Origin of the sequence: Demequina sp. NBRC 110051 (assembly GCF_002090055.1) — a bacterium.
Taxonomy (GTDB): Bacteria; Actinomycetota; Actinomycetes; order Actinomycetales; family Demequinaceae; genus Demequina.
This window is the reverse complement of the sequence record NZ_BBRH01000006.1, coordinates 286,873-343,218: the sequence shown is the minus strand read 5'-3', so window position 1 is coordinate 343,218 and position 56,346 is coordinate 286,873. Positions and strand designations below refer to the sequence as shown.

The 56,346-nt window shown below is 70.5% G+C and carries 53 protein-coding genes and 1 tRNA gene (1 of these 54 only partly in view); 24 read left to right on the top strand and 30 right to left on the bottom strand.

Annotation, left to right across the window (positions count from 1 at the left end):
• Window positions 1-157: 157 nt before the first annotated feature.
• On the top strand, window positions 158-1,465 hold the full coding sequence (gene rmuC, locus B7K20_RS01525) for a DNA recombination protein RmuC (protein ID WP_144018462.1): 1,308 nt from the start codon (window positions 158-160) through the stop codon (window positions 1,463-1,465).
• Window positions 1,466-1,804: 339 nt separating this feature from the next.
• On the opposite strand, the gene B7K20_RS01520 is transcribed toward rmuC, so the two are convergent.
• Complete coding sequence (locus B7K20_RS01520; protein ID WP_371327855.1) at window positions 1,805-2,773, bottom strand: 4-hydroxy-3-methylbut-2-enyl diphosphate reductase; 969 nt, start codon at window positions 2,771-2,773, stop codon at window positions 1,805-1,807.
• A gap of 31 nt (window positions 2,774-2,804) precedes the next feature.
• Between B7K20_RS01520 and xseA the strand changes: the two genes are divergently transcribed.
• On the top strand, window positions 2,805-4,067 hold the full coding sequence (xseA, locus tag B7K20_RS01515; protein WP_084099735.1) for an exodeoxyribonuclease VII large subunit: 1,263 nt from the start codon (window positions 2,805-2,807) through the stop codon (window positions 4,065-4,067).
• 37 nt (window positions 4,068-4,104) lie between these two features.
• On the opposite strand, the gene B7K20_RS01510 is transcribed toward xseA, so the two are convergent.
• Window positions 4,105-4,536, bottom strand: coding sequence for a hypothetical protein (locus B7K20_RS01510; RefSeq protein WP_159449290.1), 432 nt, complete (start codon window positions 4,534-4,536; stop codon window positions 4,105-4,107).
• Window positions 4,537-4,624: 88 nt separating this feature from the next.
• Between B7K20_RS01510 and B7K20_RS01505 the strand changes: the two genes are divergently transcribed.
• From B7K20_RS01505 to B7K20_RS01490, 4 genes are all read left to right on the top strand, one after another.
• The gene (locus tag B7K20_RS01505; RefSeq protein WP_084099733.1) at window positions 4,625-4,903 is read left to right on the top strand and encodes an exodeoxyribonuclease VII small subunit; all 279 of its coding nucleotides are present in this window, start codon (window positions 4,625-4,627) and stop codon (window positions 4,901-4,903) included.
• The gene (locus B7K20_RS01500; RefSeq protein WP_084099732.1) at window positions 4,900-5,832 is read left to right on the top strand and encodes a carbohydrate kinase; all 933 of its coding nucleotides are present in this window, start codon (window positions 4,900-4,902) and stop codon (window positions 5,830-5,832) included. The genes B7K20_RS01505 and B7K20_RS01500 overlap by 4 nt, the downstream gene beginning before the upstream one ends.
• A 170-nt stretch (window positions 5,833-6,002) precedes the next feature.
• Window positions 6,003-7,406, top strand: coding sequence for a class II fumarate hydratase (locus B7K20_RS01495; RefSeq protein ID WP_371327854.1), 1,404 nt, complete (start codon window positions 6,003-6,005; stop codon window positions 7,404-7,406).
• Between the two features lie 124 nt (window positions 7,407-7,530).
• Window positions 7,531-8,844, top strand: a complete 1,314-nt coding sequence (locus B7K20_RS01490; protein WP_084099730.1) for an NAD(P)/FAD-dependent oxidoreductase — start codon at window positions 7,531-7,533, stop codon at window positions 8,842-8,844.
• Between the two features lie 7 nt (window positions 8,845-8,851).
• Here B7K20_RS01490 and B7K20_RS01485 read toward each other — a convergent pair whose 3' ends face one another.
• The 3 genes from B7K20_RS01485 to B7K20_RS13120 form a co-directional block, all read right to left on the bottom strand.
• Window positions 8,852-9,337: a hypothetical protein gene (locus tag B7K20_RS01485; RefSeq protein WP_084099729.1), complete on the bottom strand. Its 486-nt coding sequence runs from the start codon at window positions 9,335-9,337 to the stop codon at window positions 8,852-8,854.
• A 181-nt stretch (window positions 9,338-9,518) separates the two neighbouring features.
• Complete coding sequence (locus B7K20_RS01480; RefSeq protein ID WP_084099728.1) at window positions 9,519-9,788, bottom strand: metal-sensitive transcriptional regulator; 270 nt, start codon at window positions 9,786-9,788, stop codon at window positions 9,519-9,521.
• A gap of 1 nt (window position 9,789) precedes the next feature.
• Window positions 9,790-9,951 (bottom strand): hypothetical protein, encoded by a 162-nt coding sequence (locus B7K20_RS13120; RefSeq protein ID WP_200808273.1) that lies wholly within the window; start codon window positions 9,949-9,951, stop codon window positions 9,790-9,792.
• A 108-nt stretch (window positions 9,952-10,059) separates the two neighbouring features.
• Between B7K20_RS13120 and B7K20_RS01475 the strand changes: the two genes are divergently transcribed.
• Window positions 10,060-11,736 (top strand): FAD-dependent oxidoreductase, encoded by a 1,677-nt coding sequence (locus tag B7K20_RS01475; protein ID WP_084099727.1) that lies wholly within the window; start codon window positions 10,060-10,062, stop codon window positions 11,734-11,736.
• A 144-nt stretch (window positions 11,737-11,880) separates the two neighbouring features.
• On the opposite strand, the gene B7K20_RS01470 is transcribed toward B7K20_RS01475, so the two are convergent.
• The 4 genes from B7K20_RS01470 to hemE form a co-directional block, all read right to left on the bottom strand.
• The gene (locus tag B7K20_RS01470) at window positions 11,881-13,080 is read right to left on the bottom strand and encodes a ferrochelatase (protein WP_234985651.1); all 1,200 of its coding nucleotides are present in this window, start codon (window positions 13,078-13,080) and stop codon (window positions 11,881-11,883) included.
• Entirely contained in the window at window positions 13,077-13,751 is a 675-nt protein-coding gene (gene hemQ / locus B7K20_RS01465) for a hydrogen peroxide-dependent heme synthase (RefSeq protein ID WP_144018461.1), read from the bottom strand. The genes B7K20_RS01470 and hemQ overlap by 4 nt, the downstream gene beginning before the upstream one ends.
• Window positions 13,752-14,049: 298 nt before the next feature.
• Complete coding sequence (locus tag B7K20_RS01460; RefSeq protein ID WP_084099725.1) at window positions 14,050-15,336, bottom strand: NAD(P)/FAD-dependent oxidoreductase; 1,287 nt, start codon at window positions 15,334-15,336, stop codon at window positions 14,050-14,052.
• Window positions 15,329-16,420 (bottom strand): uroporphyrinogen decarboxylase, encoded by a 1,092-nt coding sequence (hemE, locus tag B7K20_RS01455; protein ID WP_200809000.1) that lies wholly within the window; start codon window positions 16,418-16,420, stop codon window positions 15,329-15,331. The genes B7K20_RS01460 and hemE overlap by 8 nt, the downstream gene beginning before the upstream one ends.
• Before the next feature lie 55 nt (window positions 16,421-16,475).
• Here hemE and B7K20_RS01450 point away from each other — a divergent pair, with 55 nt between their 5' ends.
• The 7 genes from B7K20_RS01450 to B7K20_RS01420 all read left to right on the top strand — a co-directional run bounded on the left by B7K20_RS01450 (window position 16,476) and on the right by B7K20_RS01420 (window position 23,548).
• Window positions 16,476-17,795, top strand: a complete 1,320-nt coding sequence (locus B7K20_RS01450; RefSeq protein ID WP_234985662.1) for a glutamyl-tRNA reductase — start codon at window positions 16,476-16,478, stop codon at window positions 17,793-17,795.
• 356 nt (window positions 17,796-18,151) lie between these two features.
• Entirely contained in the window at window positions 18,152-19,144 is a 993-nt protein-coding gene (locus B7K20_RS01445) for an iron ABC transporter permease (RefSeq protein ID WP_084099723.1), read from the top strand.
• Window positions 19,141-20,172 carry an iron chelate uptake ABC transporter family permease subunit gene (locus tag B7K20_RS01440; RefSeq protein WP_084099722.1) on the top strand — a complete coding sequence of 344 codons (1,032 nt, stop codon included), beginning with the start codon at window positions 19,141-19,143 and terminating at the stop codon, window positions 20,170-20,172. The genes B7K20_RS01445 and B7K20_RS01440 overlap by 4 nt, the downstream gene beginning before the upstream one ends.
• Window positions 20,169-20,963, top strand: coding sequence for an ABC transporter ATP-binding protein (locus tag B7K20_RS01435; RefSeq protein WP_084099721.1), 795 nt, complete (start codon window positions 20,169-20,171; stop codon window positions 20,961-20,963). The genes B7K20_RS01440 and B7K20_RS01435 overlap by 4 nt, the downstream gene beginning before the upstream one ends.
• Window positions 20,960-21,499 carry a hypothetical protein gene (locus B7K20_RS01430; protein ID WP_084099720.1) on the top strand — a complete coding sequence of 180 codons (540 nt, stop codon included), beginning with the start codon at window positions 20,960-20,962 and terminating at the stop codon, window positions 21,497-21,499. The genes B7K20_RS01435 and B7K20_RS01430 overlap by 4 nt, the downstream gene beginning before the upstream one ends.
• Before the next feature lie 13 nt (window positions 21,500-21,512).
• Window positions 21,513-22,622, top strand: coding sequence for an ABC transporter substrate-binding protein (locus tag B7K20_RS01425; protein ID WP_084099719.1), 1,110 nt, complete (start codon window positions 21,513-21,515; stop codon window positions 22,620-22,622).
• Between the two features lie 86 nt (window positions 22,623-22,708).
• On the top strand, window positions 22,709-23,548 hold the full coding sequence (locus B7K20_RS01420) for a siderophore-interacting protein (protein WP_084099718.1): 840 nt from the start codon (window positions 22,709-22,711) through the stop codon (window positions 23,546-23,548).
• A 71-nt stretch (window positions 23,549-23,619) separates the two neighbouring features.
• On the opposite strand, the gene B7K20_RS01415 is transcribed toward B7K20_RS01420, so the two are convergent.
• Both B7K20_RS01415 and B7K20_RS01410 read right to left on the bottom strand, forming a co-directional pair.
• Complete coding sequence (locus B7K20_RS01415; protein ID WP_084099775.1) at window positions 23,620-24,978, bottom strand: PhoH family protein; 1,359 nt, start codon at window positions 24,976-24,978, stop codon at window positions 23,620-23,622.
• A 314-nt stretch (window positions 24,979-25,292) separates the two neighbouring features.
• Window positions 25,293-26,057 carry an isoprenyl transferase gene (locus B7K20_RS01410; RefSeq protein ID WP_084099717.1) on the bottom strand — a complete coding sequence of 255 codons (765 nt, stop codon included), beginning with the start codon at window positions 26,055-26,057 and terminating at the stop codon, window positions 25,293-25,295.
• 76 nt (window positions 26,058-26,133) lie between these two features.
• Here B7K20_RS01410 and B7K20_RS01405 point away from each other — a divergent pair, with 76 nt between their 5' ends.
• Window positions 26,134-26,790, top strand: coding sequence for a hemolysin III family protein (locus B7K20_RS01405; RefSeq protein ID WP_084099716.1), 657 nt, complete (start codon window positions 26,134-26,136; stop codon window positions 26,788-26,790).
• Between the two features lie 12 nt (window positions 26,791-26,802).
• On the opposite strand, the gene B7K20_RS01400 is transcribed toward B7K20_RS01405, so the two are convergent.
• Window positions 26,803-27,030 carry a hypothetical protein gene (locus B7K20_RS01400; protein WP_084099715.1) on the bottom strand — a complete coding sequence of 76 codons (228 nt, stop codon included), beginning with the start codon at window positions 27,028-27,030 and terminating at the stop codon, window positions 26,803-26,805.
• 39 nt (window positions 27,031-27,069) lie between these two features.
• On the opposite strand from B7K20_RS01400, the gene B7K20_RS01395 reads away from it, so the two are divergent.
• Complete coding sequence (locus B7K20_RS01395; RefSeq protein WP_159449288.1) at window positions 27,070-27,480, top strand: DUF4307 domain-containing protein; 411 nt, start codon at window positions 27,070-27,072, stop codon at window positions 27,478-27,480.
• Between the two features lie 88 nt (window positions 27,481-27,568).
• Window positions 27,569-28,054, top strand: coding sequence for a transcription elongation factor GreA (greA, locus tag B7K20_RS01390; RefSeq protein ID WP_084099713.1), 486 nt, complete (start codon window positions 27,569-27,571; stop codon window positions 28,052-28,054).
• A gap of 58 nt (window positions 28,055-28,112) precedes the next feature.
• On the opposite strand, the gene rlmC is transcribed toward greA, so the two are convergent.
• Together rlmC and B7K20_RS01380 are read right to left on the bottom strand one after the other, a co-directional pair.
• Complete coding sequence (gene rlmC, locus B7K20_RS01385; RefSeq protein ID WP_084099712.1) at window positions 28,113-29,258, bottom strand: 23S rRNA (uracil(747)-C(5))-methyltransferase RlmC; 1,146 nt, start codon at window positions 29,256-29,258, stop codon at window positions 28,113-28,115.
• Between the two features lies 1 nt (window position 29,259).
• Window positions 29,260-30,618 (bottom strand): AI-2E family transporter, encoded by a 1,359-nt coding sequence (locus tag B7K20_RS01380; protein ID WP_084099711.1) that lies wholly within the window; start codon window positions 30,616-30,618, stop codon window positions 29,260-29,262.
• Window positions 30,619-30,718: 100 nt separating this feature from the next.
• On the opposite strand from B7K20_RS01380, the gene msrA reads away from it, so the two are divergent.
• Window positions 30,719-31,366 carry a peptide-methionine (S)-S-oxide reductase MsrA gene (msrA, locus tag B7K20_RS01375; protein WP_084099710.1) on the top strand — a complete coding sequence of 216 codons (648 nt, stop codon included), beginning with the start codon at window positions 30,719-30,721 and terminating at the stop codon, window positions 31,364-31,366.
• Between the two features lie 10 nt (window positions 31,367-31,376).
• On the opposite strand, the gene B7K20_RS01370 is transcribed toward msrA, so the two are convergent.
• The 12 genes from B7K20_RS01370 to mfd form a co-directional block, all read right to left on the bottom strand.
• Window positions 31,377-32,360, bottom strand: coding sequence for an acetylxylan esterase (locus tag B7K20_RS01370; RefSeq protein WP_084099709.1), 984 nt, complete (start codon window positions 32,358-32,360; stop codon window positions 31,377-31,379).
• Between the two features lie 75 nt (window positions 32,361-32,435).
• Window positions 32,436-33,248 carry a Bax inhibitor-1/YccA family protein gene (locus B7K20_RS01365; protein ID WP_084099708.1) on the bottom strand — a complete coding sequence of 271 codons (813 nt, stop codon included), beginning with the start codon at window positions 33,246-33,248 and terminating at the stop codon, window positions 32,436-32,438.
• Between the two features lie 204 nt (window positions 33,249-33,452).
• The gene (locus B7K20_RS01360; protein ID WP_084099707.1) at window positions 33,453-33,992 is read right to left on the bottom strand and encodes a YaeQ family protein; all 540 of its coding nucleotides are present in this window, start codon (window positions 33,990-33,992) and stop codon (window positions 33,453-33,455) included.
• Window positions 33,993-34,010: 18 nt separating this feature from the next.
• Complete coding sequence (locus tag B7K20_RS01355; RefSeq protein WP_234985650.1) at window positions 34,011-35,450, bottom strand: MDR family MFS transporter; 1,440 nt, start codon at window positions 35,448-35,450, stop codon at window positions 34,011-34,013.
• Window positions 35,451-35,512: 62 nt separating this feature from the next.
• A tRNA-Leu gene (locus B7K20_RS01350) sits at window positions 35,513-35,586 on the bottom strand.
• A 146-nt stretch (window positions 35,587-35,732) separates the two neighbouring features.
• Window positions 35,733-36,689 (bottom strand): Ppx/GppA phosphatase family protein, encoded by a 957-nt coding sequence (locus tag B7K20_RS01345; protein ID WP_084099705.1) that lies wholly within the window; start codon window positions 36,687-36,689, stop codon window positions 35,733-35,735.
• A complete protein-coding gene (locus tag B7K20_RS01340; RefSeq protein WP_234985649.1) occupies window positions 36,686-37,225 on the bottom strand; it encodes a DUF501 domain-containing protein in 540 nt (179 codons plus the stop codon). Before B7K20_RS01340 ends, B7K20_RS01345 begins: the two co-directional genes overlap by 4 nt.
• A 10-nt stretch (window positions 37,226-37,235) precedes the next feature.
• Entirely contained in the window at window positions 37,236-37,970 is a 735-nt protein-coding gene (locus tag B7K20_RS13195; protein WP_234985648.1) for a septum formation initiator family protein, read from the bottom strand.
• A 331-nt stretch (window positions 37,971-38,301) separates the two neighbouring features.
• Entirely contained in the window at window positions 38,302-39,585 is a 1,284-nt protein-coding gene (gene eno, locus B7K20_RS01330) for a phosphopyruvate hydratase (protein ID WP_084099703.1), read from the bottom strand.
• An 86-nt stretch (window positions 39,586-39,671) separates the two neighbouring features.
• Window positions 39,672-40,322 (bottom strand): MazG family protein, encoded by a 651-nt coding sequence (locus B7K20_RS01325; protein WP_234985647.1) that lies wholly within the window; start codon window positions 40,320-40,322, stop codon window positions 39,672-39,674.
• The gene (locus tag B7K20_RS01320) at window positions 40,315-40,938 is read right to left on the bottom strand and encodes a hypothetical protein (protein WP_084099702.1); all 624 of its coding nucleotides are present in this window, start codon (window positions 40,936-40,938) and stop codon (window positions 40,315-40,317) included. Before B7K20_RS01320 ends, B7K20_RS01325 begins: the two co-directional genes overlap by 8 nt.
• A gap of 5 nt (window positions 40,939-40,943) precedes the next feature.
• Window positions 40,944-44,465 carry a transcription-repair coupling factor gene (gene mfd, locus B7K20_RS01315; RefSeq protein ID WP_084099701.1) on the bottom strand — a complete coding sequence of 1,174 codons (3,522 nt, stop codon included), beginning with the start codon at window positions 44,463-44,465 and terminating at the stop codon, window positions 40,944-40,946.
• 87 nt (window positions 44,466-44,552) lie between these two features.
• On the opposite strand from mfd, the gene B7K20_RS01310 reads away from it, so the two are divergent.
• From B7K20_RS01310 to B7K20_RS01285, 6 genes are all read left to right on the top strand, one after another.
• On the top strand, window positions 44,553-46,004 hold the full coding sequence (locus B7K20_RS01310) for an adenosylhomocysteinase (RefSeq protein WP_144018459.1): 1,452 nt from the start codon (window positions 44,553-44,555) through the stop codon (window positions 46,002-46,004).
• Window positions 46,001-47,311: an amidohydrolase family protein gene (locus tag B7K20_RS01305; RefSeq protein WP_084099699.1), complete on the top strand. Its 1,311-nt coding sequence runs from the start codon at window positions 46,001-46,003 to the stop codon at window positions 47,309-47,311. Before B7K20_RS01310 ends, B7K20_RS01305 begins: the two co-directional genes overlap by 4 nt.
• Entirely contained in the window at window positions 47,308-47,772 is a 465-nt protein-coding gene (locus B7K20_RS01300) for a cupin domain-containing protein (protein ID WP_084099698.1), read from the top strand. The genes B7K20_RS01305 and B7K20_RS01300 overlap by 4 nt, the downstream gene beginning before the upstream one ends.
• Before the next feature lie 65 nt (window positions 47,773-47,837).
• Window positions 47,838-48,737 (top strand): ABC transporter substrate-binding protein, encoded by a 900-nt coding sequence (locus B7K20_RS01295; protein WP_084099697.1) that lies wholly within the window; start codon window positions 47,838-47,840, stop codon window positions 48,735-48,737.
• 13 nt (window positions 48,738-48,750) lie between these two features.
• On the top strand, window positions 48,751-49,656 hold the full coding sequence (locus B7K20_RS01290) for an amino acid ABC transporter permease (protein ID WP_084099696.1): 906 nt from the start codon (window positions 48,751-48,753) through the stop codon (window positions 49,654-49,656).
• Window positions 49,653-50,399, top strand: coding sequence for an amino acid ABC transporter ATP-binding protein (locus B7K20_RS01285; protein WP_084099695.1), 747 nt, complete (start codon window positions 49,653-49,655; stop codon window positions 50,397-50,399). Before B7K20_RS01290 ends, B7K20_RS01285 begins: the two co-directional genes overlap by 4 nt.
• A 51-nt stretch (window positions 50,400-50,450) precedes the next feature.
• On the opposite strand, the gene B7K20_RS01280 is transcribed toward B7K20_RS01285, so the two are convergent.
• The 4 genes from B7K20_RS01280 to pth all read right to left on the bottom strand — a co-directional run.
• On the bottom strand, window positions 50,451-52,379 hold the full coding sequence (locus tag B7K20_RS01280) for an FAD-dependent oxidoreductase (RefSeq protein WP_234985645.1): 1,929 nt from the start codon (window positions 52,377-52,379) through the stop codon (window positions 50,451-50,453).
• Window positions 52,380-52,527: 148 nt separating this feature from the next.
• Window positions 52,528-55,086 carry a glycoside hydrolase family 65 protein gene (locus tag B7K20_RS01275; protein WP_084099694.1) on the bottom strand — a complete coding sequence of 853 codons (2,559 nt, stop codon included), beginning with the start codon at window positions 55,084-55,086 and terminating at the stop codon, window positions 52,528-52,530.
• Window positions 55,083-55,832: an HAD family phosphatase gene (locus B7K20_RS01270; protein WP_255372749.1), complete on the bottom strand. Its 750-nt coding sequence runs from the start codon at window positions 55,830-55,832 to the stop codon at window positions 55,083-55,085. The genes B7K20_RS01275 and B7K20_RS01270 overlap by 4 nt, the downstream gene beginning before the upstream one ends.
• A 266-nt stretch (window positions 55,833-56,098) precedes the next feature.
• A protein-coding gene (pth, locus tag B7K20_RS01265; RefSeq protein ID WP_200808999.1) for an aminoacyl-tRNA hydrolase crosses the window boundary here: on the bottom strand, window positions 56,099-56,346 show its 3' portion. 325 nt of this gene lie beyond the right edge of the window; 248 of the gene's 573 nt are visible here — the last part of the coding sequence; the start codon falls outside the window, past its right edge; it ends in the stop codon at window positions 56,099-56,101.

Here is a 56,346-nt window from a genome sequence, read left to right as displayed (position 1 = left end):
CACACGGGTTTTGTTCCCGAATCGTGACGTTTTGATGCCAGTTTGTGACCGATCTCACACTTGAGAGGATCTGAGACGCGGGACGGCCGTGCACGTGCGGCGGCTCCGTGACCCTGTGGTCACCGAGGATGTCGGTGGAGCGTGCGAGGGTGTGGCCATGATCGAGACGGTGATGGTGGTGTTGGCGCTCGTCGCGGGCCTGGCAGGCGGCTTTGTCTGGGCGACGGCGCGCGGCGCGCGGACGGCCCACGAGGGTGCTCAGGCGGTCGCGAGGTCTGCTGCGCTGGAGGAAAGGCTGAGGGCCGATGCCGAGGCATGGGCTCGGCGCGAGGCCGAACTGATGCGCTCGCACGCCGCACGCCTGGAAGAGGTGCGGGGCGACCAGGAGACCCTGCGCGCGCAGTTCGCCGAGCTCTCCGCGCGTCAATTAAGGGCAAGCCAGGAGTCGCTGTTGCAGGTCGCCCAGGAACGCCTGAGCCGCGAGCGCGTGGTGGCCGATGCCGAACTCGCCAAGCGGGAGCAGGCCGTGAAGCAGATGGTCGAGCCGGTCGCCAAGGCGCTGGCCGAGGTGCAGCGGCAGACCGCGGAGGCCGACCGCACGCGCGCGGCGGGCCAGGCCCAGCTCACGGAGCAGGTGCGCCAAATGCTCGCGGCCTCCGCCCAGCTCGACAAGCGCACGGGAGACTTCATCAATACCCTCCGGCGATCGGATGTGCGCGGCAACTGGGGCGAGGTACAGCTGCGGCGTGTGGTAGAGCTCGCGGGCATGCTCCCCTATGTCGACTTCACCGAGCAGGACTCGGTGCGCGACTCCGACGGCAACCTTCTGAGGCCAGACATGACGGTGCACCTCGCGGGCGGGCGCACCATCGTGGTCGATTCCAAGGTGGCACTGTCGGCACTGCTCGAGGCGTTCGAGACCGACGACGAGTCTGTGCGCGCGGCCCGTCTCGCCGCCCACGCCCGGCATGTGAAGAAGCACGTCGACGACCTCGCCGCCAAGCGCTACTGGGACCAGTTCGATTCGGCCCCGGAGTTCGTCGTCATGTTCGTGCCGTCCGAGGCGTTCTATCAGGCCGCGCTCGAGCAGGACGCCGACCTCCAGGAGTACGCCTACGGCAAGCGCGTGTTCATCGCCTCCCCCACCACCTTGGTCGCGATGCTGCGCACCGTCGCCCACGCGTGGCGCGAGGACGCTCTGGCGAAGAACGCCCAGACGGTGCTCGCCGCGGGCCGCGACCTGCATGACCGCCTGTCAACCATGGGCGAGCACCTCGCGAAGGTCGGTCGCTCGCTCGAGGGCGCGACCAAGGCCTACAACGCGACCGTCGCCTCGCTCGAGTCGCGTGTGCTCGTCAGCGCCCGCCGCTTTGGCCAGATGCAGCACCTGGAGTCCGAGTTGGGCGCCGTGCCCCAGGTCGAGACGGAGCCGCGAGCGCTCGCGGCGCCCGAGCTGACCGACTAGCGCCCGCCCCGTCACGTCCCCCGCCCCGCGCCGCGCGCTACGGGACAGCCACCGTCGCTCTCGGCACATCTGTGCGCCCCATGGGACCGTCACCGTCGGCCCTCGGCGGATCACGCGCCGCAATGGACAACCCATGCGCTCTGGTGCACGTGCGTGCGCCCTGGTGGACGGTGAGTGTGGTGGGTCTGCCGCACCTGGCGCCCGCCTCAAGTAGCGCGGGCAACCTCAATAGATGTCCAACAGGTAGCAGCGAGGTGCATCAGGGCGCACTCACCGTCCACTGCGGCGCGCGGGCGGCGGGTGCGGGCGCCGGCGCGTGGGGCGGGAGCCGCGGCGGCGTTAGGACGCCGCGCGGGCCTTCATGTCGGCGCGGATCTCACGCGGCAGCGAGAACATCAGGTCCTCGGTTGCCGTCGTGACCTCCTCGACGGTGGCATAGCCAAGCCCGGCCAGGCGGTCCAACAGGTCGCGCACCAGGATCTCCGGCACCGAAGCACCCGAGGTCACACCCACCGTCGTCACGCCCTCAAGCCACGCCTCGTCCATCTCGGACGCGCGGTCGATCCGGTAGGAGGCATCGGCGCCGGACTGCAGCGCCACCTCGACAAGACGCACCGAATTCGACGAGTTCGCCGAGCCCACCACGATGACCAGCTCGCATTCGGGAGCCAGCTTCTTCACCGCGACCTGGCGGTTTTGTGTCGCATAGCAAATGTCATCGCTGGGCGGGTCCTGGAGGTTCGGGAAGCGATCGCGCAGGCGGCGCACCGTCTCCATCGTCTCGTCGACGGACAGGGTGGTCTGGGAGAGCCACACGACGTTGTCCGGGTCGGCGACCTCGATGGTGTCCGCCTCCTCGGGCGAGTTCACCACGATGGTGTGCTCGGGAGCCTCGCCTGCCGTGCCCTCGACCTCCTCGTGACCCTCGTGACCAATAAGAAGGATGGTCTGCTGCGACTTCGCGAAGCGCACGGCCTCCTTGTGCACCTTGGTGACGAGCGGGCAGGTGGCGTCGATCGTGAGCAGGTTGCGGGCGGCCGCGCCCTCACGCACCGCGGGCGACACGCCGTGGGCGGAGAACACCACGCGGGCACCCTCGGGCACCTCGTCGGTCTCGTTGACGAAGATCGCGCCACGCTCGGACAGCGTCTCGACCACGTACTTGTTGTGAACGATTTCCTTGCGCACGTAGATGGGTGCGCCGTGCAGCTCGAGCGCCTTCTCGACGGCGATCACCGCACGGTCGACGCCGGCGCAATAGCCGCGCGGAGCGGCAAGGAGCACACGAGTGGGCTTGGTGTCAGGCATATCGTCCATCCTACGTGGCAGTCTGAGGGGCGTGACCGACGCCCCCTTCTCCAACGACCGAGGATCCGTGACGCTTCCAGCGACCGCCGCGGAGACGAGCCCCGAGCGGCCCTGGCCCGTGCGTCACCTTTCCCCCAAGATTCGTGACTTCATCGCGCGCCTACCCGAGGTGTGGGTCGAGGGGCAGGTGCTCAACGTCAAGCGGTGGAAGCACATGGTCTTCCTGACGCTGCGCGACACCGACGAGCAGATGTCCCTCAAGGTCACCGTCCCTGCCAGCGAACTCGACGCGCTGGGCGGCTCCCTCGCGGACGGCGCCCGTGTGGTTATCCACGCCAAGCCCACGTGGTGGATGAAGAACGGCGACCTCCAGATGATGGGCGACGCCATGCGCGCCGTGGGGCTCGGCGACCTGCTCGCCCGGCTCGAGGCATTGAAGGAGGCGCTCGCCGCGGAGGGTCTGTTCGACGCCGACCGCAAGCGCGAACTCCCCCTGGTCCCGACACTCGTGGGCCTGGTCTGCGCCAACCAGGGCGACGCCGAACACGACGTGGTCGAAAATGCGCAGCGCCGCTGGCCCTCCGTCCGCTTCGAGATCCGCCGCGTGACCGTCCAGGGCGCCCGCTGCCTCCCCGAGACCACGGCCGCGATCCGGGAGCTCGACGCCCACCCCGACGTCGACGTCATCGTCGTGGCGCGCGGCGGCGGATCGTTCGAGGACCTCCTCCCGTTCAGCGACGAGCAGCTGGTCCGCGTCGCGGGCGCCACCACCACGCCTCTCGTGAGCGCCATCGGCCACGAAAAGGACTCCCCGCTGCTCGACCTCGTCGCCGACTACCGCGCCTCCACCCCCACGGACGCGGGCAAGCGCATCGTCCCAGACGCGGCTATCGAGCGCGACACCATCGCCGCCCTCATCTCCGATGCCCGCCACGCGATGGCCGCGCGCATCGACCGCGAACACACCGGCCTCGCCCAGTTCCGCTCGCGCCCCGTCCTCACCTACCCCGACCGCATGCTCGACCCGTTCCGCGACCACCTCGCCCGGGCGCACGAGGCCTCGGGTCGCGCACTCGTGGGCATCCTGACGGCGGCCGATGCACAGGCGCGCGAGTTGTCGGCTCGCCTCACCGCGTTGTCGCCTCAGGGCACACTCGACCGCGGCTACGCGGTCGCGCGGACCGCCTCCGGCGAGGTGATCCGCGATGCAAGCACGCTCGCCCCCGGCGACGCGCTCCACCTGCGTTTCGCGGCCGGCACGGCCGATGCCGAGGTGACCGCCACCCACGGGTGACGCGCCGTACGGGGCCGGCCACGGCATCGGCCGCCCGTTAGCGAGCGATCCCTACGCGGCCCAGGAACCCGGCGGCGCCGCCCTTCGAGGCGAGCCTCTCGCGTGCGGCGGCCGAGTAGTCCTTGTGGAACTGCCGGCCCAGCTTCGCGATGAGCGAGTCCGGCACGGCCGGGTTCGAGATGAGCGCGAGCACCACCTCGATGACCTTGTCGGCGGCGAGATCCTCGTGGATCTGCGGGAGCATGTCGGGGCGCGGGTTGCGGGCGAGCCCAGCGCGCACGGTCGCGGACTCGTCGCGGCACAGCTTGAGCAGGGTGGTGAGCGGGGTGCCGGGGCGCTCGGCAACGGCGGCGCGCACCATCGCCTCCTCCGAGCGGGCCAGGGACGCAAGCTCGTGGTCGCTCATCTGGGCGTCGAGGTCGTTGAGGCTCGCGAGCGCGGTCTGGCGCGAGTAGTTGGCACTGAACATGGCAATCACTCCGTTGTGATGTCGTGTGTGGACGGGCACCCCATGAGAGGGCCCACACCAGCGACTATGACGCGGTAGTTTGGCGGGCATGGCAGGAACCAACGACGACGTGGCGGCGCTCGGATACGAGGATGCACGCGACGAACTGATCGCGATCGTGGCCAAGCTCGAGGCCGGTGCGGCGACCCTCGAGGAGTCCTTGGGGCTGTGGGAGCGCGGCGAGGCGCTCGCCGCGCGCTGTCAGGAGCTGCTCGACGGCGCGCGCGACCGCATCACGTCGGCGCGCGGAGCTGAGGGGGGTGCCGGCGAGGACCCCGCCGATGCCGGCGTCGTGGGCGTCATCCCTTCCGACGAGGACGACGAGTGAGCGGGCACGCGCTGGTCATCGGCGAGGCGCTGATCGATGCGGTCCGCCGCGCCGATGGCTCGTCCTCGGAGCACGTGGGTGGTTCCCCTGCCAACGTCGCGTTCGGCCTGGCACGCCTGGGACGTCCCGCCGAGCTGCTGACCTGGATCGGCGCCGACGCGCGCGGTGATGCGGTGCGCGCCCACCTCGAGGGCGCGGGTGTGTGGCTCGCGGACGGCGCCGACGCCGCGCCGTCCACCTCGGTCGCGACCGCGACGCTCGACGCGACGGGAGCGGCCTCGTACGAGTTCGACCTCACCTGGGACATTGGCGCGGACGCCGCGCTGAGGCCCTCCCCCGTGGTCGTACACACCGGCTCGATCGCGGCGGTGCTGGATCCCGGGGCCGATCACGTCGCGCGCATCGTTACGGCCGCCCGCGACACCGCGACCGTTACCTACGACCCGAACGCGCGGCCGTCCCTGATGGGTTCGCCCGCGGCGGCGCTGCTACGCGTCCAGGCCCTGGTGGCCGTCGCCGACGTCGTCAAGGTCTCGGACGAGGACCTCGAGTGGCTCGCGGAGGCCACGGACGGCGATCTCGACGACCTCGCGCGGGCGTGGGCCACCTCCGGGCCCGCCTTCGTGGTCGTCACGCGCGGCGGGGACGGTGCGACAGCGCTGCTCCCCGACGGCCGCGAGGTCCACGTCGACGCCCCTGCGGTGAGTGTGGTCGACACTGTGGGTGCGGGCGACTCCTTCATGAGCGGCCTGATCGACGGCCTGTGGGGCGCGAACCTGCTGGGCGCCGAGCGGCGGGACGTCCTGCACGCGATCGATGACGCGACGCTCAGCGGGGTGTTGACCCGTTGCGCGCGCATCGGCGCCATCACGGTGTCGCGTGCAGGGGCCAACCCGCCCACCTCGGCGGAGCTCGACCAGCTCCCCTGACACCCCACCTCCGCGCACGTACGCCACTCATGCTGGAGCGCCAGCCGTGCGTCCCACGCGTACGTCAGTGCAGCATCGGCCCCACAGACGTGAAGTTTGGCGAAACTTCACCGCCGCGGTGGGAGCGATCATGCACGATCGCTCCCACCGCGGCTGACACAATGTGCGCCATGAGCAACGACGCACAGACCGAGTACCGCATCGAGCACGACACCATGGGCGAGGTCCGCGTGCCCGCGGACGCGCTCTACCGCGCGCAGACCCAGCGCGCCGTCGAGAACTTCCCCATCTCCGGCATCCGCCTGGAGCGCCGCCACATCGAGGCGCTTGCGCGCGTGAAGAAGGCCGCCGCCCGCGCCAACGCCGAGCTCGGCGTGCTGGACCGGGACGTCGCCGACGCGATCGTCGCCGCCGCGGACGAGGTCGCCTCCGGTGCCCACGACGCGCACTTCCCCGTCGACGTCTTCCAGACCGGCTCCGGCACCAGCTCCAACATGAACACCAACGAGGTCATCGCGACGCTCGCGACCCGCACGCTCGGCAGCGACGTCCACCCCAACGACCACGTCAATTGCTCGCAGTCCTCGAATGACGTGTTCCCCACCTCGGTCCACGTCGCCGCGACGAGCCAGCTCGTCAACGACCTGCTGCCGCAGCTCGAGCGCCTCGCCCAGTCCCTCGAGGCAAAGGCCAGCGAGTTCGCCGAGGTCTATAAGTCCGGCCGCACGCACCTGATGGACGCCACCCCCGTCACCCTGGGCCAGGAGTTCGGCGGCTATGCCGCGGCCATCCGCTACGGCATCGAGCGCCTGAACGCCGCCCTCCCCCGCGTCGCCGAGGTCCCGCTGGGCGGCACCGCCGTCGGCACCGGCATCAACACCCCCGACGGCTTCCCGCAGCGCGTCATCGCCCTGCTCGCCGAGGACACGGGCCTGCCCATCACCGAGGCACGCGACCACTTCGAGGCACAGTCGGCGCGCGACGGCCTGGTCGAGGTCTCCGGCGCGCTCAAGACCATCGCCGTGTCGCTCACGAAGATCTGCAACGACCTGCGCTGGATGGGCTCGGGCCCCAACACTGGCCTGGGCGAGATCGCGCTGCCCGACCTCCAGCCCGGCTCCTCGATCATGCCCGGCAAGGTCAACCCCGTCATCCCGGAGGCCACCCTCATGGTGTGCGCGCGCGTCATCGGTAACGACGCGACCGTGGCCGTCGCGGGCGCCTCGGGCTCCTTCGAGCTCAACGTCCAGATCCCCGTCATGGCGCTGGGCGTGCTCGAGTCGATGCGTCTGCTGGGCAACGCCTCCCAGGTGCTCGCCGAGCGCACCATCGACGGCATCACCGCGAACGTCGAGCGTGCCCGCTTCCTCGCCGAGGCCTCGCCCTCGATCGTGACGCCGCTGAACCGCGTCATCGGTTACGAGAACGCCGCAAAGATCGCCAAGCACGCGGTCAAGGCCGGCCTCACGGTGCGCGAGGCCACGATCGACCTCGGCTTCGTGGAGCGCGGCGAGATCACCGAGGAGCAGCTTGACGAGCTCCTCGACGTCACCACCATGGTGGGCAAGCGCTAACGACTTTCTCCGGCCGATGCGGTGGTGGGGCTCCGTACGGGGCCCCGCCACGGCATCGGCCGTCTGTCTCTCCGCCTGGAACAGGCGTGGCGGTAGCGTGGTTGCACCCTGAGGAGGTGCATCCATGACAGCAACCCGAGTCCTCATCCTTGGCGGCGGCTACGTCGGTCTTTACACCGCTCTGACCCTCAAGAAGAAGGCCGGCAACCACGTCGACATCACGATCGTCGACCGCCGCCCTTACATGACCTACCAGCCGTTCCTGCCGGAGGCGGCCGCCGGGTCCATCGAGCCACGCCACGTGGTGGTGCCGCTCAGGCGCGAGCTCCCGGGCGTCCGCGTGGTCCAGGGCAAGGTCACCGAGATCGCGCATGCCGAGAAGCGCGTGCGCGTCGACACGGACTTTGGCGCGACCCAGGACCTTGAGTACGACGAGGTGGTGATCGCGCTCGGCGCCATCCCGCGCACCTTGCCCATCCCGGGTCTCAACGAGATCGGCGTGGGCTTCAAGTGGGTCGAGGATGCCATCAGCCTGCGCAACACCATCCTTGGCCGTATCGCGAGGGCGGCGTCCACTGACGACCCGCACCTGCGCCGACGCCTACTCACCTTCGTGTTCGTGGGTGGAGGCTTCGCGGGCATCGAGGCGTTCGCGGAGACCGAGGACATGGCGCGTGCGGCGCTGCGCAACTACCCCGAGCTGCGCCCCGCCGACCTGCGCTTTGTCATGGTCGAGGCCGCCACGCGCATCCTGCCCGAGATGGGCGAGGAGATGGGCGGCTACACCCTTGAGGTGCTGCGCGGCCGCGGCATGGAGATCTACCTGGCCACCCGGCTCGAATCCTGCGAGGACGGCCGCATCAAGCTCTCCGACGGCCAGGAATTCGACGCCGACACCGTCGTGTGGACCGCGGGCGTGAAGCCCAACCCGGTCATCGCTGAATCCGACCTCCCCACCGGCCCGCGCGGTCACGCGAATGCGCTGCCCACGCTCCAGATCGCGACCGAGGACGGCGAGGTGGTCGAGGGCGCCTGGGCCGCGGGCGACTGCGCGCAGGTTCCCGACCTTGCCAAGGGCGAGGGCGCGTGGTGCGCGCCGTCTGCCCAGCACGCGGTGCGCCAGGCCAGGCTGCTGGGCGCCAACATCGCGGCGCACCTGGGCGGACGGCCCGTCAAGGAGTACAAGCACGAGCACCTGGGCACCGTGGCGTCGCTTGGCCTCAACAAGGGCGTCGCTCAGATCATGGGCGTGAAGCTGCGCGGTTGGCCCGCGTGGTTCATGCACCGGACCTATCACATGGCCCAGATCCCGTCCTTCAACCGCAAGGCACGGGTGGTCATGGACTGGACCACGGCACTGTTCTTCCGCCGCGACCTGGTCTCGATGGGCCGGCTACACGATCCGCGCCGCGCCTTCAAGGAGGCCGCCGAGAGCTAAGGGAGTCTCAGGCGGCCGTGGCGGCCCAGAGGAGGTGCTCGGTCGCGCACGCCGCATAGGCCTCGGTCGCGAGGTCGTCGAGCGCCGCGGCGTCGAGGGTCGCCGATTCCAGGCGCACCACGGAGACCGCGAGCACCGAGTCGAACCGCACCTGCACCACCGCTCCGCGTGAGCGGGGCTTGATAGCCCTGAGCGCCGCGACCGTTTGCTGGGCCGCTAGATCGCTGACGAACCAGCGCGACTGTCCTTGCGACAGCACCACGCCGCGGGCGTCGGCACCCTCAAAGCGAATGGCGTCCACACAGGGCTCGTGGACCCCGTCGGCGGGCCAGTTCGCCACCACGTGGCGGAAGGCGTGGGGGCACATGGACGCCTCGGGGACGTCGCCGACGACCACCGTGGAGCCGCCGTCCGTGTCGAGTGCCACCGACAGCTGCGGGACGGCCGCGGCGAGCGCGGACACCTGAACGAGGGTCGACACCGGAACAGTCATGCGCTTCTCCTTCTCGCGGGTGGACCCCGCGAGCGGGGCGCTGCGGCAACGGTAACCGCCGCCAAAGATTTACGCAACACCCAAGTGTCGCAAATATGGGAACGGCGCGTCGTGGCCCCGGACGTACAAAACCGGGGCGGGCTCCCTGAGGAGCCCGCCCCGGCATGAACCATGTGCCCTGCTAGGCGAGCGACATGAAGACCTTTTCGAGGCGCTCGAGCGCCTCCTCGCGGCCTTCCTCGTTCGACGAGGTCAGGCAGTCCTTGACGCCGGTCGAAATCATCATGAATCCGGCGCGGTCGAGCGCCTTGGAGACGGCGGCAAGCTGCGTGACCGTGGGCTCGCACGCCTGCCCCTCCTCGACCATGCGGATCACCGCGTCGAGCTGACCGCGAGCGCGCTTCAGGCGATTGAGCGCCGCGCGCTGGACCACGACGTCGTCGGTGCTCATGTCAGTTGCCGCGCAGCCACGGGAAGAACGAGCGACCGGCCGGCTTCTCGTGACCGCCGCACCACTGCGAGGCGGGAACGGTGCGCTTCACCGAGTCGACGTGCTGACCACAGCCGGTCCAGGTGGTCTTGCCGCACTGGCGGCAGGTGGTGGGGGAACACATAAGGCGATCTCCTTGAGATGGTTGCGTAGCCGGCATCCTTCACCGGCGGGGTTGCGACCACTATACCCCCGGGGGTATTCTGGGTGCAATCCCACGGAAGGAATCTCCATGGCTCACAAGGTCATTATCGTTGGCGCGGTCGCGGCCGGAATGTCCGCCGCCACCCGCCTGCGCCGCCTCGACGAGGACGCATCGATCACCGTCCTCGAGGCCGGCGACCACCCCTCGTTCGCGAACTGCGGCCTGCCCTACTACGTGGGCGGCGTCATCGCCGAGCGCGACGCCCTGCTGCTGCAGAGCCCCGCCTCGCTCGCCGCCCGCTTCGCGATCGACGTGCGGGTGCGCTCGCGCGTCACCTCCATCGACCGGTCCGCGAAGACCATCACCGTGACCGGCCCGGACGGCGCCGAATACTCCGAGTCCTACGATGCCCTGATCCTGAGCCCCGGCGCCAGGCCCATCGTCCCGCCTATTCCCGGGGCCGAGCGCGCGCTCACGCTGCGTGACATCGCCGACGTGGACGCCCTCGCGGCCGCCACCGGCGAGTCCCGTTCGGCCGTCGTCATCGGCGCGGGCTTTGTGGGCCTCGAGGTCGCCGAGAACCTGCGCCACCGCGGCCTGGACGTCACGATCGTCGAGCTCGCCCCGCAGGTCCTCGCCCCCTTGGACGCCGAGATGGCGATCCGCGTGGAGCAGCGCCTCACCGCGAACGGCGTGCGCGTGCTCACCGGCGCGTCGGTCAGCGAGATCGGGACGGCCGATGCCGTGGTCACCTTGGCCGACGGCTCCACCGAGACGGTGGCGGCCGACCTCGTGGTGGCCGCGATCGGCGTGCAGCCCGAGGGCTCGCTCGCGGCCGATGCCGGGCTCGAGCTGGGCCCGCGCGGCTCCATCCTGGTCGACGACGAGATGCGCACCTCCGATCCCGCGATCTTCGCCGTGGGCGACGCGGCCACCAAGGCCGACGCCTTCGGCGACGGCCCCACGCTCATCCCGCTGGCCAACCTCGCCAACCGTCACGGCCGCCGCGTGGCCGACGTCATCGCGGGCCGCGCCTCGCGTGCGGGCGCCAGCATCGGGACCGCGGTGGTGGGCGTGTTCGGCCTCACCGCCGCCGCCACCGGCCGCTCCGAGCGCCGCCTCCAGGCCGAGGGCCGCGACTACCGCGCGATCCACACCCACCCCATGGACCACGCGGGCTACTACCCCGGCGCCTCGCAGATGACGCTGAAGCTCCTGGTGGACCCCGCGACCGACCTCATCCTGGGCGCCCAGGGCGTGGGCGAGGCCGGCGTCGACAAGCGCATCGACGTGATCGCCACGGCCATCACCGGCGGTCTCACCGCGAGCGCGCTGGCAGACCTGGAGTTGGCGTACGCGCCCGCGTACGGCTCCGCGAAGGACCCCATCAACATGCTCGGCTACGTCGCGGAGAACCTCGCGACCGGCGAGACCTCGTCGATCCAGTGGCACGAGCTCACCGAGGACGAGGCCCCCGTGGTGCTCGACGTCCGCACCGACGCCGAGCACGCCCGCGGCACCGTCACCGTCGACTGGCAGGAGCCGCTGGTGATCCCCGTGGACGAGCTGCGCGCCCGCCACGGCGAGCTGCCGCAGGGCAAGCGCATCGTGGTCCACTGCCAGGTGGGCCAGCGTGGCCACACGGCCGCGCGGCTGCTGCGCCAGTTGGGCTACGACGCCGTCAACCTCGACGGCGGGTTCCTCACGTGGCGCGACGGCCAGGCGGCACGGGCCGCCCAGGTGGCCACGGCATCGGCCGTCTGACACCAGGGCTCCCAGCCGCCCGCGTACCGCTCAACACACACCTGGTGATGATGTGACTGAGGGGGCTGATGTGCATTCACATCAGCCCCCTCAGTCACGTGCGTCACTGCCGTGTGTTGAACGGTACACACAGCGCGGGAAGGGTTAGGCGCCCACGCCTCCGTCGGCCGCGGCCGAGGCGATCGTGGGCTTCTTGGCCCGGCTCATGCAGCAGTCGGCCGGGCACACGTCCTGCCAGGGGCCCAGGTCCGTCAGGGCCTTGCGATCACGCGGCGTACCGCCGGCGGTGACGTGGCGCTCCTCGACCAGGTCGATGAGGCCGGACACGAACGCGGGGTCCACGCCCACGGTGGGCACGCGCACCATCGGCAGGCCGCGCTCCTCGCACGTCTCGAGGGCCTCGTTGTCGAGGTCCCAGGCCACCTCCATGTGGTCCGATACGAAGCCGATGGGCGATATCACCAGGCCGGTCGTGGAGTCGGGCAACGCCTCGATGGCCAGGTTGATGTCGGGCTCGAGCCACGGGATCGACGGGTCGCCCGAGCGCGACTGGAAGACCAGTGACCACGGCACGCCGGGGAACTCCTTCTCGACCGCATCCATCACGAGCGCAGAGACGGCACGCTGCTGCGCGACGTACCAGCCGCCGCCCTCGTACCAGTCCTCGCCGTCACTCGTCGGCACCGGCTCTCCGCTCGCAAGCGTCTCGCGCGGGCCCGACACGTTCGCGGCGGCGGACGGGATCGAGTGGGTCGCGAACATCACGTGCGCGCCCTCGACCTTGCCGGCCGAGGCGAGCTCGCGCAAGCCGCCGAGCACCGCGTCGATGTTGGGCTGCACAAAGCCGGGGTGGTCGAAGTACTGACGCACCTTGTCCAGGGTGAGCTCGTCGGTGAGGCCCGTCTCCGCGAGCGCCTCGGCGAGGTCCTCGCGGTAGGCACGGCAACCCGAGTAGCTCGAGAAGGCCGTGGTGACCAGCACCAGGACCTTGCGGTGGCCGTCGGCGTGCAGCTCCTTCAGCGCATCCCCGAAATAGGGCGCCCAGAAGCGGTTGCCCCAGTACACGGGGAGATTCAGTCCGCGCGCGGCGATCTCCGCCTCGAGCGCCACCTTGAGGTCGCGGTTCTGCTGGTTGATGGGGCTGATGCCGCCAAAGTGGCGGTAGTGGTGCGAGACCTCCTCGAGGCGCTCGTCCGGCACCCCGCGCCCGCGCGTGACGTTGCGCAGGTAGGGGATGACGTCGTCCTGTCCCTCGGGGCCACCAAAACCGGCCAGGAGGATGCAGTCGTACGTGGTCGGGTCGAGAGTTCGCTCGGATGCGGCGAGCGTGGGGACGTCGGTCACGATGCCAGCACCTCCACGGCCTCGGCGGTCTCGATGCGACGGCCCGTGTAGAACGGGACCTCCTCGCGCACGTGACGGCGGGCCTCGGTGTAACGGAGGTCGCGCATCATGTCGACCAGGTCGGTCACCTCGTCGGCCTCCATGGGCAGCAGCCACTCGTAGTCGCCTAGCGCGAACGCGGCGACGGTGTTGGCGACGACGCCCTTGAACGCGGCGCCCTTGATGCCGTGCTCGCGCAGCATCTGGCCGCGCTCCTCGTCGCTCAGCAGGTACCACTCGTAGGAGCGCACAAACGGGTAGACGGTGAGCCAGTCGCGCGGGCGCTCGCCGCGCAGGAACCCGGGCACGTGGGCGCGGTTGAACTCGGCGGCGCGGTGCACGCCCGCGGCGGACCAGGTGAGCTTGGTGTCGGCCAGCAGCTCGGTGGCGCGCAGTTCGCGCAGCGCCAGCTGCAGGTCGGCGAGGTCAGGGCCGTGGAGCCACAGCATGACGGTGCCGTCGGCGCGCAGGCCGGACACGTCGTAGATGCCGCGCAGGACCACGTCGTGCTCAGCGAGCTCCTCGACCGCGGCATCGAAGTGCTCGACGACCTCCTGAAGCTCCTCATCGGGAGCGTCGAGGAAGCCGTCGAGGACGGAGAACAGGGTGAAACCGTGAGGCTGATCGGTCATGTGCCCCATTCTCACCGGCGCTGGCGCGTGAGGGAAATCCGCGGGCCGTCGCGCTGCTCGCGGGCGCCACGTTCGTGTGGGCCCGGCATGGCTTCTGCGCACCCAAACGGGACCTTGGTCCCTGGTCCCGGCACAGGCATCCGCAACTGCCCTTGTCCCTGCCCCGCCCGTCACAAAGTGACGGCGATTGCGACGCCCTCCGGCGTGTCGCGGGCCTCGTGGCGGCGTGTCGTCCCCATGACCGTCACTTGCGTACAGGGCACACCGATGGCCGATGCCGTGCCTGAGCCGGCGGGCGCTACTGCCCCAGGCTCGAGCGCTGGTCGTCGTCCACGATCGCCGCGAGCCCGGAGAAGCCCGCGGCGGCACCCACCAGGTGGATGCCTCGCACGGGTTCGCGGTCGCCCGCGCGCGTGGGCGAGGCGTCATGCCATACCACCTGCACCAGGTCGCGCACCTGGGAGTCCCTGAGCTGGACCCCCAGCAGACGGGACGCGTCCGCGAGCGCGAACGGGGCGAGATCCTCCGCCGTCTCGAGCGAATACGACAGCCGCACCATGTGGCGGCTGGGCGCCTCGCGCGCCACCCACTGCCACTTGGCGGTCGCATGCGTGAGGGCCTTGGCACGCGTCACGCCGTCGACGGCGAGCACACCCGAGCCACGCGGATGGCGATCGAGCTCGGGAGCATCGAGCGACAGCGTCACGAGCGCCACCTGCTTGTCGGGCGCGCGCTCGACCTGCGGCACCAGCGCTGCCGCCGCGGGACGCGAGGAGGCCACGACCACCTCGTCCACCAGGTAGCGCTCGCCCGCCGTCCACACGCGCCATCCCTCGTCCTCGCGCGTCAGCGAGGTGACCGGCGCATGGGTGACGATGCGCACGCCCTTGGCACGGGCATCGGCCGCGAGCGCGTCCGTCAGGACCGCGATACCCCCATCGAGGCCGAGGACCGCGGAGCCGGCAGGGGCGATCGAGCGGCGGTGCCCCGCGGCCCGGATGAGCCCGCGCTCGGAGATCTCCGCCGCCAGGCCGCCGGCGGCGGCGTCGACGCGGAGCTCGTCCACGGGGCGCGAGAAGATGCCGCGCGCCACGGGCGCCATCAGCCGATCGACGGCGCGGTCACCCAGGCGACGCCTCGCCACGACGCCCAGCATCGCGTCGGGCGCGACCCGCTCACGCGGCAGCCACGGCTCGACCGCGGCGCGCATCGCGCCGCGCACCCCCAGCGCCCGCACCACGTCCGGCGCGAGCGACCGTGTGGGGATCCCGAGCCAGCCGGCGGACGGCATGGGGTACGAGCGCTCGGGCCCCACGATCCAGGCGGGACCTCCCGCGGGCGCGACCAGGCGGCCCGTCAGACCCAGCTCCTCGACCAGGCGCTCCACGTAGCCGCCGCGGGTCGCAAAGGACTCGGCGCCCGCATCCATGTCGAGACCGTCGACACGCACGCGCGACACGCGTCCGCCGATGTGGTCCTCCGCCTCGAGCACCGTGACGCGGTGGCCCGCTGAGGCGAGGCGGCGGGCCGAGAGCAGCCCCGCGGGCCCCGCTCCGATGACGATCCAGGAGCGCGGCTCAGCCACGCTCGTGCACCTGCTCCACCACGCGCTTCACTACATCCGGATCCGCGTGCGGCGGCATGCCATGGCCCAGGTTGACGACGTGGCCCGGAGCCTCGGAGCCGCGGTCGAGCACGTCCTGGACGTGCCGCTCGAGCGCGTCGGCCGGCGCACCGAGCATCGCGGGGTCGATGTTGCCCTGCAGCGGGAACCGGCCGCCCACTGCGCGCGAGGCCTGGTCCAGGGGCGTGCGGTAGTCCACGCCCAGCGCGGTGGCGCCGGCCGCTCCCATCGGATCGAGCAGGTGACCGGCGTTGGCGGCGAAGTGAATACGCGGCACGCCCAGATCCGCGACCGCCATGAGCGCGGCGCGGGAGCCTCCCGCGCACTTCTCGACGTAGGTCACCTCGGAAAGGGACCCCGCCCACGAGTCGAACAGCTGCACGGCCGATGCCCCAGCGAGCACCTGCGCCCGCAGGAACAGACCCGCGGCACGCGACGTCCACGCGACGAGCGCCTCCCACACGTCCGGCGCGGCCCACATCAGCTCACGCGCGGCCATGTGGTCGCGCGACGGCCGCCCCTCGACCATGTAAGCGGCGAGCGTGAAGGGGGCACCGGCGAAACCGATCAGCGGAGTCGATCCCAATTGCTCGACCGACAGGCGCACTGCCTGGCGGATCGGCTCGAGCGCGACATCGAAGGCCCCGCCGTCGCCGGGTACGCCGAGCGCCGGGAGGCTCTCAATGTCAGCCATAGAACGCATCGGCCGCTCGAAAACCGGGCCCACACCAGGGGCGATGTCCACCGCAACCCCGGCCACCTTCAGTGGAACCACGATGTCGGAGAAGAAGATGCCCGCGTCCACGCCGTAGCGCCGGACGGGCTGGAGCGTGATCTCCGCGGCGAGCGCCGGGTCCAGGCACGACTCGAGCATGGTGGTGCCCTCGCGCACCTTGAGGTACTCGGGAAGCGAACGTCCCGCCTGGCGCATGAACCACACGGGCCGATGCGCCGGTCGCCTTCCCTCGAGCGCCGCCACCAGGGGCGACTCGGCCGTCTCGCCCGTGGCGAGGGGGTGATGGGCGGGCAACGCGTCGAGGCTCATGACACTCGATTCTGCCTTGTTTCGTGAACGTGTCAGAATAGGGGACGTGGTATTGATGTCTCTCGTCGCCAGCCACCACAACCGTGACCTCACCGTGCTCGAGCAGCTCAGCATCGGCTCGGACACGCTCGGTTCCGCCGTGGTGCAGGGCGACTCCCCCATCCGTGGCGCGGTCGTGTTGCCGACGTGCAACCGCTTCGAGGTGTACCTCGAGGTCGAGGACGTGGACTCCGGGCGCGCGGCTGTGGTCGACGCCATCGAGCGTTCCAGCGCCCTCGACCGCACCGCGATCGAGCAGGCGCTCGCCACCTACGAGGGCGATGACGCCGTCCAGCACCTGCTGTCGGTCGCGTCGGGCCTCGAGTCGATGGTGGTGGGCGAGCGAGAGATCTCCGGCCAGGTGCGACGCGCGCACAACGACGCGCAGTCCGCCGACCACCTCTCCCCCGTCCTCGACCGGCTCTTCCAGTCCGCACTGCGCACGTCGCGCGTGGTCGCCTCCTCAACCGGACTCGGCACCTCCGGACGCTCGGTCGTGTCCGTCGCCTTTGACCTCGCCTCCGCCACGGTCGAGTGGCCGGGCGCACGGGCCGTGCTGATCGGTACCGGCGCGTTGGCCGAGACCGGCGTGGGGTCGTTGCTGGCTCGCGGCGTCGAGATCGTGGGCGTCTACTCGCCCTCGGGTCGCGGCGACGAGTTTGGCCGCCGCCACGGCATCCGTTCCCTGAGCCTCGAGGAGCTGCGCTCATCGCTGGCGGATGTGGACCTGGTCCTCGCGTGCTCCGGCGGCGAGTCCATCGTCCTCACGCCCGCGATGGTGGCCGCCGCACGCGCGGAGTCCACCAAGGACCTCACCATCGTCGACCTGGCGCTGCACCGCGACGTCGCGCCCGGCGTCGCGCAGATGCGCGGCGTCCACGTGGTGGACCTGGACTCGGTGGGCGCCACCGCGCCCGGCGAGTCCGTCAACGCCATCGAGGCAGCCCGCGCCATCGTCGCGCACGCCGTCGCCCGCTTTGGCGACGGCGAGACCGCCCGCACGCTCGACCCGGCCGTGGTCGCGCTGCGCGAGCACGTCTTCGGGCTGCTCGAGCGAGAGCTGGCGCGCATTCGCCCCTCCGCCGGCGCCTCGGCCGAAGCCATCGCGCAGGCCGATGCCACCGAGCAGGCCCTGCGCCGCTTCGCCAAGACTCTCCTGCACACCCCCACGGTGCGCGCCCGCGAGCACGCCCAGGCCGGCCAGGCGGACCGCTACCTGGGCGCCATCCGCGCGCTGTACGGCATCGACGTCGACCTCCCCGCCGACGCTTGCCCTGCCGACGAGATCGACGCGGCCCACCCAGCCGAGACCGACCTGGGCCACCAGCACCACTAGGCCCGCTGCACCACCCGCGCCACGCCACGGCACGCGCCCTGCGAGCCGCTGAGCGCCCGCTTCACGCGATTTCCGTGCACTCAGTGGCTCCCAAGAGACAGGGCACGGGGCACCGGGGGTTCGCAACGTTTTGGCAACGGTCCGCGACGCGACCACGCGGCCCTGCGCCGGCCGAGAAGCGGCCGGCCACGGCATCGGCGCAGGTAGATCAGCCTCACGCCGGCGCGAACGCCGAGCGAGGCCCCCTCATTTACCCGACGGGCGCGTTGCTTTAATGTCCCGCGATGGCGTAAGTTAGGCAAGCCTCACCAGGCGCACCTTGGCGTGCGCCGGTCCCCCCTGACACAAGGAGCACCATGCCTCGGCGCGCCCTGATCGCGATTGCCGCCGCCGCGGCATTGCTGATCGCCGTGGCGTTGTCGCTGGCCATCGGCTCGCGCTCGATCGACCTGGCCACCGTGTGGGAGGCCCTCACGGCGCTGGACCCGGAGGACCCCGAGCAGCTCATCGTCACCGACCTGCGCGTCTCGCGTACGGTGATCGGCATCATCGCGGGCGCCTCGCTCGGCATCGCGGGGGCCCTCATGCAGTCGCTCACCCGCAACCCCTTCGCGGACCCCGGCCTGCTCGGCATCAACGCAGGCGCCTCGCTCGCCGTCGTCATCGCCCTCACGCTCGGCGTCAGCGGCTTCGCCGCCCAGGTCCCCTTCGCGTTTGCCGGCGCGGGACTGGCCGCCCTCATCGTGTACGCGATCGGCGCGCGCGGCGCCGCCGCCGGGGCCCCGGTCCGCCTGGCGCTGGCCGGCGTGGCCCTCACCGCACTCATCACGTCGCTCATCAACGCCGTCCTGCTGGTGAGCGACTCGACGCTCGACCAGTACCGCCTGTGGGTCGCCGGCTCCCTCACCGGCCGCCAGTCGGACGACGTCACGTCCCTGCTGCCGATCGTGATCGTCGCCGTCATCGCCGCCCTGATCGTCTCGCGCCCGCTCCAGGCGGTCGCCCTGGGCGAGGACACCGCCCGCGCGCTCGGCATCAACATCACCGCCACCCGCACGGTCGTGATCGTCGTCGTGACGCTGCTTGCCGCGTGCGCCACCGCAGCGGCCGGGCCCATCGTCTTCGTGGGCCTCGCCGTGCCGCACCTCGCCCGCGCACTCGTGGGAGCCTCGCTGCCGTGGCTGCTGGTGGTCAGCGCCTTCGGCGGCGCCGCGCTGGTGCTGGTGTGCGACGTCATCGGCCGCGTCATCGCCCCGCCGTCCGAGGTCGGCGTGGGCATCACCACCGCACTCATCGGTGGCCTCATCTTTGCCTTCATGGCCCGCCGCATGAAGGTGGTGGAGCTGTGAAGATCCTGCGGATCGGCCCCCTCGGCATCACCACCCACCAGCGCACGTTCGCGGTCGGGCTGGCCATATTTGCCGTGCTCGCCACCCTCTTTGTCTTCGCGCTGTCGTGGGGCAAGGCGGACCTCACGGTGCTCGACTCGCTCAAGGCCGCGGTCGGCATCTCCGTCGGCTCCCCTGGCGACTTCATCGTGGGCCAGGTGCGCGCCCCGCGCGCCATCACGGCCGTCCTGGTCGGCGCCACCCTGGGTCTTGCCGGCGCGATCCTCCAGTCCCTCACGCGCAACCCCCTGGCCTCCCCCGACTTCATCGGCATCACGGCGGGAGCAAGCACGGGCGCCGTGATCACCATGTGGATGGGCATCGGCGCCTCGCTGTGGATCACCGCCGCGGGCGCCGCGATCGGCGCGCTCCTCACCTCGGCCGCGATTCTCGCGCTGTCGTGGAAGCGCGGCATCGTCCCGCTGCGCCTCATCCTCGCGGGCATCGGCATCGGGTTCGTCGCCCAGTCCCTCACCCAGTACCTGCTGACGCGCATGGACGTGCACGACGCAGGCACGGCCCTGGGCTGGCTGGTCGGCTCCGTCACCGGGCGCACCTGGACGCACGTCACCGTCGCGGCCCTGGTCCTCGCGGTGCTCGTGCCCGTCATCCTGTGGCACGCCCGCGCGCTGCGCACCATGGAGATGGGCGACGACACCGCGAAGGCGCTCGGCATCTCCGTAGGCCGCTCGCGCGCCGTGCTGGCCGTGGCCTCCGTACTGCTCGCCGCCGCCGCAACCGCGATCACCGGCCCCATCGGCTTCATCGCCCTCGTCGCCCCCGCGCTGGCCCTGCGCCTCACGCGCAACGCGGGCGTCACCCTGATCCCGTCGGCGCTCATGGGAGCGGTGCTGCTCCTGGCCGCCGACCAGCTGTCGCAGCTCATGCCCGCGACGCTGCAGTTCCCCGTCGGCATCTTCACCGCCGCCATCGGCGCCCCCTACCTGCTGTGGCTGGTGTGGCGCGCATCCCGAGGAGGTCCCTCATGAGCAGGCTCGAGACCCACAAGGCCGTCATCGGCTACGGCGGCACGCCCATCGTGCACGGCGTGGACGTGGAGATCCCGGACGGCAAGATCACCGCCATCGTGGGCCCCAACGGCTGCGGCAAGTCCACCCTGCTGCGCGCACTCATCCGCCTGCTCGCCCCCATCGACGGCGCCATCGCGCTCGACGGCCAGGACATCCACTCCATCCCCACCCGCGAGGTCGCGCGCCGCGTGGGCCTGCTACCCCAGTCGCCGCTCGCCCCGGCAGGCATCACCGTCAAGGAGCTGGTCGCCCGCGGCCGCACGCCCCACCAGAAGGTGCTGCGCCCCTGGTCGAGCACCGACGAGACCGCCGTCATGAGCGCCCTGCACTCGACCAACCTCACCACCATCCAGGACTCGGTGGTCGACGAGCTCTCGGGCGGCCAGCGCCAGCGCGCCTGGATCGCCATGACGCTCGCGCAGGACACGCCGCTCATGCTGCTCGATGAGCCCACCACCTACCTGGACATCTCGCACCAGTACGAGGTGCTCGAGCTGCTGCACCGCCTCAACGAGCGCCAGGGCCGCACCATCGTCATGGTGGTCCACGACCTTCACCAGGCCGCCCGCTACGCGCACCACGTCATCGCGATGTGCGACGGCGAGGTCGCCGCCGCCGGTGCCCCCGAGGACGTCTTCACCGAGGAGCTGGTCTCCCGCGTGTTCGACATCGACGCCCGCATCATCCCCGACCCGGTCACCGGCACCCCGATCATCGTCCCCGCCCACGGCCCGGGAGGCGCGCGATGAGCGTCTCCGCCGTCCAGATCCGCTCCGCCGCCGCGCTGATGGGGGCCGTCCCCGGCCTGGTCGCCCGGCTCACACTTCCGGCCGATGCCGTGGCCGGGACCCAGCGTCCCGTCACCCTCGTGGCGGGAGACAGCCCGGACGCCACCATGTGCGGGCACGACTTCCGCGCCATGGTGCTCGAGCGTCACCTCGAGGGCGAGGGCCTCGACGACGCCCACCTGACGCTCGACCACGCGGACCCCGCCACCGGCCTCATCCGCCGCGGCGGAGTGCGCTGGTTCGTCTCGCCGCTGCCCGCGAAGCTCTCCGTCGCCACGCTGCGCGACGCGGGCCACACGCGCGCCCCGCTCCAGTCGGTGGTGCGCGGCGACGACGCGCTCGGGCTGTCCGTGGTCGCGGTACGCGACCAAAGTCGCGCCGCTACGGACGACGAGCTCGACGCCGCGGCGACCGCGGCATCGGCCGCCTGCCTCGTGGCCCACCTCCTCACGACGTCTGGCCTCACGGCCCACCCCACCCGCACGACCCACCCCTAGGAAAGGAATCCCCATGCACCAGCGCATCTCGCGCGGCGCCGCCGCCGTCTCGATGGTCGCCGCCTCGGCGCTTCTGCTTGCCGCCTGCTCGTCGGATGCCGAAACGGAGGAGACCACCTCCCCCGCGGCCGAGACCAGCGAGTCCGCCACGGCCGAGGCCGAGGCCACCGCCTTCCCCGTCACCCTCGACACCGCCATGGGCGAGGTCACCATCGAGTCCGAGCCGCAGCGCGTCGTGACCCTTGGCTCGCACGAGCACGAGTACCTCTACGCGCTGGGCGTCGCCCCGGTCGCCGTGCCCGTCTCCTGGCAGGGTTACGAGAACGGCACCGGCCCGTGGGCCGAGGAGGACCGCGTCGCCGCGGGCGCCGAGCCCGAGCTGTTCGAGCCCGGCACCACCACCTACGACGCCGAGGCGATCGCCGCGTTCGAGCCCGACCTCATCGTCGCGACCTACCCCAACCACGAGATGACCGAGGAGGAGTACACCCTCCTGTCCGGCATCGCCCCCGTGGTCACCCGCCCCGCCACCAACTCCGCGGACGGATCCGAGACCGCCGAGTGGGGTGTGACCCTCGCCGACGAGCTCACGCTGCTCGCCGAGGCCACCGGCACCACCGCCGAGGCCGAGCAGATCATCTCCGACATCGACGCGGCGTACGCCGAGGTCCGTGATGCCCACCCCGAGTGGGAGGGCCTCACCTCGCAGGTGGGCGGCTTCTACGAGGGCCAGGCCTTCGTCTACGCCGCCTCGGACACCCGCAACCAGTTCCTCGCGAACGTGGGCCTGGACGTCGCCTCGATCGAGGGCACCGACGAAGCGTGGATGCAGATCAGCGCCGAGCAGCTCGACGTCCTGGGCGAGCTCGACTCGATCGTGTGGCAGGTCGCCACGACGCCCGACTCGCGCACCGAGCTCGAGGCGCTGCCCCTGTTCGACTCGCTCAATGTGACCGAGACCGGCGGCAACCTGTGGCTGACCGACCCCGTGCTCGAGGGCGCGTTCTTCGCGAACTCGCCGTCCTCGATCGAGTACTCGCTCGACGCGTTCGTGCCGATGCTCGAGGCCGCTCTCGACGGCGACCCCGCCACCGAGGTCGTGCCCTTCTCCTCGGAGGGCTAAACACCTCGTCGGTGAGGGCCGATGCCCGGGTGCCCCGCGCGTCGGCCCTCACCAGTAGTCCCCCACCCCCTTTGTCTGGAGCCAGCATGACCGATTCGTTCGTCGTCACCGTCGCCGGTGCCGAGCAGATCAGCCCCAACCTTCGCCGCGTCACCCTCACCGGTGAGGCGCTGCGCACCTGGGAGTCCACCGGCCAGGCCGATGAATTTGTCCACGTCCACATTCCCGACGCCGAGCCGGCCGAGGGCTGGGAGGACGACCACGACATCGCGCGCCACTACACGATCCGCCGCTGGAACCCGCAGGTGCCCAGCGTCGACATCGACATCGTGACGCACGGCCACGGCCGCGGCGCCTCCTGGGCCCGCGAGGCCGTCGAGGGCGACGCCGTCGCGATCTCCGACGCGCATGGCTACTACTCGCCGCCCGAGGGCTCCACGCGCCGCCTGCTGGTCGCCGACGCGACGGGCCTGCCCGCCGTCGCGCGCATCCTCGAGGAGGCCACGCCCGACGAGACCTTCGACGTCCTCATCGAGCTGATCTCGATGGACGACGCGATCGCGCTGCCCTCGCCCGCCACCGTCAACGTCGAGTGGCGAGTCTCCGGCAACGGCCGCGGCCCGTCCGCGCTGGTGTCCTGCATGGAGCGCATGGACGAGCCCGAGGGCGACGTCTACGTGTGGGTCGCGTGCGAGTCCGCGCAGTCGCGCCGCGCCCGCAAGTTCATCAAGGAGACCTGGCCGCGCCACTACACGCTGTACCGGATCGTCGGCTACTGGCACGTCGACGCCGAAGAGCAGCTGCGCAAGTGGGAGGCGCTCACCGACGCCCAGCGCGAGCGCTACATGGAGATCTGGGACGAGAACCGTCCCGACGAGGTCAACTGGGAAGAGCTCGAGCCCTACCTGCAGGAGCTGGGGCTGTAACGCACCGCCAGAACGACGGAAGGGCCGATGCGATGGTCACCCATCGCATCGGCCCTTCCGTCTGTGCGGGTCTAGAGGTCGAGCCGCTCGAGCATGTCGGTCACGAGCGCGGCGACCGCGGAACGCTCGGAGCGCTCGAGGGTGACGTGCGCGAACAGCGGGTGGCCCTTGAGGGCCTCGATGACCGCGGCGATGCCGTCGTGGCGGCCCACGCGGAGGTTGTCGCGCTGGGCGACGTCGTGGGTGAGGATCACGCGCGAGTCCTGGCCGATGCGGCTGAGCATGGTGAGAAGCACGTTGCGCTCGAGCGACTGGGCCTCGTCGACGATGACAAACGCGTCATGCAGCGAGCGGCCGCGAATGTGGGTCAGCGGCAGCACCTCGAGCATGCCGCGGGCCATCACCTCCTCGACCACCTCGGAGGACACCATCGCGCCCAGGGTGTCGAAGACCGCCTGGGCCCAGGGGTTCATCTTCTCCGACTCGTTGCCGGGCAGATACCCGAGGTCCTGGCCGCCCACGGCGTACAGGGGCCGGAACACCATGATCTTCTTGTGCTGGCGCCGCTCCATGACCGCCTCGAGGCCGGCGCACAGCGCGAGGGCGCTCTTGCCGGTGCCAGCGCGGCCACCCATCGACACAATCCCGATCGCCTCGTCGAGCAGCAGGTCGATCGCGATGCGCTGCTCGGCGGAGCGGCCGTGCACCCCGAAGACCTCCTGGTCGCCGCGCACCAGCTGGATCGCGCCGTCGTCGTCCAGGCGCCCCAGGGCGGAGCCGCGCGGCGAGTGGATGACCAGGCCCGTGTGGACGGGGAGATTCGCGAGATCCTCGCCGGTGTCGGCGGCGGGCGGGGCCGTGAGGCGCTCGGCCTCGTACAGCTCCGACATGTGCTCGTCGGTGAGCGAGATCTCGCGCATCCCCGTCCAGCCGGAATCGACCGCGAGTTCCGCGCGATACTCCTCGGCCTCGATGCCGAGCGCCGAAGCCTTCACGCGCATGGGCAGGTCCTTCGAGACCACGGTGACCGAGTGGCCCTCGGCCTTGAGGTTGGCGGCCACCGCGAGGATGCGCGTGTCGTTGTCGCCCAGGCGGAAGCCGCTGGGCAGCACGTTCTGGTCGGTGTGGTTGAGCTCGACGCGGACGGACCCGCCGAACTCGTTGGCCGGCACCTGCTGATCGAGCTTGCCGTGGGCGATGCGCAGCTCGTCGAGCGTGCGCAGCGCCGAGCGGGCGAAGTAGCCGAGTTCGGGGTGGTGGCGCTTGGCTTCAAGCTCCGTGATCACCACGACGGGGAGCACCACGGCGTGCTCCGCGAATCTCTTCAGCGCGCGCGGGTCGGACAGCAGCACGGACGTGTCGAGCACGAACGTCCTGAGCTCCGTCGCGTTGGCGGCGTTGATGGAGGGGGTGGTGTCGAACTGGGTGATGGTCACGTAGAGCTCCCCGCGCTTGAGCCGCAGGGCGCTCGCACGCCCTCCGGCGTGTCTCTTAGTCCCGCATCCGGTGGATACGGCTTAGTGCGTCAACCACGATCCCGACGCTACGCCGCGGATTTCTTGTCAAGCAGCGACACGCCGCGCGTCACATGTTCGTCACATACCCCCGCGCTCGGGCGGGTCGGGGTTCACCGCCCGTGGCGGACCGCAAAACGCGAAGACGACGGGCTGGAGTGCAGATTTCCGCATTCGGACCCGTCATGTGGCGAGACGACGGGCTGGGGAGAGGCGCAGGCGAGTCGGATTCACCGCCCGTGGCGGCGCTCGCGCTGGGAGAAGGCCCGGATGGCGCGCAGGAAGTCCACGTGACGGAAGTCGGGCCAGTACGCGTCGCAGAAGTAGAACTCCGAGTGCGCGGACTGCCACATGAGAAAGCCGGAGAGGCGCTGCTCGCCCGAGGTGCGGATCACCAGGTCGGGATCCGGCTGGCCCTTCGTGTAGAGGTGCTCGGCGATGTGCTCGATCGAGAACTGGTCGGCGGCCGCCTCCATCGTCATCCCCGAGTCGATCGCGCCGCGCAGGTAGGCGCGCACGGCATCGGCGATCTCGTGTCGCCCGCCGTAGCCGACGGCCACATTCACGTGCAGGCCGGTGGCCTGTGCCGTCCTCGCCACCGCGGCCGAGATGCGCTGGGCGGCGGGCCGAGGGAGCAGCTCCGCGGAGCCCACGTGCTGCAGTCGCCAGCGGCCGTCGTCCGCGAGCGCCTCGACGGCGGCGCAGATGATCTCGAGCAGCGCGTCGAGCTCGCCGGGGTCGCGCTCGAGGTTGTCGGTGGACAGCATCCACAGGGTGACGACCTCGACGCCGGATTCTTCCGACCACTCGAGCACCTCGGAGATCTTGTCGGCCCCGCGACGGTGTCCGTCGGCGGCCGAGGCGCCCGACTGTTTGGCCCAGCGCCGGTTGCCGTCGAGGATGACGCCGATGTGGCGAGGAGTCTGACCGGAGGTGCGCAGCAGACGCTCGAGGTGGCGCTCGTAGGGTCCGTAGAGGAGCCTGCGCAGTCCCATCTCAGTCCCTTCGCGTCGCCGTCCGTTGCCGGGGCCTACGGTACTCCGACGCGCCTACCTACGGTAACGTAGGTTTATGGCTGAGAACCTGCCTGACCCCGCGAAGCCGCTGATGCGCGGCTGGCTTCACCTGGGCGCCGCGCCCTTCGCGCTGATCGCCGGGATGATCCTCGTCGTGTGGGCGCCGACGCTTGCCGGACGCATCTCCACCGCGGTCTTCACCCTGACAGCCGTCATGCTTTTCGGCACCTCCGCGGTCTACCACCGCGGCAATTGGGGACCCACCGCGAAGGCCGTGCTCAGGCGCATGGACCACGCCAATATCTTCCTCATCATCGCCGGCACCTACACGCCACTCACGGTGATGCTGCTCGAGGGCACCACGCGCACGGCCGTGCTCATCACGGTGTGGACCGGCGCCCTCGTGGGCCTCCTGCTGCGGGTCTTCTGGCTAGGCGCGCCCCGCTGGCTCTACGTGCCGCTGTACGTCGCCCTGGGATGGGTGGCCGTGGGCTTCATGGGCCCGTTCTACCAAGCCGGCGGCGCAGCGGTTGTCACCCTGATCGTCATCGGCGGCCTGTGCTACACGGTCGGCGCGGTGATCTACGGCACCAAGTGGCCGCGCGGCTCGGAGAAGTACTTCGGCTTCCACGAGATCTTCCACGCGCTCACCATCGCGGGCTTCCTGTGCCACTACGTGGCCATCGCCCTCGTGGTGTTCACCGTCTCCTGACGGCTCGCGAACCTACGCTCGCGGAGCCTCGGGCTCGTCGCCCTCGGTCGCGGCGGTGTCACCGGTCTCGGTCGTGTCAGCGGCCGATGCCGTGGTCGGGTTCTCGTCGTCCTCCGGAGGGCGCGTGCGCACCTTGCGAAGGTGGCGCGACAGCGACAGCATCAGCACCACGGCCGCGGCGACCATGAGGAACGTCGCGACGAATGCCGCGAAGCCCGGGCCTCCTGAGAAATCTGCCACCGTCTTCCACCTTCCTTCGGTGAACTATCCTGCCTCATGATGAGCGAGCCGCAGCACACCCCCTCCCCCGATGACCTCGAGGACGTCGCGTCCGCGCGCCCGCGCCTCAGCCGCCAGGGGTGGATCCTGTCGATCGCCGGCGTGGTCGCCCTCACCGGTGTCGCGGCGTGGTTTGGGCTGTCGCAGGCCAGCGCTCCCGTGCGCTGGCAGGACGTCGGCTTCGTCATCGACTCCCCCACCGAGGCCGAGGTGACGTTCGACGTCCACCTCTACACCGACGAGCCCGTGGTCTGCCACGTGCGCGCGCTGTCCGTGAGCTACGCAGAGGTAGGCGTCGCCCAGACCACCGTCGACCCCGCCGAGGGATCCAGCCAACGCATCACCCTCGACATCGCGACCGTCGAGCAGGCCACGAGCGCCCAGGTCAACTACTGCGACGTCGAGCGCTAACTCCCCGTCGTTCTTTCCGTTCTGCGTCACCTGTTGCTAACCTGTCCAGTCACGCTCGCAACACGCGCACGTCGCAAGGGAGGAACCCGTGTCCGAAGAGACCACCGGCACCTGGCTGACCCAGGAGGCCTACGACCGCCTCAAGGCGGAGTACGACCACCTCACCGGTGAGGGTCGCGCCGCGATCGCCAAGGAGATCGACGAGCGTCGCCAAGAAGGCGACCTCAAGGAAAACGGCGGCTACCACGCGGCGCGCGAGGAGCAGGCGAAGCAGGAGGCCCGCATCCAGCAGCTGCGCCACCTGCTCGAGACCGCGACCGTCGGCGAGGCCGCCGCGGCCGACGAGGTCGCCTCCGGCACCGTCGTGACCGCCGAGGTCATGGGCCGCGAGATGCGCTTCCTGGTGGGCTCGCGCGAGGTCGCGGGCGGCACCGACATCGACGTGTTCTCCGCACAGTCCCCACTCGGAGCCGCACTGCTGGGCAAGAAGCTAGGCGACGAGACCTCGTACGAGGCCCCCAACGGCAACCAGATCCCCGTCAAGGTGATCGCCGTGGAGCCTTTCAACGGCTAAGTCCGCATCCGTCCCGCGTCGGGCCGTTCGCCGTCATGGCGGGCGGCCCTTCGCTTCTTTACCGGCGTTCTAGTAGCACGCCCACCTCGCCGTGGCCGGTGTGCGGGAACATGTCGAACAGCCGCGCCTCGCGCGCCACGTACGAGGGCATGTCGGCCATGTCGCGGGCGAGCGTCGCAGGGTTGCAGCTCGAGTACACGACCGTCGCGACCCCGGAGTCCTCGATCCAGCCGCTGAGCTCGGGCCCCAGGCCACGGCGGGGAGGATTGACCACGACCGCCTCGGGGAAGGCGCCCTGGGTACGGGCCCAGGCCACGGCATCGGCCGCCACGAAGGTCGTGTCGCTCGCGCCGGCAACGCCGGCGCGTGCCATCTGCGCGGCGCTGAGGCGTGCGGCGTCGATCGCGGCGTCCGAGATCTCGACGCCCGTCACCTCGCGGCCCTCCGCCAGACAGTGCAAGGCGAGCCCGCCCACGCCGCAGTAGAGGTCCCACAGGCTCGCAGGGGCGGCGCCGTCGATCCAGGTGGCGACCTGCGCGTATAGCTCGGTAGCGACCGCCGTGTTGGTTTGGAAGAAGCTGCGCGGCCCCAGGTGCAGGGGCACGTCGCCCATCGTGAATGGCAGCGTCTGCTCCTCGGTCAGCACGATCTCGCGCTCGCCCTCCGTGACGGCCTTGTGTTCAGGCAGGACGTTGAGCGTCGCGACGTGGAGCGCGGGCAGGGCTTGGTGGAGCCACGGCAGATGCTTCTGCAGCCGCGCGAGCGCCTCCGTGGAGCGCATGACGAAGCGCACCATCAGCCGCCCGTCGGGCCCGAGGGTGACGAGGATGTTCTTGAGCTCCCCGCTGCGCTCGGGGACGGAGTACGGCTCGAGCCGGGCCCGCGTCACGAAAGCGGCGAGCGCCGGGAAGGCCGCGGAGAGCTGCGGCGGGTAGAGATTGCAGCCCTGCAGGTCGGTGCCACGGCCCGCGGCGTCGAGGATGCCCAGCGTGGGGGCGTCGACCGTGCCCGCCACGACCATCTTGGCCTTGGTGCGAAAACCCTCCTCGGCGGAGGCGACCGGCGGCAGCCAAGAGAGCGCCGGGGCGAGCGGTGCCAGCAGCCCCGTCACGGCCTCTTGCTTATCGGCGAGCTGGCGCGAGTAAGGGGTCTCGATCAGGGTGCACGAGCGGCACACGCCCGCGTCCCAGTAGTCGCACTGCATGTCAGGAAGTGGGATCGTCCCCGTCGCGCTCGCCGGGACGGCGCACGCGGATCTGTCCGGTGGTGGGAGGCATCTCCTCACCCTGCTCGGGCGCGGTGGTCGTGGTCTCGGTCGCCGGTGTCTCGGGAAGATCGTTCGAGACGGTCGGCTGCGGCCCAGACACGCTCAACTCGCCCGTGCGGCCCATGCGGCCGCGGGCACGCTGAACGATCTGGCGTGACCGCTCCGCGAACACCGGCACCTGGGAGGTGATGGGCGGCACCTCCTCCTCGTCGGGCTTGTAGGCGTCCCGCAGCGCGCGCGAGAAGGCATAGAAGAAGGAGACGATCGGGACGGCGATGACGGCGCCGACCAGGCCCAACGTCAGGGTTCCGGCGGAGATGGTGAGCAGCACCACGAGCGGGTGCAGGCTCAGCGCCTTGCCGAACAGCCACGGGTACAGCACGTTCCCCTCGAGCTGCTGCACCAGCAGCACCGCGCCCAGCATGAGCAGGGCCGTGGTCCAGCCGCCGTCGACCAGCGCGACGAGCGAGGCGATGGCACCCGACAGCGTCGCGCCGAACATGGGGATGAAAGAGAACAGGAACACCAGGATCGCGATGGGCAGCGCGAGCGGAACTCCCAGGATCCATGCGGCGAGGCCGATGCCGACGGCGTCGACGAAGGCCACAAAGACCGTGGTCTGGGTGTAGCGACGCAGAGTGTTCCAGGCGTGCACGCCGGCGCGGTCCACGCGCTCGGTGGACTCTCCCGGCGCGAGGCGCGCCGTCCACAACCACAGCTTGCGGCCGTCGCGCAGGAAGAAGAACAGGGCGAACAGCGCGATCACCATGCCGGCGACCACGCCGCCGATCGTGGACGCCGCACCGAGGGCGCCGCTGGCCACTCCACCGGCGTTGTCGGTCAGCCAGCCCTGCGCCTGATCGAGGTATCCGGCCAGTTGGTCCTCACCCATGTGAAGCGGGCCGTTGGCGAGCCAGTCGGTGAAGGTCTCAAAACCTTCGATGGCGGCGTCACGCAGATCTCCGAAACCGGAGACGATGGACGTCGACGCGGCGCCGAGCAGGAAGAACACGACGCCGATCAACGCGAGGATGGACAGCAACGCACCCACTCCACGCGGGATGTGCCAGCGCTCCATGTGGTGCACCACACGCTCGAGCGGCGCGGCGATCAGCAGCGCGATGATGAGCGGCACAAACAGCGTCGACAACGAAGTGAAGATGTAGAAGAACGCCACCAGCACGACGCCGAGCACGATGAGTCGCCACGACCACGCGGCGGAGACGCGCAACCCCACCGGGACGCGCCGCAGCACGTCGTCCCTGGGGACGCTGGGAGAATGCTCGCTGTCGGCCATGCGCCGAGCCTAACGCCGCCTTGTGACAGGGAGCGCATCCACGCGCGGAACAGGGACGACCATGGCGGCGTTGAGACTGGACGGAAGGGAGCCACGACCCATGCTCTTTGGAACAGACAAGACCCGCATGATCACCGCCGATGAGGCCCTGCCGGGCCGCGATGCGGGCTTCGAGATCGCGGACCGCCACGTGGTGCTCGGCACATCGCTCACCGAGCCCTGGCCCGAGGGGCACGAGGTGCTCTACGTCGGTATGGGCTGCTTCTGGGGTGCCGAGCGCATCTACTGGCAGACCGAGGGCGTCTACTCGACCGCCGTGGGCTACATGGGTGGCTGGACCAAGCACCCGACCTATCAGGAGACCTGCACGGCGCGCACCGGTCACGCCGAGACGGTCCAGGTGGTCTACGACCCCACCAAGGTCACGCTCGAAACGCTCTTCGCGCGTTTCTGGGAGAACCACGACCCCACCACACTGAACCGCCAGGGCGGCGACATCGGCACCCAGTACCGCTCGGCGATCTTCACCACCACCCCGGAGCAGCAGGTGGCTGCCGAGGCCTCACGTGAGAAGTACCAGGCGGCGCTCGTCGACAAGGGCTTTGGCAAGATCACCACGCAGATCGTGCCCGCCGAGGAGGCCGGCGACGGCGTGTTCTACTACGCCGAGGACTACCACCAGGGCTACCTCCACAAGAACCCCGGCGGCTACTGCAACCACGGCTTCTGCCAGGCTGCCTACGCCTAAGGCAGACCGTCTACTCGGTCAGTGAACGCACAAACTCGAGGCGGCGGGCCTGCTGGTGGCCCGCCCCACCCTCGTGCTCATTGTCCTCGTACACCTCGATGCGCTTGTCGGCGCCGCCGGCCCGCTCTCCGTACGCGTTGAACGCCGCGTAAACCGTGGAGGGCGGGCAGATCGCATCGCGCAGAGCCACGGAGCTCAGCAGCGGCGCCGTGGCGCGCCGAGTGTGGTTGGCTGCGTCGATGTACGACAGCGTGTCGAGCACCCGCTCGCGCGCGCCGCGGTGCACGGACAGGTAGCGCACCACCTCTGCGTACGGCCGCTCGTCGGTGATCGCGATGGCCCGCTCGATGTGACACAGGAACGGCACGTCGGCCATGACGCCTGCAAGCCCCTCCACCAGCCCCGCGACGGCGAGCGCCACTCCCCCGCCCTGAGAGGTGCCCGCCACGAACACCCGTGAGGGGTCGATACCCTCGATGGCGCGCGCGGTGTCCACGCCGCGCGCCACGTCGGTGATGAGCCGGCGGTAATAGTGGTCGTACGGGCTCTCGATGCCGCGGGTCATCACGCCGTCGGTCGCCGGTCCCGAGCCGCCCGCGTCGGGCGTGTGACCCCCGGAGCCCCAGCCCGAGCCCTGTCCACGCGAGTCCACCCACAGCGTCGCGACCCCCGCCGCGGGCCACATGGTGTGTTCGATCGGCAGGCCCCTGCCGCCCCCGTATCCGGCGACCTCGACTACGACCGGAAGTGGCGCATCGGCCGTCCGCGGACGCGCCAGCCAGGCCTTGATGGGCTGCCCACCGAAACCGGCGAACGTGACGTCCTGGACGTCGACGAGCGGCAAGCCAGCCCCGGCATCGGCCATCTGGACGTCGAGAGGAAACTGACGCGCCTCGGCAAGCGTGTCCGCCCAGAACTCGTCGAAGTCGGCCGGCTCCCGCACGGCGGGGCGGTACGTCTCGAGTTCGGTGAGCGGCAGGTCAAACTGAGGCATGACGCGACACTAGCGCCAGACGCACCGCGACCGCGGCACGGCGCTGAGGCCATGCCGCGGTCACGGGAAAAACTGCTAGTCGCGACCCTGCAGGATCGCGAGCAGGCGCAGGAACTCGGTGTACATCCACACCAGCGTGACGGTGATACCGAACGCGGCGGTCCACTCGTACTTGTCCGGCAGGCCGTTCTTGACGCCGTTCTCGACGAAGTCGAAGTCGCCGATCAGTGAGATGGCGGCCAGTCCGACGGCGACCAGGCCGATGATCACTCCCAGCGGGATGCCCATGATCTCGACGGAGGTGCGCAGGCCCCACGCGGAATCGGTCGCGCCGAAGATCATCAGGCCCACGTTCAGCAGCGAGAACACCAGGTAGGACACCATGCCGATGATGAGGAAGCGGCGGAGCTTGGCGGTGTAGCGCACCTTGCCGGAGCGGTACAGCACGAGGACCGTGCCGGCCGTGGCGGCGGTCGCGAGCAGCGCCTGCATGGCGACGCCGGGGACGTCGAAGCCGGTCTCGATGTACGTCGACAGCGACCCCAGGAAATAGCCCTCGACGGCCGCGTAGATCAGCGCGAGCGCGGGCGGGGTGGTGCGCTTGAACGCGAGCACCAGGCCCAGCACCATGCCGCCGATCGCGGACACGATGAGGCCCAGGAAGTTGAAGAACATGTAGCCGGGGATGGCGGCGATAAACGCGAGCAGCAGCATCGCGACCGTCTTGCTCGTCACGCCCTCATAGGACATGCGGCCGGTCTCGAAGGGCGTGGCGCTCGGCGCGTCGAACTGCGCCTGCAGCTGGTCCGCGGTGACCGGCGAGCCATCCTGATTGATGGTCGCGCCCGGCTTGAACGCGGAGTTGTTGTTGAACACGGGGCTGGACATGGGTCCTCCTCGGCGGGGATGGTCGTTGCCAGGGTAACGAACGAGGGGACCGCGACGGCATCGGCCATAAGAGGGATTCGCTACGGGCGAGATCGGGGAGCGCGATCGCTCCTGGCGGGGCATGAGGGTCGGATTTCTCGCGAGAACGACCCTCATGTCCCGCCAGGGTTCACCGCGGCCGATGCCGTGGCCGGCCCCCGTGGTTCAGCCCAGGGGGTGGTCAGTCACCTGGGTCTCGAGGGACTCGCCATTGATTTCGGCGTACAGGTGGCGCTCGGTCAGGGTGACCGTGAGACGGTTGCGACGCTCCAGGCGGTTCGCCAGTTCATCGACGAACGTTCCGTCAAGGGCGTGAAGGGTCATGGCCTCGCGGCGGTGGATGCGTTTGCCGTCCCAGCGCGCGAGCACCTTGGCGGGGTCGCGGTGCGTGTAGACGGTGGTGTGCTCGGCCAGGCGGCTGCCGTGGTGGAGCCGGTCGGCCTCGGGCGCGCCCACCTCGATCCACGCGGTGACGGTGCCGGTGAGGTCCCGGGCGATGACCGCGGGCTCGTCGGTGGTGGCGATGCCCTCCCCGAACGCGATCCCCTCGCGGTACTCGAGGCAGTACGCGAGGACGCGCGTGACGAGAAACGCGGCGGTCTCCGACGGGTGGCGCGCCACGCGCAGCTCGAGGTCCTCGTAGACGCCGCGGTCCATGTCCGCCAGCTGAACCTCAAACGTGTGGATCGTCGCGCCGGCAGCCATGTCCCCCAGCGTAGGCAGCTAGGCGGCCTGCTCGGCGCGGCGCTGCTGGGCCGCCTCCCGGTCGCGGGGCATGAGCGCGGCGAGCACCGCGAGGACCACGGCGGTCACCGTGACGAAGATGAACACGACGTGCAGGGCTCCCATCAGCCCCTCGCCCTGAGGCGTGCCGTCCGCGCCCAGATCGACCCGGGAATTGACGATGGCGCCGCAGACGGCCACGCCGAGCGCGGAGCCCAGCGAGCGCGCGAACACGTTGACGCCCGTCACGGCTCCTCGGGTGGTGTGTGCCACCGAGGATTGCGCGGCCACGAGGGTGGGGATGGCGGTAAGCCCCATGCCGACGCCGACGATGAACGTGGCCCCTGCCGTAGCGATCAATGGCGTCGACTCGCCCAGGAGCAGTGTGGCCGCCGCGCCGAGGACCACGAGCGCCGACCCCACCATGGCGGTCACCCGGAAGCCCAGGCGCAGGTAGAGCCGGCCCGAGTTCGAGGCAGACAGCGGCCAGCCGAGCGTCATGGCCGCAAGCGCGAAGCCCGCGATGAGGGGGCCGTACCCCAGCACGCCTTGGGCGTAGATGGGGACATAGGTGGTGAGGCCCAGCACGATCACGCCGACCACGAGCGAGATGGCAGTCGAGACCCCGACCACGCGGCGCTGCAGGAGGCGCAGGTCGACGATGGGACGGGAGGCCCGCAGGGCGTGCACCGCGAACCACACGGCAAGGATCGCGCCCACGCCGAGCACCGCGAAGGACGGCGTCGACGCCCACGCCCACGTGGAGCCGCCCTCAAGCAGGCCCACGAGCAGCAACACGGAACCTCCGGTGAGGAGCAGGGCCCCGGTCACGTCGATGGGGTCGCGCTTGCCCTCGAGCGGAGACTCCTTGTAACGCCTCACGATCATCCAGGCCGCGATCGCGCACAGCGGGATGTTGACGAGGAAGATCCAGCGCCAGGACAGGAACTCCGAGAAGGCGCCGCCCAGCGTGGGGCCCAGTACCGAGGAGATCGCCCACACGGACGCGATGTACCCCTGGGCCTTGGCGCGCTCCTCGAGCGTGTAGATGTCTGCCGCGATGGTCTGCGACACCGGCATCACCGTGCCCGCGCCGAGCCCTTGGATGACGCGTCCGGCGATGAGCGCGCCCATGGACCACGCGGCTCCGCACACGATCGAGCCGATGAAGAACAGCGCGACGCCCGCGAGGATCAGTCGCTTGCGGCCGAAGATGTCCGACAGCCTGCCGGCCAGGGGCGTGGAGACGGCTTGCGCCAACAGGTAGGCGGAGAACAGCCACGGCACCTGGGCGAACGAGCCGAGGTCGCTCGCGATCGTCGAGGACGCCGTCGCGATGATGGTCGCGTCGAGGGCCACGAGCGCGGTGGCGAGCATGAGGGACAGCAGGATGGGGCCGCGCTCCGAGCGCAGGCCCACAGAGGCAGACGTCGGGGGCACGACATCATGCAACCACATCGCACACGATCCGATTCCCGCTGCGTGCGCGCTGTGATGCGTAGTGCCCCCGGCGGGACTCGAACCCGCACTGCGCCGATTTTAAGTCGGCTGCCTCTGCCAATTGGGCTACGAGGGCGTGACCACGATTGTGCCGCACCCGCCCCATCGGTTTGGCCCACACGTGTGAGCGGTGTCAACAGATGTGACTCCCGCGCACGACACACGAGCCCCAGAGGGCACATCAGTCACAGGTATGGGCCAAACCGTCGTGAGTCGGGGAAGTCAGGCGCGCACGACCGTCGAGAATGCGATGCCGTCGAGGATGTCGTGCTCGCTCGTGACGACCTCCTCGAGCGTGCCGCCGGACGCTGCGACCTCGTCGCGCACGCGGGCCACGACCTCGCGCCACACCAGCGCACCCGCGCCGATCACGTCCACGCGTCCGGGGTGCATGAACGGCATCGCGGTGCGCTCCTCGCGCGAGGCCGCGAGCAGCACGTCGCACGCCGCCAGCACCTCGTCGACGGGAAGGCGTGCGCCGTTGATCTTGTCGCGGTCATACGAGTCCAGCCCGAGCGCCTGAGCCGTCACGGTCGTGATGGTGCCCGCGAGGCCCACGAGGGTGCGGGTCTGGGCGAGCGGCACGTCCTTGAGCGCCGTGTCGAGCGCGGCGTGCACATCGGCCACCGCACCGGAGATCTCACCCGCGGCGGGTGGGTCGCTCAGCAGGTGGCGCTCGGTCATGCGCACGCAGCCCACGTCCATCGAGTGCGCCGCGGCGGGCGAACGCTCCCCCAACACCATCTCGGTCGAGCCGCCACCGAGGTCCACCACCAAATACGGCGGCACCAGGGCCGGGTCGACGACGGACACGGCGCCGCGGAAGCTCAGCTCGGCCTCCTCGTTGCCGGAGACGACCTCGGGCTCCACTCCCAGCCGCTCGCGCACTCCCGAGATGAACTCGTCGCGGTTGGACGCGTCACGGGTCGCGGAGGTCGCGACGAACCGGATCGCCTCGACCTGATGCTCACGGCACAGGGCCGCGTACTCGTCGGTCGCCGCGAGGGTGCGCTCGAGCGCCTCGGGAGCGAACTGTCCCGTGCGGTCCACGCCCTGGCCCAGTCGCACCACACGCATGAGGCGCACCACGTCGGTGAGCGACTCACCATCGGCGGCGACGTCGGCGATCAGCAGGCGGATCGAGTTGGTGCCACAGTCGATGGCGGCCACGCGGGTCATGCGGTCTCCTCTTCGGTTGCAGTCGAATCATCAGCAGCGACGCCGCAGGTGCAGCGCTCGGGGCTCCACGACGGCGCGATCAGCGCGAGCGCCTCGTCGCCCAACGGGTTGACGCCGGGCCCGGCGGCGAGCGCGTGACCCACCAGCACGTGGAGACACTTCACGCGGTCGGGCATGCCGCCGGCCGAGATCCCGTGGATCTCGGGCACATCCTCCATCGCGTAGCGCTCCTCGAGGTAGCGCTCGTGGGCGGCGCGGTAGGCCGCGGCAAGGGCCTCGTCCTCGCGCAGGTGGTCCGACATCTCCTTCATCACGCCGTTGGCCTCGAGGGTCGAGACGGCGGAGACGGCATCGGGGTGCGTCAGGTAGTACTGCGTGGGAAACGGCGTGCCGTCGGGCAGGCGTGGGGCGGTGTGGACCACGGTGGGCCGGCCGCACGCGCACCTCGCGGCGATGGCGACGACCCCGCGGGGCTGGCGTCCCAGCTGCTCGCGCAGGGCGTCGATGTCGGCGGGCTGGACGGTGGAGTCAGTCACCCTGAGGAGTCTAGTTGTCGTCGCCGGAGGCGTCGCCCGCCCCGGAGCCGGCTCCGGAACCCGCCCCGGCACCGCTACCAGCCCCAGCACCGGTTTCCCCCGCCACCTCGACGGAGTTCCACAACGCGTCATACCAGGTATCGGCCGAGGTTGCGGCGACACCATCGGCGGCCTCGCCCTGCGCGTCCGCGGCCGCTTCAAGGGTCTCGGGGTCCAGCACGCGGTACGCGGTCTCGCCCGGATACACGTAGGTGAGGCGTTCGCGCGCCTGTGCCTCGATGAAGGCGTCGTCGTCCCAGCGCGCAAGATCGGCAGAGAGGTCGTCGACCTCGGCCTGGGCCGCGGCGGCGTCGGCCCTCAGCCCGTCGAGCATGTCCTGCTGCTCGAGGTACGCGCGCGCGGTGGGCCACACGACCGCGAACGCGAGGATCGCCACGAACACGATGATCGCCGTACGCCAGGTCAGCATCCCCGCCCACGAACCCGAGGCGCTACCGGCCGCAATACCAGGCGTCTTGGCGGCCGATGCCGTGGTCGCCTTCGCGCGCGACGTCCGCCCTGGGCCGGTGCCGGGACGCGAGGTCGTGGTGCGAATCGCGCCCGTCGCGGGTGAGCGGCGGGAGCCGGCGCGGGTCTCGCGGGACGCTCCGGTCGTCGCCGCCGTGCGGGCGGTGGTGGGTTTTGCGCTCGCGCGCGCCGCCGGCAGGGCGCCCGAGGGCGCGCCGGGACGTCGGGGTGAGCTCACGGCTCCATTCTCACCGACGCTAGCGGGCCCCGGTGACACCGCGCCGCCGCGAGTCGTGGGATTGCGGGCTCGGACCGGGCCGCCAGCGACACTGGAGCCCGTCATCTTCCGCAATGCCAGCGTGGGCAGCCGAAATCGGCCTTCGGCGCTGGCATCTGGTCGATTGCCAGCGTGGGCGGCCGGGCGCGACGGGGTGCGGCCAGGCGCGGCAGGGCGAGGGCAGCCAGGCGCGGCGGGCGACCACGGCATCGGCCGAAAACGCGCGAAGGCCGCGGACCCCGTGAGGGATCCGCGGCCTTGGCGGTGAGGCTGAGCCTCGGGCAGCCGAGCCTTACGCCGAGTAGCGGCGCGGGAAGGCGGACTTGCCGGCGTACTTGGCGGCGTCGTCCAGCTCCTCCTCGATGCGCAGCAGCTGGTTGTACTTGGCGATGCGCTCGCCGCGGGCGGGCGCGCCGGTCTTGATCTGGCCGGTGTTGAGCGCGACGACCAGGTCGGCGATCGTGACGTCCTCGGTCTCACCCGAACGGTGCGAGACCATCGAGGTGAAGCCGGCGGCGGTCGCCATCGACACGGCGTCGATGGTCTCGGTCAGGGTGCCGATCTGGTTGAGCTTCACGAGCAGGGCGTTGGCGGCCTTCTCGTCGATACCGCGCTTGAGGCGGGTCGGGTTGGTGACGAACAGGTCGTCGCCGACGATCTGGGTCTTGTCGCCGATGGTCTCGACGAGGTGCGACCAGTCGCTCCACTCGTCCTCGGACAGCGGGTCCTCGATCGACACGAGCGGGTAGTCGTTGACGAGCTGCTCGTAGTAGGCCGACATCTCCTCGCCGGTCTTCGCGGCACCCTCGAACTGGTAGGCACCGTCCTTGAAGAACTCGGTCGCGGCGACGTCGAGCGCGAGCGCCACGTCCTCGCCGGGCTTGAGGCCGGCCTTCTCGATGGCGACAAGGATGAGGTCAAGCGCCGCACGGTTCGACTCGAGGTTGGGGGCGAAGCCGCCCTCGTCGCCCAGACCGGTGGCCAGGCCGCGCTCCTTGAGTACGGACTTCAGGGCGTGGTAGACCTCGGCGCCGTAGCGGTAGGCCTCGCGGAACGTCGGGGCGCCGACGGGAGCGATCATGAACTCCTGGATGTCGACGTTCGAGTCGGCGTGCGAGCCACCGTTGAGGATGTTCATCATCGGCACGGGCAGCAGGTGCGCGTTGGGGCCACCGATGTACTTGAAGAGCGCGAGGTCGGCGCTGTCAGCGGCCGCCTTGGCGACGGCGAGCGAGACACCGAGGATGGCGTTCGCGCCCAGCTTGGCCTTGTTGTCGGTGCCGTCGAGGTCGAGCATGATCTTGTCGATGATGCGCTGCTCGGTGGCGTCCAGGCCCACGATCTCGGGGGCGATGTCGTCGATGACCGCGTCCACGGCCTGCTCGACGCCCTTGCCCAGGTAGCGGCCCTTGTCGCCGTCGCGACGCTCGACCGCCTCGAAGGCACCGGTGGAGGCACCCGAGGGGACGGCTGCGCGTGCAAACGTGCCGTCTTCCAGGGCGACCTCAACCTCGACGGTGGGGTTGCCGCGCGAGTCGAGGATCTCGCGTGCTCCGACGGCCTCAATGCTGGCCATGATGCTCCTTCGGTTGTGTGGATTTCCTTGGGGGTTCTCTGGGGAGTCTATCGAGGGGCGTACATCCGCGCGCCGCGACGATGGTCCTACCCGGATGAAGTTTCGGTGGCCGATGCGGCACTCGCCTCGGCCTCTCGGGCGGCGCTTTCGTACGCTCGGGTCGCGTCGCGCAGGGCGCCTTCCGCGTCGACGCCCTCGGCCTCGGCGCGGGCCACGAGGGCGAGGAGCTGCTGGCCGATGCCGACGCCGGCCTCGTCGCGCACCTCGAGCCCGTTCTTGGCCGCCCGCGAGAGGACCTTCTGGGCGCGGGCGAGCGCGGGTTGGGCGGCGGGGATGCCATCCATCACGGACTCGCGATTCTTGGTGGCCTTCTTGATCTGCTCCCAGCGGCCCAGCGTTTCCTCGGCCGTCAGGGTCTCTCCCCCGTCGGCGAAGACGTGGGGGTGGCGCTCGACGAGCTTGTCGGCCACGCCGCGGGCGATCTCGTCGATGTCGAAGGGGTCCTCGGGGTGGTCTTGGGCCACGCGGGCGTGGAAGACCACCTGCAGGAGCACGTCGCCGAGCTCCTCGCGCAGGTCGGTGCGGTTTCCCGTTTCGACCGCCTCGGCGAGCTCGTACGCCTCCTCGAGGGCGTGCTTGATGAGAGTTTCGTGGGTCTGCTCCGCATCCCACGGGCAACCGCCTGGCGAACGCAGGCGGTCCATGACCTCGACCAGTCGGGCGAGGTCGTCACTCACCGGCAAGCCACTCCTGGCCGCCCGCCACGAACATGTTTGCCGCGTTGAACTCGGTGAACCACGCGGGCTGTCCCGCGGTCGCCATGCTCGCGGCGCTCTCGCTGACCTCGGCGATCGAGGCGAGCAGCTGGTCGACGTCGAAGTCGCCCTCGCGCGGCGACACGGTGGTGGTCGCGGCGACCTCCTCGGCGATCTCGCGCATGAGCGAGTCGTCCTCGGGGATCATCGTGAAGGCCGCGATGAGGTAGGTGGCCTCGAAGCCATCCACGAGCGCCTCGCTGGGCTCCCCCGCGACCTCTTCGGTCTGCTTGACCTGAGCCGCGGCCTGTTCCATCGAGAAGCGCGAGTACTGCAGGCCCAGCTCGTCGATGCGGTCCAGCATGGGCTGGCGCAGCAGCTCGAGCGTGACGGCCTGCTGGCGGGTCACCGGCTGGTGGGCCTCGTAGGCCCACGCGTCGTAGAGGTCGGTGACCTCGGCGTTGGTGAGGGTGGTCTGGGCGGCTGCGGCGGCCACGGACGGCGCCTGGGCCTGCCCGGGTACCGCGCACCCGGCCAGCACCAGCGCCGATCCCAGGACCGCGGCGCCCAGGGCGCGACGACGACGGGACTCAGTCATGTTCGTCATCCTACTGGCGCCACCGCGGTGGCCTTGACGACCTCGCGCACCCAGTCGAGCACCGGCAGACCCTCGACGGGCTTGCCGCCGATGCGCTGTGTGAGCGGTGCGGGAACGAGGATCTGGCGCACGGCCGGCTTGATGAGCGTGCCCGGGTAGAGCCGGTTCACGCGCAGCGCCGCCGAGTCGGGCAGCTCCACCGGGCTGAAGCGCACGTACTTGCCCTGCGCGACCACATCGGTGATGCCCGTGCCACGCAGCTCGCAGCGCAGGCGCGCCACGGCCATGAGGTTCTCGACGGGCTCGGGGAGGTTGCCGTAGCGGTCGGCGAGTTCCTCGGCGACGGCGTCGAGCGCGGCCCCATCCGCGGCATCGGCCATCTTGCGGTACGCCTCGAGGCGCAGGCGCTCGTGCTCGATGTATTGCACGGGGATGTGCGCGTCGATGGGCAGGTCGATGGTCATCGCGGGGCGCTCCTGGTCGCCCTCGCCGCGGAAGTCCGCGACAGCCTCGCCGACCATGCGGATATAGAGGTCGAAGCCCACGCCCTCGATGTGGCCCGACTGCTCGCCGCCCAGCAGGTTGCCCGCGCCGCGAATTTCCAGATCCTTCATGGCGACGGCCATGCCCGCGCCCAGGTCGGTGTTGGCCGCGATGGTCTGGAGGCGGTCGTGGGCGGTCTCGGTGAGGGTCCGGTCAGCCGGGTAGAGGAAGTACGCATACGCACGCTCGCGGCCGCGACCCACGCGCCCACGCAACTGGTGCAGCTGCGACAGGCCAAAGGTGTTGGCCTTCTCGACGATCAGGGTGTTGGCGTTGGAGATGTCGAGGCCGGTCTCCACGATCGTGGTGCACACGAGCACGTCGTAGCGCTTCTCGTAGTAGTCGACGATGACCTGTTCGAGCTGCTTCTCGCTCATCTGGCCGTGGGCGACGGCGATCCTGGCCTCGGGGACCAGCTCGCTGAGGCGCCTCGCGGCGCTCGTGATGGTCTTCACGGAGTTGTGGATGTAGAAGACCTGGCCGTCGCGCATCAGTTCGCGGCGGATGGCCGCGGCCACCTGCGGGTTCTCGTACGGGCCCACGTAGGTGAGGATCGGGTGGCGCTCCTCGGGCGGAGTCGCAAGCGTCGACATCTCACGGATGCCGGTGACGGCCATCTCAAGCGTGCGCGGGATGGGCGTGGCGGACATCGCCAGCACGTCCACGTCGGTGCGCATCGCCTTGAGTGTCTCTTTGTGCTCCACGCCGAAGCGCTGCTCCTCGTCGATGATGACCAGGCCCAGCTGCTTGAAGCGCACCGAGCCCGTAATGAGCCGATGCGTGCCGATGACCACGTCGATCGAGCCATCCGACAACCCCTCGACGACCTCCTTGGCCTCCTTGTCGGTCTGGAAGCGCGACAACGCCGCGACCTTGACCGGGAACTGGGCGAAGCGCTCGGTGAACGTGTCGACGTGCTGCTTCACCAGCAGCGTGGTGGGGCACAGGATCGCAACCTGGGTGCCGTCCTGGATCGCCTTGAAGGCGGCACGCACGGCCACCTCGGTCTTGCCGAAGCCCACGTCGCCGCACACCAGCCGATCCATAGGCACGGTGCGCTCCATGTCCGCCTTGACCTCGTCGATCGTGGTGAGCTGATCGGGGGTCTCGACGAACGGGAAGGACTCCTCGAGCTCGCGCTGCCACGGGGTGTCGGGGCCAAACTCGCGGCCGGTCGTCGCCATGCGCGCGCTGTACAGGCGGATGAGCTCCGCGGCGATCTCCTTGACCGCCTTCTTGGCGCGCGACTTGGTCTTGGCCCAGTCCGAGCCGCCCATCTTGTTGACGCTGGGAGCCTCGCCGCCCACGTACTTCGTGACCTGGTCCAGCTGATCGGTGGGCACCGAGAGCCGGTCGGCGGGGCCGCCGCGCTTGGACGGCGCGTACTCGATAACCAGGTACTCGCGCTCGATGCCGCGCACGGTGCGCTTGGTGAGCTCGACGAACCGACCCACGCCGTGGGCCTCATGCACCACGAAGTCGCCCGCGCGCAGCTGCAGCGGGTCGACGGCGTTGCGGCGCCGGCTCGGCACCTTCACCTTGGGTCCCGCGGCGACCGCGGCACGGCCGGTGAGGTCGGACTCGTGCATGACCAACACCCCGTCGTCGGCGCTGCTAAACCCGGCGCCCGTGATCTGCGGGACCACGGACACGATGCCGTCGACGCGTTCATACTCCGCCTGCACCCGCGCCGGCACGCCCTCCTCGGTGAGCTGCTCGGCGAGCCGGTGCGCGCTGCCCGTGGACGCGGCGGTGACGACCACCGTCCAGCCGTCGGCCATCCGCGAGCGCAGCAGCCCCACCGCCTCGCGCAGGCGACCACGGTGGTCCTCGAGGTCGGCGATTCCGGTGACCACGGCATCGGCCGCACCGAAGGGACCGAGGCTCACCCACTGCACCCCGCGGGAGTCCGCGGCCTCGCGCAGTTGCTCAAGCGTGAGGAACGAGCCCTCGGAGGGCTCGAGCGGGCTGTCCGCGCCGGCGGCGGCAGACACCCACGCGGCGGCGAGGAACTCGTCGGCGGTGCGGGTGAGGTCCTCGGCCCGGCGCGCGAGGCGCTCGGGCTCGATCAGCAGCATGCGGGTGCCGCGAGGCAAGATCGCGGGCACCGAGGTGAGGCGCGTGACGAGCAGAGGGATGAGGGACTCCATGCCCTCGACCGCGTGGCCGTCCGCGATCTTGGCGAGCATCTCGGAGGCCGCCGGGATCTGGTCGATGAGCTGCGCGGCACGGGCGCGCACGTCGTCGCTGAGCAGCAGCTCGCGGCACGGGGGCGCCCACAGGCGCTCGACGTCTGTCAGGGAGCGCTGGTCCGCGACGGAGAACGAGCGGATCGAGTCGACCTCGTCGCCGAAGAACTCGATGCGCACGGGGTGAGGGTCGGTGGGGGCGAACACGTCGACGATGCCGCCGCGCACGGCGTACTCGCCGCGCTTTTCGACCATATCGACCCGCGTGTAGGCGGCCGCGGCGAGCGACTCGGCCAGCTCGGTGAGGTCGTGCTCCTCCCCTACGCGCAGGTGCACCGGCTCGAGGTCGGGGAGGCCGGAGACGATGGGCTGCAGCAGCGCGCGGATGGGCGCGACGACCACCTCAACGGGCGGGATGCCCGCCTCCTGTTCGACGAGCTCGGGGTGGACGATGCGTCGCAGGGTCGCGAGGCGGCGCGCAACGGTGTCGGAGCGGGGGCTGAGACGCTCGTGGGGCAGCGTCTCCCATGCGGGCAAGACGGCAATGCGGGCGGGGTCGCGGTAGCCGCCGAGCGCGGCGGCGAAGGTGTCGGCGTCGCCGCCGGTGGCCGTCACGACCACGAGTGGGCCGTCGAGGTCGGCGCGCGCGACGAGCGCGGGCGCGGCGGCCGCGGCGGCGGTGAGGTGCGCGCCATCGGCGAGCTCGCGGGGCGCGAGGGAGCTGAGCAGGGCGCTGAGCGGCTGGTTCACGAGTCTCCAGGCATGCCAAGGAACCGGAATCTCCGGCTCACCCATCTTAAGGACGCGCACCGACAAGCGATTCCCGGGCGATCCCATCCGCGCGGGAGTCGGCGACGGGCTGCCAAACCTAGACTTGGCACCATGACCGATGCGCGCGGCGAGGCGGAGCGGCTGCTGCGCCGCTTCGCCCGCGACACCAACCTGCTGATCGCCGGCCGACCGTTCCGCGTGACAGGGGACGGCCCGGTTGCCGCGTCCCTTGGCGCCATGCTGAGCGGCATGGGCGCACGGGTTCTCTCCGCCGACGTCCAGGCGGCTGATGCGACCTCCGAGGTCGTCATCGACGTCACCACTGGGGACATCACCCTGGGCGGGGCGCCGATGGGCGGGCGCGGCGACGCCGCCGGCCGGCTGGGCTTTGCCGCCGCTCACATGCCCGTCTCGACGGCTCTCGCCGCCGACCTCGCTGACGCCGGCACGCTCGCGGGACTTGGCATCGGAGTCTCCATGACACTCGAGCCGAAGACCGCGAACCTCGCGCTCCTGCTCGCGAAGGCCGGCGCCACCGTCGCCGTCTACGCCCACCCCGACGAGACCGACGAGGCCGTCGCCCAGGCGCTGAGGGACCGCGGTGTGCCCGTCGATGCCGACTCGACGCTGACCACCCCCGCGGCCGAACGCGCGGCCGCCCTGAGCTTCCTCGACCGCGGCTTGGACGTGCTGGTCGACGACGGCTCGCACGTCACTCGCCTGGCCCACGAGGCCCGACCCGAGCTGGTGGCCCGCTGGACCGGCGCGACCGAGGAGACCACCAGCGGCCTCACTCCCCTGCGCCGCATGCACGCCGCGGGCGCGCTCGCCACGGGCGTGGTCGCCGTCAACGACGCCATCACCAAGACCGGGTTCGACAACCGCTACGGCACCGGCCAGAGCTGCGTGCTCGCGATCGCGGACCTCCTCGATGCCGCCGGCGTGAGCGTGCGCGACCAGCCCGCTCACGTCGTCGGCTACGGCCCGGTGGGTGAGGGCGTCGCCGCGCACCTGCGGGCGCTGGGCGCCACCGTCACGGCCAGCGAGATCGACCCCGCCCGCGCCCTGCTCGCCGCCCACGACGGCTACGAGGTCACCACTCTCGCGGCCGCCGCCCCGGGTGCGCTCGTGGTCTCCGCCACAGGCTGGCCCGGCACCGTGCCCGCCCACGTCACCGAGCGCGCCGCCGCCGTCGCCGTCGCCGGCGGCGTCCCCCACGAGATCGCGTGGGACGGCGACCTCACGCCCGTCGCCCCACACGTCGAGCGCACGTCGACCGGCGCGCTGATCCTGGACCGCGGCGGCTGCATCAACGTCACCGCCGCCGAGGGCAACCCCATCGAGATCATGGACCTGTCCTTCGCGACCCAGCTCGCCGCGGTCGCCGAGGTCGTCACGACCCGCCCCGCCGTCGGCGTCCACGCCCTGTCCCCCGCCGCCGTCGAGCGCGTGGCCGCCACCGCTGCCCGCGTACGAAGGGTGCCGCTCGAAGCCCGCCCCGCCACGGCACAGGCCATCGACACCGACTGGCACAGCCCCCGCTACCGCGAGGAGATCGCATGACGTCCTTCCCCGTCACCCTGTACTCGGCGGCGCTCGTGCTGCCCGTGACGGCGCCGCCCATCCTCGACGGCGCCATTGCCGTGCGTGGCGAGAAGATCCTGCACGTGGGCGAGCGCGCGTGGGTGGAGCGCTCGCTCGCCGAGCGCGGCGTGCCCGTGAACCACGTGCACTGGGACGGCGTCCTCACGCCTGGGCTCGTCAACGCCCACACACACCTGCAGTACACGGGCATGGCCGAGGTCGCCCAGCGCACCTACCAGGGCTTCGAGGACTGGATCACGGGCTTCAACCCGGTCTACCAGCGCGGACACGACTGGGGGGCCGATGCCGCGGCCGGCGCCGCGATGCTGGTCGCCACCGGCACCACGGCCGCCGCGGACATCGTCACGGACCCCGAGGCCGCCCACGCCCTTCACGACGCCGGGCTGCGCGGCATCGCCTACTGGGAGGTCATGGACTGGACCAACGCCGACTGGTCCGCGCACGGCCGCGCCGAGGTCGAGGCAGCCCTGGACTCGCTGCCCGACCGCCCCGGCACCGGCCTGTCCCCTCACGCCCCGTACTCGCTCGAGATCGTGCCGCTGCTTGAGATCCCCGACATCGTCCGCGAGCGCGGCCGGCGCATCCACATTCACCTGGGCGAGTCCGGCATCGAACGCGAATTCGCGCACGAGGCCCGCGAGCCGTGGCAGACCCAGGGCCTAGGCGGGTTCGTGGAGCTGCGCCAGGCCGGCTTCGGCACGTCGGCCACCGACTACGTCGACCACCTGGGGGTCCTGGGCCCCGACTGCCACGTCGCCCACGGCGTGTACATGTCCGAGCGCGACCGCGCGATCCTGCGCGCCCGCGGCACCACCGTCGCGCTGTGCCCGCGCTCCAACCACATCATCGGACTGGACAATCCGCCTGTCGCCGCGTACCTGCGCGAGGGTTCCCCCATCGCGGTGGGCACCGACTCGCTGTCGTCGTCCCCGTCGCTGGACCTCATGGGCGAGGTCAAGGAGCTCATGCGGATCGCGCGGGCCCAGGGATACTCGGGCGACGACCTCGCCGAGCGGCTGCTGACCGCTGCCACTCTGGGCGGCGCGCACGCCATGGGCATCGACGAGGGACCCCACCGCACGGGGTACCTGGCCGTCGGCGCCCGCGCCGATCTGGCCTTCTTCGACGTGCCCGTCACCTCCATCACCGAGACCCTGACCACGCTTGCCGAGGCAGGCGATGGCCACGCCGCCGCGACCATCATGGGCGGGCGCGTGCGCCACGCCTCGTCCCACTTCACTGAGCAGACGGGTGCCCACGCATGAGCCAGCCCACGCCCCAGGCGAGTGACGCCACCCGGCCCGCCACGGCATCGGCCCTCGACCTTGAAGCCCACCCCGAGGGCGGCTGGTTCCGGCGTATCTGGACCGGCACCGTGCCCGTCGAGACGCCAGGCGGCGTGCGCCCCGCAGCCACCACCATTCACTACCTGCTGACCCCCGGCGAACGCTCTGCGTGGCATGTGGTGACGAGCGACGAGCTGTGGCTGTGGCACGGCCCCGGCACCCTCACCCTGTCGCTCGGCGGCGACGGCGAGCAGCCGGCCGATGCCGTGGCCACCCAGGTGTTGGGCCGCGACCTGGCGGCGGGTGAGGTGCCGCACGTGCTGGTGCCCGCGGGAACGTGGCAGGCCGCCGAGCTCGCGGGCGACGAGGAATGCCTGGTGTCCTGCGTGGTCTCCCCCGGGTTCGACTTCGCGGATTGGGCGCTCGCCACCCCCGAGTAAACTCCCCCCGTACGGGAGCCGTCAGCGTCGACTCCGCTCCACCACCTTTTGTTTTGGAGAGCTGTATGTCTGCACGCACCCTGAGCCGCTTCGCGACCGCGGCCGTCGCTGTGTCCGCCTTCGCGCTGGCCGGCTGCTCGTCGTCGTCCGAGGGCGAGTCCTCGGCCACCCCCACCGACGCCGCGACCACGGAGGCCACGGCCACCGCGACCGCCTCCGCCGAGGCCGGCGCCGCGCTCGAGACCGTCACCGATGGTGTCCTCACCATCGCGACCGGCGAGCCCGCCTACGAGCCCTGGATGATCGACGACGACCCGACCTCGGGCGAGGGCTTCGAGTCCGCCGTGGCGTACGCCGTCGCCGCCGAGCTGGGCTACGCGCCCGAGGACGTCGAGTGGGTTCGCACCACGTTTGACGCCGCCATCGCCCCCGGCGCCAAGGACTGGGACCTCAACATCCAGCAGTTCTCCGTGACCGAAGAGCGCAAGAACGCCGTCGACTTCTCCTCGCCGTACTACACGACCTCGCAGGCCGTCGTCGCGGTCGAGGACGGCATGGCCGCCGACGCGACCTCGATCGCCGACCTCGCCGGTGCCGCCGTGGGCGTCGCCGTGGGCACCACCTCGTATGACGTCGCCGTCGAGGCGCTTGGCGAGGACAACATCCAGGTGTTCAACTCCGTCGCCGACGTGGTCGCGGCCATCAACGCGGGCCAGATCGACGCGTTCGTGACCGACCTGCCCGGCGCGTTCTACTCCGCGGCCGTCGAGGTCGAGGGCGGCGTCATCGTGGGCCAGTTCGCCGGCTCCGAGGGCGGTGACGAGTTTGCCTTCGTGCTGCCCAAGGACTCGCCCAACACCGAGACGGTGACCGAGGCGGTCGACGCCCTCGCCGCCGACGGCACCCTCGCCGCCCTCGAGACCGAGTGGCTCTCGGACGCGGTCGACGTTCCCGTCCTGAACTAGGACAATTCCCGGCATGAGCAACGGAGCGTCGCAGTCCGCGAGCGCGGCCGACCCGTCGGCGGGGCCCGTGGCCGCGCACCACGAGGTCAGCGCCCTCGAGATCGAGCGGCGGCAGTACCGTCAACGCGCCTCGCGGCGCTCCGTGCTCATCGCCGTGGGCTCGACGGTGGCCTTCACCGTCATCGCCTCCCTGATCATCGTCAACACCCCCGGGTGGGAGGCGGTCAAGGAGTCCTTCTTCAACTGGGAGATTGGCCGCGACAGCTTCGCGGGCATTCTCAAGGGCCTGTGGCTCAACATTCGCGCGCTGTTCTTCGCCGCGATCGGCGTCGCCATCTTCGGCACGCTGCTTGCCGTGCTGAGGTCTCTACGCGGCCCCGTCTTCTTCCCACTGCGCGCCGTCGCCACCATCTACGTGGACCTGTTCCGCGGCATGCCCGTGCTGATCGTGCTGTACCTCGTGGGCTTCGGCATCCCCGCGCTCGACATCTTCCCGCGCATGGACGCGGCGGTGTGGGGAACCATCGCCATCGGGCTGTGCTACTCCGCGTATGTGGCCGAGGTGCTGCGCGCCGGCATGGAGGCCGTCCACCCCTCGCAGCGCATCGCGGCGCGGTCACTGGGACTCAGCCACGGCAAGACCCTCCGCCTGGTGGTCATCCCGCAGGGCGTGCGCAAGGTCATCCCCGCCCTCATGAACGACTTCGTGTCGATGCAGAAGGACGTGGGCCTCATCTCGGTGCTCGGCGCCGTGGACGCGATCCGCGCCGCACAGATCGACGTCGCCTCGACCTACAACTTCACGCCCTACGTGGTCGCGGCGCTGCTGTTCGTGGCGATCTCCGTGCCGCTGACGCGCCTGACTGACTACGTGGCGGGACGCATGAACATGCGCGAGCAGATCGGCGGCACCGTATGAGCGGCGGTTCGAACGTCCTCGAGATCTCCGACCTGTGGAAGTCGTTCGGCGACAACACGGTGCTGTCCGGCGTGGACCTCACGCTTGCCCAGCACGAGGTGGTCGTCCTCATCGGAGCCTCGGGCTCCGGCAAGTCCACCCTGCTGCGCACCATCAACCTCATCGAGCTCATCGACGACGGCCGCATCGTGCTGTCCGGCGACGACATCTCCGACCCGCGCGTGGATGCTGACAAGGTGCGCTCCCGCATCGGCGTGGTGTTCCAGCAGTTCAACCTGTTCCCGCACATGAAGGTCATCGACAACGTGACCCTCGCCGCGCGCCAGGTGCACGGCCAGGACGGCGCCGCCGCTCGCGCGCGTGGCGTCGAACTGCTGACCCGCTTTGGCCTGGGCGACAAGGTCGACGCCTACCCCGACCGCCTCTCGGGCGGCCAGCAGCAGCGCGTCGCCATCGTGCGCGCCATCCTCACCGACCCCGAGCTGCTCCTGCTCGACGAGATCACCTCCGCGCTCGATCCCATGCTGGTGGGCGAGGTGCTGGACCTGGTGCGCGGGCTCAAGGACGCGGGCTCCACGATCCTGATGGCGACCCACGAGATGGCCTTCGCGCGCGACGTCGCCGACCGCGTGGTGTTCATGCACGGCGGCCGGATCATCGAGTCCGGTCCCCCCGCGCAGATCTTCGACGCGCCGGAGCGCCCCGAGACGCAGGAGTTCCTGGCGCGCGTCACGCACCGCTAACGCGGTGTGCGGGGGGCCGATGCGACGGTCACCCGCCGCATCGGCCACGCCTCACAGCGCGAACGCCGCCTCGAAGCCCGCGTTGATCGCGTCGCCCACCTTGGCGGGCTTCACGCAGTCGCCCACCGCGATGACGGTGCCGCGACCCTCGAGTGACGCGGCCAGCCCCGTCGCGGGGCGCACGCCGAAGGCGGAGATCACCGTGTCGGCATCCACCCGGTTCTCACCGTCGGGCCCATCGACCACCACTCCCTCGGCGTCCACAGTAGTGACGCGGTGTCCGGTGAGCACCGTCACGCCGGCCTCGGCGAGGTCGCGCAGCAGCGTGATGCGGTTGATGAGCAGCAGGTCACCGGCCACAGCATCGGCCATCTCGACGATGGTGACGTCATGGCCCTCCTGGGCCTTCTCGAGCGCGAAGTCCGCGCCCGAGAGTCCGCCACCGCAGACCACCAGGCGCTTGCCCAGCTCGGCTCCCAGGTGGGCGTCGACGACCTCGATGACGTTCTCACCGTCGAGGCCGGGGATGGGCGGCACCACCGGGGTCGAGCCGGCAGCCACGATGATCGTGTCCGCGTCGGCGAGCTCGGGCGAGGCCGCGTCGATCTCGGTGCTGAGGTGCACGGTCACGGGCAGGCCCGCGAGCTGGCGCTCCCACCAGAAGATCATCGAGCGCAGTTCCTTCTTGAACTCGGGCGTCGCGGCGGGCCACAGCACGCCGCCCAGGCGCTCCTCGCGCTCGTACAGGTCCACACGGTGGCCGCGCAGAGCCGCGACGCGTGCGGCCTCCAAGCCGGCGGGACCGCCGCCGATCACGACGACGTGCTTCTCGGCGTCGGCGGGCTCGATGACCCGCTCGCGCTCGAAGCCGACCGTGGGGTTCACGGCGCAGCCCAGCGGCTGACCCACAAACGCATTGCCCACGCACAGCTGGTTGCAGCGGATGCAGGGACGGATGTCCTCGCGGCGACCGGCGGCGAGCTTCTTGGTCCACTCGGGGTCGGCGATGAGCGCGCGGCCGATGCCAGCGAAGTCCATCTCGCCATTGGCGATCGCCTGCTCGGCGCGCTCCGCGGTGAGGTTGCCGCAGCCCAGCACGGGAATGGAGAGCGCGTTCTTGAAGGACTGCACCGAGCCCAGCATGCAGTTGTCACCCAGGTAGTAGGGCGGGAAGACGTAGTCCATGGCCTCGTAGGAGCCCTCGTCGATCATGAGCATGTCGAGCCCGGCGTCCTCAAGCTGCAGCGCGATCTCGAGCGACTCGGCGGGCGTGCGGCCGCCCTCGAAGCGGTGATCGACCGACAGGCGGAAGGTCACCGGGAGCCCGGGCGCGCCTGCCTTCACGGCCTTGATGATCTCGACGGCGAAGCGGCAGCGGTTCTCGACCGAGCCCCCGTACTCGTCCTTGCGGCGATTCCACACGGGCGACAGGAACTGGTCGATGAGGTAGCCGGTGTGGCCATGAATGTCGATGGCGTCGATGCCCGCCTGAGCGCAGCGCGCGGCGGCCTCCTGGAAGCGCTGGACGATGACCTTGATCTCGTCGCGCTCGAGCGGGCGGCAGATGACGCTCGGGTCGGCGTAGTGCCCGTTGTCGGAGGCCGAGATCGGCGCGTTGTCGGGGTCGACCACGTTGATGTTGCGTCCCAGGCCCGCGGTGAGCTGGACGGAGATGGCCCCGCCCACGGCGTGCACCGCCTCGGCGAGCGCCGTGAGGCCCGGGGTCGCCGCGTCGGAGTCGACCCGGCCCAGCCCCTCGTTGATCATCTCGTAGTCGTTGGTGACGGCGTTGATGCCTGTGACCACGAGCCCCGCGCCGCCCTTCGCACGCTCGGCGTAATAGGCGACCTCACGCTCGGTCATGTGCCCGTCGTGGTCGCCCATCTCCGTGCCCATGGGCACCATCACCACGCGGTTGCGCAGCGCCAGACCGCCCAGGCTCGTCGGCGACAAAACGTGGTCAAAGGACGTGACGGACACAGAGTGCTCCTAGGGTCGACGGTGAGGATTCACCTCGACCCTAGGGACGCGTCTCCCCCGGTATCCGGGACGTTTGCCCCTCCCAGAAGGGCGGCCGATGCGGTGGTGACCACGGCATCGGCCGTCCCCTTGGCGCGTGCTTTCGCCGTCAGGACTCCGGCATGTGCAGCTGTTGCGTCTCCGTGGGCGGCTCCTCGACGTCCTCGTTCACGGACGTAGGCAGCGATGGCGTGATGACGGTGCCGTCGGCGCGCACGGTGCCGTGGAACGCCTGGGCGTCGGGGGCGCCGGGGATGCGGTCGCCCTGGTGCTCGAGCGGCACCTCGAGCTCCTGGAGCTGCGTGAGCGAGTGGCGCTCGCCGCGCACGTCGACCGTGAGCCCGGGCCCCTCCTCGATCGCGAACAGGATGGACTCCTGGCGCACCGTCACCCGCACGCGCGTGCCGCGCTGGGTGATGCGGTACGTGAGCGACGGCCACTGCTCGGGCAGGCGCGGGTCGAACCGCAGGACGTCGTCGTGGTCGCGGAAGCCGCCAAAGCCGTAGACGAGCGCCGACCACACGCCGCCCGTCGAGGCCGTGTGGACTCCGTCGGCCGCGTTCTCGTGCAGGTCGGCGAGGTCGACGTAGAGCCCATCCCAGAAGTAGCGCAGCGCGAGCTCGTGGTAGCCCACCTCGGCCGCGATGATCGACTGGACCACGCCCGACAGCGTCGAGTCGCCCGTGGTGATCGGGTCGTAGTACTCGAAGTCCTTGCGCTTCTGTTCGGGCGTGAAGTGCTCGCCCTGGAGGAACAGGGCGAGGACCACATCGGCCTGCTTGAGGACCTGAAAGCGGTAGATGACGAGCGGGTGGAAGTGCAGCAGCAGCGGGCGCTTGTCGGCGGGCGTGTTCTCGAGGTCCCACACCTCGCGCTCGTTGAACAGCGCATCCTGCGGGTGGATGCCCAGGAGGTCGTCCCACAGGATCGCCATGCCGTCGGCGGCGCGCTCCCACTCCGTGACCTCGTCGGGCGTGACGCCCAGGCGCGCGACGACCTTCTCGAACTGCTCGGGCCAGCGGTCGCGGAGCTTGCCGAGGCTCTTGGCCGCCACGCGCAGGTTAAACCTGGCCATCACGTTCGTGTAGAGGTTGTCGTTCACCACGGTCGTGTACTCGTCAGGGCCGGTCACGCCGTGGATGCGGAAGGACTCGCCCTTGCCCTCGACCTTGCGCCAAAAGCCCAGGTCGGCCCACATGCGCGCGGTCTCGATGAGGATGTCGATGCCGTTGCGCGACAGGAACTCGTCGTCGCCCGTGGCCCTCACGTACTTGTCGACGGCGAAGGAGATGTCTGCGTCGATGTGATACTGCGCGGTGCCGGCCGCGTAGTAGGCCGAGGCCTCCTCGCCGTTGATGGTGCGCCACGGATACAGGGCGCCGTGCTGAGCGAGCTCGGCGGCGCGCCTGCGCGCGGCCGGAAGCATCTGGAAGCGGTACCGCAAGGCGTTGCGGGCAATGATGGGCGACGTGTACGTGAAGAACGGCATCACGTAGATCTCGGAGTCCCAGAAGTAGTGGCCGCCGTACCCGGAGCCGGTGAGGCCCTTCGCGGCGACCCCCAGGCCGTCGCCGCGCGCCGCGGCCTGCGCGAGCTGGAACATGTTCCAGCGCACGGCCTGCTGCACGTCGTCGTGACCCTCGATCTCGACGTCCGAGCGGTCCCAGAAGCCCTCGAGCCAGGCCCGCTGGTCCTCGTACTGCTTGGTGATGCCCTCGGCAGCGACGCGGTCGAGGGTGCGATGGCAGCGGTCGGCGAGCTCGCGCGCGGGCACCACGCGCGACGTGTGATAGCTGACCACCTTGGTCAGGGTGAACGACTGGCCCGGCTGCGGGCGGGCGCGGAAGACGTGCTTCGCGTAGTCCTCCTCGGACTCGCAGACCGTGTCGAACTCGCCGTCGAAGTCCACGGAGTGCTCCATCGCGACGGCGAGCGTCATCTTGGAGTTTTCCGCCTGGTATCCCAGCACCGCGCGGCGGTCGTCGCCCGTGTGCAGACGCGGCTCGAGCACACGCTTGTCGAGCTTGGAGGCCTTACGCGGGTCGTTGATGCCGCTGCTAGGGGTGGGGTTAGCGCGGTACTCGTCGATGCCAGCGGCGCGGTTGAGCAACTGCGAGGAGATCGCAATGGGCGCCTCCTCGTCCAGCAGCGTGACCTCGAACTCCATGACCGCCACGTGACGCTGTGCGAACGAGACCATGCGGCGCGAGCGGATGCGCACGCGGTTGCCCGACGGGGTGCGCCACAGCAGTTCGCGCGTCAGCACGCCCTCGCGCATGTCGAGCACTCGCGAGTACTCGATGAGGTCCGCGATCGACAGCAGGAGGGGCTCATCGTTGACGTAGAGCCTGATGATCTTGGGATCGGGCACGTTGACGATGGTCTGGCCCGTGCGCGCGAAGCCGTAGGCCTCCTCGGCGTGCAGGATGTCCCACGTCTCGTGGAAGCCGTTGATGAAGGTGCCGTGCGCGTGAGCGTCGTGGCCGTCCTCGATGTTGCCGCGCAGGCCCAGGTAGCCGTTGCCGACCGCGAACAGCGTCTCGGTGACGCCCAGGTCGTCCTTCGAGAACTCCGTCTCGACCAGGCGCCAGGGGTCGGCGGGGAAACGCAGCCGGTCCAGGTACTGCGGCGAGGTGGTGTCGCCGCTGGGGCGCTCGGCCGCCCTCATCCGACGAGCTCCTGGAGGTCGTCCACCACAAGGTCGGCGCCGTGCGTCAGCAGTTCGTCGGCACCCGCGCCACGGTCCACGCCGATCACCAGGCCAAAGTCGCCCGCCGCGCCGGCTTGGACGCCCGAGAAGGCATCCTCGACGACCACGGCGACCTCCTGGGGTACCCCGAGCAGGGCCGCGGCGCGCTGGTAGGTGTCCGGCGCGGGCTTGCCAGGGATCTTGTCGCGCGCGGCGACGGCGCCGTCCACGACGATCTCGAAGTGGTGGTCGAGTCCCGCTGCCGCGAGCACCTCGGGGGCGTTGCGCGAGCTCGACACCACGGCCATCGGGACGCCGAGCGCGTTCAGGTGATCGATCAGCGCGACCGAGCCCGGATAGGGCGCGATGCCCTCGTCGCGCAGCACCGCGGCAAACATGTCGTTCTTGGCGTTGCCCAGGCCGCACACCGTCTCGGTGCCGGCGGCGTCGCTGGGGTCGCCCTCGGGAAGAGTGATGCCGCGGCTCGCGAGGCACGCCCGCACGCCGTCGTAGCGGGGCTTGCCGTCAACGAACGCGAAGTAGTCCTCGTCCGTATACGCCGGCGTGACGCCGTGGGCCGTGAAGTAATCGGTGAACATGCGCTTCCACGCGTTCATGTGGACCTCGGCGGTCGGGGTAAGCACCCCGTCCAGGTCGAACAGTGCGGCGCCAAAGCGACGGTCGCTCACCTGGGGGATGGCCCAGGCAGTCTCGGTCGTGGTCACGCTTCCTCCCTCGTATTCGCGGTCAGCGTGCCGGACATGCGAACAATGCGACTGTCCGCCACCACGGCACTTCCGATAGTAGTGACGCGGATGGGGGGGCTGTCCATTCCCTGGTGAACCAGACCTCTGGTCGGTTTGGCCCACAGTTGGGGCGCGAGTGGCGCGAGCGGCTGGTGTGACGCGCACCGGAGCACCACCGGCACACATGCGTCACAGGTGTGGGCCAAACCGACCCACAGGCCGAGCCAAGCCGACGTCAGGCGGGCCTAGCGAGGCGAGTGGAAGCGCTGTTGCGTGGCCTCAAGTCCGTGCTCGATCACGGACTCGACGGCGTCGGCGCCGTCGGAGATCAGCAGGTCGAGTTCCTTGCGCTCTGCGGCAGAGAAGGGCTTGAGCACGAAGGTCGCGGCATCCATGCGGCCTGGCGGGCGGCCAATGCCGACGCGCACGCGGATGTAGTCGGGCGTGCCGAGCGCCTTGGTGATGTCCTTCAGCCCGTTGTGGCCGCCCGAGC

Excerpts from the sequence above, each read along its gene's own strand:
- rmuC (WP_144018462.1), top strand. The coding sequence starts at position 158 with ATGATCGAGACGGTGATGGTGGTGTTGGCGCTCGTCGCGGGCCTGGCA.
- B7K20_RS01520 (WP_371327855.1), bottom strand. The coding sequence starts at position 2,773 with ATGCCTGACACCAAGCCCACTCGTGTGCTCCTTGCCGCTCCGCGCGGC.
- B7K20_RS01510 (WP_159449290.1), bottom strand. The coding sequence starts at position 4,536 with ATGTTCAGTGCCAACTACTCGCGCCAGACCGCGCTCGCGAGCCTCAAC.
- B7K20_RS01505 (WP_084099733.1), top strand. The coding sequence starts at position 4,625 with ATGGCAGGAACCAACGACGACGTGGCGGCGCTCGGATACGAGGATGCA.
- B7K20_RS01495 (WP_371327854.1), top strand. The coding sequence starts at position 6,003 with ATGAGCAACGACGCACAGACCGAGTACCGCATCGAGCACGACACCATG.
- B7K20_RS01490 (WP_084099730.1), top strand. The coding sequence starts at position 7,531 with ATGACAGCAACCCGAGTCCTCATCCTTGGCGGCGGCTACGTCGGTCTT.
- B7K20_RS01485 (WP_084099729.1), bottom strand. The coding sequence starts at position 9,337 with ATGACTGTTCCGGTGTCGACCCTCGTTCAGGTGTCCGCGCTCGCCGCG.
- B7K20_RS01480 (WP_084099728.1), bottom strand. The coding sequence starts at position 9,788 with ATGAGCACCGACGACGTCGTGGTCCAGCGCGCGGCGCTCAATCGCCTG.
- B7K20_RS13120 (WP_200808273.1), bottom strand. The coding sequence starts at position 9,951 with ATGTGTTCCCCCACCACCTGCCGCCAGTGCGGCAAGACCACCTGGACC.
- B7K20_RS01475 (WP_084099727.1), top strand. The coding sequence starts at position 10,060 with ATGGCTCACAAGGTCATTATCGTTGGCGCGGTCGCGGCCGGAATGTCC.
- hemQ (WP_144018461.1), bottom strand. The coding sequence starts at position 13,751 with ATGACCGATCAGCCTCACGGTTTCACCCTGTTCTCCGTCCTCGACGGC.
- hemE (WP_200809000.1), bottom strand. The coding sequence starts at position 16,420 with ATGAGCCTCGACGCGTTGCCCGCCCATCACCCCCTCGCCACGGGCGAG.
- B7K20_RS01450 (WP_234985662.1), top strand. The coding sequence starts at position 16,476 with ATGTCTCTCGTCGCCAGCCACCACAACCGTGACCTCACCGTGCTCGAG.
- B7K20_RS01445 (WP_084099723.1), top strand. The coding sequence starts at position 18,152 with ATGCCTCGGCGCGCCCTGATCGCGATTGCCGCCGCCGCGGCATTGCTG.
- B7K20_RS01435 (WP_084099721.1), top strand. The coding sequence starts at position 20,169 with ATGAGCAGGCTCGAGACCCACAAGGCCGTCATCGGCTACGGCGGCACG.
- B7K20_RS01430 (WP_084099720.1), top strand. The coding sequence starts at position 20,960 with ATGAGCGTCTCCGCCGTCCAGATCCGCTCCGCCGCCGCGCTGATGGGG.
- B7K20_RS01425 (WP_084099719.1), top strand. The coding sequence starts at position 21,513 with ATGCACCAGCGCATCTCGCGCGGCGCCGCCGCCGTCTCGATGGTCGCC.
- B7K20_RS01420 (WP_084099718.1), top strand. The coding sequence starts at position 22,709 with ATGACCGATTCGTTCGTCGTCACCGTCGCCGGTGCCGAGCAGATCAGC.
- B7K20_RS01410 (WP_084099717.1), bottom strand. The coding sequence starts at position 26,057 with ATGGGACTGCGCAGGCTCCTCTACGGACCCTACGAGCGCCACCTCGAG.
- B7K20_RS01405 (WP_084099716.1), top strand. The coding sequence starts at position 26,134 with ATGGCTGAGAACCTGCCTGACCCCGCGAAGCCGCTGATGCGCGGCTGG.
- B7K20_RS01395 (WP_159449288.1), top strand. The coding sequence starts at position 27,070 with ATGAGCGAGCCGCAGCACACCCCCTCCCCCGATGACCTCGAGGACGTC.
- rlmC (WP_084099712.1), bottom strand. The coding sequence starts at position 29,258 with ATGCAGTGCGACTACTGGGACGCGGGCGTGTGCCGCTCGTGCACCCTG.
- B7K20_RS01380 (WP_084099711.1), bottom strand. The coding sequence starts at position 30,618 with ATGGCCGACAGCGAGCATTCTCCCAGCGTCCCCAGGGACGACGTGCTG.
- msrA (WP_084099710.1), top strand. The coding sequence starts at position 30,719 with ATGCTCTTTGGAACAGACAAGACCCGCATGATCACCGCCGATGAGGCC.
- B7K20_RS01370 (WP_084099709.1), bottom strand. The coding sequence starts at position 32,360 with ATGCCTCAGTTTGACCTGCCGCTCACCGAACTCGAGACGTACCGCCCC.
- B7K20_RS01365 (WP_084099708.1), bottom strand. The coding sequence starts at position 33,248 with ATGTCCAGCCCCGTGTTCAACAACAACTCCGCGTTCAAGCCGGGCGCG.
- B7K20_RS01360 (WP_084099707.1), bottom strand. The coding sequence starts at position 33,992 with ATGGCTGCCGGCGCGACGATCCACACGTTTGAGGTTCAGCTGGCGGAC.
- B7K20_RS01345 (WP_084099705.1), bottom strand. The coding sequence starts at position 36,689 with ATGACCCGCGTGGCCGCCATCGACTGTGGCACCAACTCGATCCGCCTG.
- eno (WP_084099703.1), bottom strand. The coding sequence starts at position 39,585 with ATGGCCAGCATTGAGGCCGTCGGAGCACGCGAGATCCTCGACTCGCGC.
- B7K20_RS01320 (WP_084099702.1), bottom strand. The coding sequence starts at position 40,938 with ATGACTGAGTCCCGTCGTCGTCGCGCCCTGGGCGCCGCGGTCCTGGGA.
- mfd (WP_084099701.1), bottom strand. The coding sequence starts at position 44,465 with ATGGGTGAGCCGGAGATTCCGGTTCCTTGGCATGCCTGGAGACTCGTG.
- B7K20_RS01310 (WP_144018459.1), top strand. The coding sequence starts at position 44,553 with ATGACCGATGCGCGCGGCGAGGCGGAGCGGCTGCTGCGCCGCTTCGCC.
- B7K20_RS01305 (WP_084099699.1), top strand. The coding sequence starts at position 46,001 with ATGACGTCCTTCCCCGTCACCCTGTACTCGGCGGCGCTCGTGCTGCCC.
- B7K20_RS01300 (WP_084099698.1), top strand. The coding sequence starts at position 47,308 with ATGAGCCAGCCCACGCCCCAGGCGAGTGACGCCACCCGGCCCGCCACG.
- B7K20_RS01295 (WP_084099697.1), top strand. The coding sequence starts at position 47,838 with ATGTCTGCACGCACCCTGAGCCGCTTCGCGACCGCGGCCGTCGCTGTG.
- B7K20_RS01290 (WP_084099696.1), top strand. The coding sequence starts at position 48,751 with ATGAGCAACGGAGCGTCGCAGTCCGCGAGCGCGGCCGACCCGTCGGCG.
- B7K20_RS01285 (WP_084099695.1), top strand. The coding sequence starts at position 49,653 with ATGAGCGGCGGTTCGAACGTCCTCGAGATCTCCGACCTGTGGAAGTCG.
- B7K20_RS01275 (WP_084099694.1), bottom strand. The coding sequence starts at position 55,086 with ATGAGGGCGGCCGAGCGCCCCAGCGGCGACACCACCTCGCCGCAGTAC.